General features: G+C 71.7%; 53 protein-coding genes (2 of these 53 only partly in view). 31 read left to right on the top strand and 22 right to left on the bottom strand.

What is annotated here, in order from left to right:
* The 3 genes in view from OIE67_RS10455 to OIE67_RS10445 are tightly spaced (at most 13 nt apart) and all read right to left on the bottom strand, a layout consistent with a single transcriptional unit that may run on beyond the window.
* Positions 1-299, bottom strand: the 5' portion of a protein-coding gene (locus OIE67_RS10455) for a hypothetical protein (protein ID WP_326638983.1). Its footprint begins 145 nt before the window's first position; 299 of the gene's 444 nt are visible here — the first part of the coding sequence; it begins with the start codon at positions 297-299; the stop codon falls past the left edge of the window.
* Between the two features lie 11 nt (positions 300-310).
* Positions 311-2,110, bottom strand: a complete 1,800-nt coding sequence (locus OIE67_RS10450) for a nickel-dependent hydrogenase large subunit (protein WP_326638981.1) — start codon at positions 2,108-2,110, stop codon at positions 311-313.
* A 13-nt stretch (positions 2,111-2,123) separates the two neighbouring features.
* Positions 2,124-3,158 (bottom strand): NADH-quinone oxidoreductase subunit B family protein, encoded by a 1,035-nt coding sequence (locus OIE67_RS10445; RefSeq protein WP_106249734.1) that lies wholly within the window; start codon positions 3,156-3,158, stop codon positions 2,124-2,126.
* A 213-nt stretch (positions 3,159-3,371) separates the two neighbouring features.
* Between OIE67_RS10445 and OIE67_RS10440 the strand changes: the two genes are divergently transcribed.
* Positions 3,372-3,806: a hypothetical protein gene (locus tag OIE67_RS10440; protein WP_326638978.1), complete on the top strand. Its 435-nt coding sequence runs from the start codon at positions 3,372-3,374 to the stop codon at positions 3,804-3,806.
* 107 nt (positions 3,807-3,913) lie between these two features.
* On the opposite strand, the gene OIE67_RS10435 is transcribed toward OIE67_RS10440, so the two are convergent.
* From OIE67_RS10435 to OIE67_RS10425, 3 genes are all read right to left on the bottom strand, one after another.
* On the bottom strand, positions 3,914-5,140 hold the full coding sequence (locus tag OIE67_RS10435) for an MFS transporter (protein WP_326645301.1): 1,227 nt from the start codon (positions 5,138-5,140) through the stop codon (positions 3,914-3,916).
* Between the two features lie 17 nt (positions 5,141-5,157).
* The gene (locus OIE67_RS10430) at positions 5,158-5,886 is read right to left on the bottom strand and encodes a nucleoside/nucleotide kinase family protein (RefSeq protein ID WP_326638976.1); all 729 of its coding nucleotides are present in this window, start codon (positions 5,884-5,886) and stop codon (positions 5,158-5,160) included.
* A 72-nt stretch (positions 5,887-5,958) separates the two neighbouring features.
* Positions 5,959-7,167: a cytochrome P450 gene (locus tag OIE67_RS10425; protein ID WP_326638974.1), complete on the bottom strand. Its 1,209-nt coding sequence runs from the start codon at positions 7,165-7,167 to the stop codon at positions 5,959-5,961.
* A gap of 250 nt (positions 7,168-7,417) precedes the next feature.
* Between OIE67_RS10425 and argG the strand changes: the two genes are divergently transcribed.
* The 5 genes from argG (at position 7,418) to OIE67_RS10400 (ending at position 12,987) form a co-directional block, all read left to right on the top strand.
* The gene (argG, locus tag OIE67_RS10420) at positions 7,418-8,884 is read left to right on the top strand and encodes an argininosuccinate synthase (protein WP_326638972.1); all 1,467 of its coding nucleotides are present in this window, start codon (positions 7,418-7,420) and stop codon (positions 8,882-8,884) included.
* A gap of 572 nt (positions 8,885-9,456) precedes the next feature.
* Positions 9,457-10,266, top strand: a complete 810-nt coding sequence (locus OIE67_RS10415) for an SAM-dependent methyltransferase (protein WP_326638970.1) — start codon at positions 9,457-9,459, stop codon at positions 10,264-10,266.
* A 108-nt stretch (positions 10,267-10,374) separates the two neighbouring features.
* Positions 10,375-10,785 carry an ATP-binding protein gene (locus tag OIE67_RS10410; RefSeq protein ID WP_181308412.1) on the top strand — a complete coding sequence of 137 codons (411 nt, stop codon included), beginning with the start codon at positions 10,375-10,377 and terminating at the stop codon, positions 10,783-10,785.
* A gap of 337 nt (positions 10,786-11,122) precedes the next feature.
* Positions 11,123-11,821, top strand: coding sequence for a sulfotransferase family protein (locus OIE67_RS10405; RefSeq protein WP_326638967.1), 699 nt, complete (start codon positions 11,123-11,125; stop codon positions 11,819-11,821).
* Positions 11,818-12,987 carry a glycosyltransferase family 4 protein gene (locus OIE67_RS10400; protein WP_326638965.1) on the top strand — a complete coding sequence of 390 codons (1,170 nt, stop codon included), beginning with the start codon at positions 11,818-11,820 and terminating at the stop codon, positions 12,985-12,987. Before OIE67_RS10405 ends, OIE67_RS10400 begins: the two co-directional genes overlap by 4 nt.
* A 33-nt stretch (positions 12,988-13,020) precedes the next feature.
* Here OIE67_RS10400 and mltG read toward each other — a convergent pair whose 3' ends face one another.
* From mltG to OIE67_RS10385, 3 genes are all read right to left on the bottom strand, one after another.
* Positions 13,021-13,923 (bottom strand): endolytic transglycosylase MltG, encoded by a 903-nt coding sequence (gene mltG / locus OIE67_RS10395; RefSeq protein ID WP_326638963.1) that lies wholly within the window; start codon positions 13,921-13,923, stop codon positions 13,021-13,023.
* Positions 13,920-14,432 (bottom strand): SigE family RNA polymerase sigma factor, encoded by a 513-nt coding sequence (locus OIE67_RS10390; RefSeq protein ID WP_326638961.1) that lies wholly within the window; start codon positions 14,430-14,432, stop codon positions 13,920-13,922. Before OIE67_RS10390 ends, mltG begins: the two co-directional genes overlap by 4 nt.
* 75 nt (positions 14,433-14,507) lie before the next feature.
* Complete coding sequence (locus OIE67_RS10385; protein WP_326638959.1) at positions 14,508-16,145, bottom strand: ABC-F family ATP-binding cassette domain-containing protein; 1,638 nt, start codon at positions 16,143-16,145, stop codon at positions 14,508-14,510.
* Positions 16,146-16,486: 341 nt separating this feature from the next.
* Between OIE67_RS10385 and OIE67_RS10380 the strand changes: the two genes are divergently transcribed.
* The gene (locus OIE67_RS10380; RefSeq protein ID WP_326638957.1) at positions 16,487-17,707 is read left to right on the top strand and encodes an acyltransferase family protein; all 1,221 of its coding nucleotides are present in this window, start codon (positions 16,487-16,489) and stop codon (positions 17,705-17,707) included.
* A gap of 9 nt (positions 17,708-17,716) precedes the next feature.
* A complete protein-coding gene (locus OIE67_RS10375; protein ID WP_181308413.1) occupies positions 17,717-17,875 on the top strand; it encodes a hypothetical protein in 159 nt (52 codons plus the stop codon).
* On the opposite strand, the gene OIE67_RS10370 is transcribed toward OIE67_RS10375, so the two are convergent.
* On the bottom strand, positions 17,859-18,512 hold the full coding sequence (locus OIE67_RS10370) for a class I SAM-dependent methyltransferase (protein ID WP_326638954.1): 654 nt from the start codon (positions 18,510-18,512) through the stop codon (positions 17,859-17,861). The two genes, OIE67_RS10375 and OIE67_RS10370, sit on opposite strands and share 17 nt — an antisense overlap.
* A gap of 234 nt (positions 18,513-18,746) precedes the next feature.
* On the opposite strand from OIE67_RS10370, the gene OIE67_RS10365 reads away from it, so the two are divergent.
* The 4 genes from OIE67_RS10365 to OIE67_RS10350 all read left to right on the top strand — a co-directional run bounded on the left by OIE67_RS10365 (position 18,747) and on the right by OIE67_RS10350 (position 20,737).
* Positions 18,747-19,109: a BlaI/MecI/CopY family transcriptional regulator gene (locus OIE67_RS10365; protein WP_106249757.1), complete on the top strand. Its 363-nt coding sequence runs from the start codon at positions 18,747-18,749 to the stop codon at positions 19,107-19,109.
* Entirely contained in the window at positions 19,106-19,972 is an 867-nt protein-coding gene (locus tag OIE67_RS10360) for a M56 family metallopeptidase (RefSeq protein ID WP_326638951.1), read from the top strand. Before OIE67_RS10365 ends, OIE67_RS10360 begins: the two co-directional genes overlap by 4 nt.
* A 63-nt stretch (positions 19,973-20,035) precedes the next feature.
* Entirely contained in the window at positions 20,036-20,455 is a 420-nt protein-coding gene (locus OIE67_RS10355; RefSeq protein WP_326638949.1) for a VOC family protein, read from the top strand.
* Between the two features lie 66 nt (positions 20,456-20,521).
* Entirely contained in the window at positions 20,522-20,737 is a 216-nt protein-coding gene (locus OIE67_RS10350) for a hypothetical protein (RefSeq protein ID WP_326638947.1), read from the top strand.
* Here the strand turns inward: OIE67_RS10350 and OIE67_RS10345 are convergent.
* Genes OIE67_RS10345 through OIE67_RS10325 form a run of 5 tightly spaced genes read right to left on the bottom strand, consistent with a single transcriptional unit; the run spans position 20,712 to position 27,919 of the window.
* Positions 20,712-23,246 carry a sensor histidine kinase gene (locus OIE67_RS10345; protein WP_326638945.1) on the bottom strand — a complete coding sequence of 845 codons (2,535 nt, stop codon included), beginning with the start codon at positions 23,244-23,246 and terminating at the stop codon, positions 20,712-20,714. The genes OIE67_RS10350 and OIE67_RS10345 overlap by 26 nt on opposite strands.
* A complete protein-coding gene (locus tag OIE67_RS10340) occupies positions 23,243-24,070 on the bottom strand; it encodes a potassium-transporting ATPase subunit C (protein ID WP_326638944.1) in 828 nt (275 codons plus the stop codon). The genes OIE67_RS10345 and OIE67_RS10340 overlap by 4 nt, the downstream gene beginning before the upstream one ends.
* Positions 24,071-26,167, bottom strand: coding sequence for a potassium-transporting ATPase subunit KdpB (gene kdpB, locus OIE67_RS10335; protein WP_326638942.1), 2,097 nt, complete (start codon positions 26,165-26,167; stop codon positions 24,071-24,073). It lies immediately after the preceding gene.
* Position 26,168: 1 nt separating this feature from the next.
* Positions 26,169-27,830 carry a potassium-transporting ATPase subunit KdpA gene (kdpA, locus tag OIE67_RS10330; protein WP_326638940.1) on the bottom strand — a complete coding sequence of 554 codons (1,662 nt, stop codon included), beginning with the start codon at positions 27,828-27,830 and terminating at the stop codon, positions 26,169-26,171.
* Positions 27,827-27,919: a potassium-transporting ATPase subunit F gene (locus OIE67_RS10325; protein ID WP_326638939.1), complete on the bottom strand. Its 93-nt coding sequence runs from the start codon at positions 27,917-27,919 to the stop codon at positions 27,827-27,829. The genes kdpA and OIE67_RS10325 overlap by 4 nt, the downstream gene beginning before the upstream one ends.
* Positions 27,920-28,222: 303 nt before the next feature.
* Here OIE67_RS10325 and OIE67_RS10320 point away from each other — a divergent pair, with 303 nt between their 5' ends.
* Entirely contained in the window at positions 28,223-29,029 is an 807-nt protein-coding gene (locus OIE67_RS10320) for an SGNH/GDSL hydrolase family protein (RefSeq protein ID WP_326638938.1), read from the top strand.
* Between the two features lie 141 nt (positions 29,030-29,170).
* Here the strand turns inward: OIE67_RS10320 and OIE67_RS10315 are convergent, their stop codons facing one another.
* The gene (locus OIE67_RS10315; protein ID WP_326638937.1) at positions 29,171-29,458 is read right to left on the bottom strand and encodes a hypothetical protein; all 288 of its coding nucleotides are present in this window, start codon (positions 29,456-29,458) and stop codon (positions 29,171-29,173) included.
* Between the two features lie 339 nt (positions 29,459-29,797).
* Here OIE67_RS10315 and OIE67_RS10310 point away from each other — a divergent pair, with 339 nt between their 5' ends.
* The 15 genes from OIE67_RS10310 to OIE67_RS10240 all read left to right on the top strand — a co-directional run bounded on the left by OIE67_RS10310 (position 29,798) and on the right by OIE67_RS10240 (position 49,146).
* Positions 29,798-30,709: a diacylglycerol/lipid kinase family protein gene (locus tag OIE67_RS10310; protein ID WP_326638936.1), complete on the top strand. Its 912-nt coding sequence runs from the start codon at positions 29,798-29,800 to the stop codon at positions 30,707-30,709.
* 157 nt (positions 30,710-30,866) lie between these two features.
* The gene (locus OIE67_RS10305) at positions 30,867-32,072 is read left to right on the top strand and encodes an indoleamine 2,3-dioxygenase (RefSeq protein ID WP_326638935.1); all 1,206 of its coding nucleotides are present in this window, start codon (positions 30,867-30,869) and stop codon (positions 32,070-32,072) included.
* A 123-nt stretch (positions 32,073-32,195) separates the two neighbouring features.
* Complete coding sequence (locus OIE67_RS10300; RefSeq protein ID WP_326638934.1) at positions 32,196-32,729, top strand: hypothetical protein; 534 nt, start codon at positions 32,196-32,198, stop codon at positions 32,727-32,729.
* Positions 32,729-33,670, top strand: a complete 942-nt coding sequence (locus tag OIE67_RS10295) for a DUF4097 family beta strand repeat-containing protein (protein WP_326638933.1) — start codon at positions 32,729-32,731, stop codon at positions 33,668-33,670. Before OIE67_RS10300 ends, OIE67_RS10295 begins: the two co-directional genes overlap by 1 nt.
* A 17-nt stretch (positions 33,671-33,687) precedes the next feature.
* On the top strand, positions 33,688-34,650 hold the full coding sequence (locus OIE67_RS10290; RefSeq protein WP_106249785.1) for an ATP-binding cassette domain-containing protein: 963 nt from the start codon (positions 33,688-33,690) through the stop codon (positions 34,648-34,650).
* Positions 34,650-35,453, top strand: a complete 804-nt coding sequence (locus OIE67_RS10285; RefSeq protein ID WP_106249787.1) for an ABC transporter permease — start codon at positions 34,650-34,652, stop codon at positions 35,451-35,453. Before OIE67_RS10290 ends, OIE67_RS10285 begins: the two co-directional genes overlap by 1 nt.
* Positions 35,450-35,974 (top strand): DUF1707 SHOCT-like domain-containing protein, encoded by a 525-nt coding sequence (locus OIE67_RS10280; protein WP_326638930.1) that lies wholly within the window; start codon positions 35,450-35,452, stop codon positions 35,972-35,974. The genes OIE67_RS10285 and OIE67_RS10280 overlap by 4 nt, the downstream gene beginning before the upstream one ends.
* Before the next feature lie 350 nt (positions 35,975-36,324).
* On the top strand, positions 36,325-38,250 hold the full coding sequence (locus tag OIE67_RS10275) for an APC family permease (RefSeq protein ID WP_326638928.1): 1,926 nt from the start codon (positions 36,325-36,327) through the stop codon (positions 38,248-38,250).
* An 84-nt stretch (positions 38,251-38,334) separates the two neighbouring features.
* A complete protein-coding gene (locus OIE67_RS10270) occupies positions 38,335-39,537 on the top strand; it encodes an erythromycin esterase family protein (protein ID WP_326638926.1) in 1,203 nt (400 codons plus the stop codon).
* A gap of 88 nt (positions 39,538-39,625) precedes the next feature.
* Positions 39,626-40,132, top strand: a complete 507-nt coding sequence (locus tag OIE67_RS10265; RefSeq protein ID WP_106249795.1) for a peptidase inhibitor family I36 protein — start codon at positions 39,626-39,628, stop codon at positions 40,130-40,132.
* Between the two features lie 99 nt (positions 40,133-40,231).
* Positions 40,232-41,251 (top strand): NAD(P)/FAD-dependent oxidoreductase, encoded by a 1,020-nt coding sequence (locus tag OIE67_RS10260; RefSeq protein ID WP_326638924.1) that lies wholly within the window; start codon positions 40,232-40,234, stop codon positions 41,249-41,251.
* Positions 41,252-41,255: 4 nt separating this feature from the next.
* A complete protein-coding gene (locus OIE67_RS10255) occupies positions 41,256-42,653 on the top strand; it encodes an MDR family MFS transporter (protein WP_326638923.1) in 1,398 nt (465 codons plus the stop codon).
* Between the two features lie 91 nt (positions 42,654-42,744).
* A complete protein-coding gene (locus OIE67_RS10250) occupies positions 42,745-44,943 on the top strand; it encodes a serine/threonine-protein kinase (protein ID WP_326638921.1) in 2,199 nt (732 codons plus the stop codon).
* Positions 44,944-45,345: 402 nt separating this feature from the next.
* The gene (locus OIE67_RS10245; protein WP_326638919.1) at positions 45,346-46,593 is read left to right on the top strand and encodes an MFS transporter; all 1,248 of its coding nucleotides are present in this window, start codon (positions 45,346-45,348) and stop codon (positions 46,591-46,593) included.
* A 51-nt stretch (positions 46,594-46,644) separates the two neighbouring features.
* A complete protein-coding gene (locus OIE67_RS10240; protein ID WP_326638917.1) occupies positions 46,645-49,146 on the top strand; it encodes a beta-galactosidase in 2,502 nt (833 codons plus the stop codon).
* A 353-nt stretch (positions 49,147-49,499) separates the two neighbouring features.
* Here OIE67_RS10240 and OIE67_RS10235 read toward each other — a convergent pair whose 3' ends face one another.
* From OIE67_RS10235 to OIE67_RS10215, 5 genes are all read right to left on the bottom strand, one after another.
* Positions 49,500-49,763: a hypothetical protein gene (locus OIE67_RS10235; protein WP_326638914.1), complete on the bottom strand. Its 264-nt coding sequence runs from the start codon at positions 49,761-49,763 to the stop codon at positions 49,500-49,502.
* A 228-nt stretch (positions 49,764-49,991) separates the two neighbouring features.
* Positions 49,992-50,897: an LLM class flavin-dependent oxidoreductase gene (locus OIE67_RS10230; RefSeq protein ID WP_326638913.1), complete on the bottom strand. Its 906-nt coding sequence runs from the start codon at positions 50,895-50,897 to the stop codon at positions 49,992-49,994.
* Between the two features lie 96 nt (positions 50,898-50,993).
* A complete protein-coding gene (locus OIE67_RS10225) occupies positions 50,994-51,458 on the bottom strand; it encodes a MarR family winged helix-turn-helix transcriptional regulator (RefSeq protein WP_326638911.1) in 465 nt (154 codons plus the stop codon).
* Positions 51,459-51,906: 448 nt separating this feature from the next.
* Positions 51,907-53,706, bottom strand: coding sequence for an ABC transporter ATP-binding protein (locus OIE67_RS10220; RefSeq protein ID WP_326645298.1), 1,800 nt, complete (start codon positions 53,704-53,706; stop codon positions 51,907-51,909).
* A 188-nt stretch (positions 53,707-53,894) separates the two neighbouring features.
* Positions 53,895-54,527, bottom strand: a complete 633-nt coding sequence (locus tag OIE67_RS10215) for an isochorismatase family cysteine hydrolase (RefSeq protein WP_326638908.1) — start codon at positions 54,525-54,527, stop codon at positions 53,895-53,897.
* Positions 54,528-54,742: 215 nt separating this feature from the next.
* On the opposite strand from OIE67_RS10215, the gene OIE67_RS10210 reads away from it, so the two are divergent.
* The 3 genes from OIE67_RS10210 (at position 54,743) to OIE67_RS10200 (ending at position 56,511) form a co-directional block, all read left to right on the top strand.
* A complete protein-coding gene (locus tag OIE67_RS10210; RefSeq protein ID WP_326638906.1) occupies positions 54,743-55,357 on the top strand; it encodes a GNAT family N-acetyltransferase in 615 nt (204 codons plus the stop codon).
* Positions 55,358-55,484: 127 nt separating this feature from the next.
* Positions 55,485-55,781, top strand: a complete 297-nt coding sequence (locus OIE67_RS10205; protein ID WP_326638904.1) for a hypothetical protein — start codon at positions 55,485-55,487, stop codon at positions 55,779-55,781.
* A 316-nt stretch (positions 55,782-56,097) separates the two neighbouring features.
* A complete protein-coding gene (locus OIE67_RS10200) occupies positions 56,098-56,511 on the top strand; it encodes a hypothetical protein (protein WP_326638902.1) in 414 nt (137 codons plus the stop codon).
* A gap of 10 nt (positions 56,512-56,521) precedes the next feature.
* On the opposite strand, the gene OIE67_RS10195 is transcribed toward OIE67_RS10200, so the two are convergent.
* A protein-coding gene (locus OIE67_RS10195) for a TetR/AcrR family transcriptional regulator (RefSeq protein ID WP_106249814.1) crosses the window boundary here: on the bottom strand, positions 56,522-56,539 show its final stretch. The gene runs 630 nt beyond the window's last position; the window shows 18 of its 648 coding nt (coding positions 631-648); its start codon lies off the right edge, out of view; the stop codon is at positions 56,522-56,524.

Here is a 56,539-nt window from a genome sequence, read left to right as displayed (position 1 = left end):
CCGGAGGCGCGGACGCGCAGCCTGGCCACGCCGTCCTCCAGGGTCAGCAGCTCGGCCCCCGCCCCGGCCGCCGCCGCCTCCGCGCGGGCCCTGGCGGGCAGCGGGTGCAGGTCGTGCAGCACGAGCAGGTGGGAGACCAGCTCGTCGCCGGCCAGCTCCGCCGCCAGCGGCTCGCCCGCCAGCGCCATCACCCGCGCCAGCCCGTCGCCGTACAGCTCCAGGAGCTCTCCGACCAGCTCGATCGCGGCCGGCTCGGCCTCGTCGAGCAGGGCCTCGATGCGCTCGATCCGCTCCGTCATCGCCCCGCCGCCTATCCGGCCGCGCCGAACGTCGGCGAGTGCACCTGTTGGAGCACCTTCCCGTCACCCAGGTACATGTGCACCCCGCACGGCAGGCACGGGTCGAAGCTGCGCACGGTGCGCATGATGTCGATGCCCTTGAACGAGTCGGGCCCGTTCTCCTCGAAGATCGGCAGCCCCTGGACGGCGTCCTCGTACGGGCCTGGCGTGCCGAAGCTGTCACGCGGGCTGGCGTTCCACGGCGTCGGCGGGTACGGATGGTAGTTCGCGATCTTGCCGTCCCTGATGACCATGTGGTGCGACAGCACCCCGCGCACGGCCTCGTGGAACCCGCAGCCGATCGCCTCGTCGGGCACGTCGAAGTCGCTGAACACCTGGGTCCGCCCGGCCCTGACCTCGCCCATCGCCTGCTCGACGAAGTAACACGCCATCGCCGCCGCGTACGCGACGAAGTAGACCCGGGCCCGGTTGCGCTCGATGGTGTTGGCCCAGCGCGGCACCTTCCACTCGAAGCTCATCTCCGGCAGGGCCCTGCTCTTGGGCAGGTTGATCTCCACGGAGCCGCCCGTGGCGCGTACGGTGCCGGTGTCGACCAGCCCGGCGAGCGCGGTCGCCCAGAGCCTGGCCAGCGGGCCGCCGCCGGTGTCGAGCGCGAGGTGGTCGCCGGTGCGGTCGTCGTACCAGCGGGGGCTCATCACCCAGCTGTAGTTGCCGCCTTCCAGGTCGCGCTTCTGCGGCTTGGGCAGCGTGGTCTGGTTCCACGGGTGACGCTGGTCGACCGGGTTGCCGAGCGGGTCGTGGGTGACGAACGTCTCCTCGGACTGCCAGTCGTCGTAGTACGAGCTGCCGAGCAGGATGCGGATACCGAGGTTGATGTCGACCAGGTTCGTGGTGAGCAGTTCGCCGTCGAGGACGATCCCGGGCGTGACGAACATCTTGCGGCCCCAGTCGGCCATGTTCCGGTAGTCGTAGTCGACGGCGGCGGGGTCCTGGAAGGCGCCCCAGCAGCCGAGCATCACCCGGCGCCGGCCGACCTCCTCGTAGCCGGGCAGCGCCTCGTAGAAGAAGTCGAAGAGGTCGTCGTTCATGGGGACGGCCTTCTTGACGAAGTCGAGCACGCGCAGCAGCCTGGCCAGGTAGTCGGTGAACACCTGGGGTGTCGCGACGGTGCCGACGCCGCCCGGATAGAGCGTGGACGGGTGCACGTGGCGCCCCTCCATCAGGCAGCACATCTCCCTGGTGACCCGGCTGACCTGCAGCGCCTCGCGGTAGACGTCCCCCTCGAACGGGTTGAACGCGCGCATGACGTCGGCGATCGTGCGGTAGCCGTGGATGCGGGCGTTCGGCGCCTCGGTGGTCTCGGCGCGCCGCAGCAGGCTCGGGTTGGTCTGCTTGACCATCTGCTCGCAGTAGTCGACGAAGACCAGGTTGTCCTGGAAGAGGGTGTGGTCGAACATGTACTCGGCGGCCTCGCCGAGGTTGATGATCCACTCGGCCAGCGGCGGCGGTTTGACGCCGTATGCCATGTTCTGCGCGTAGATCGAGCAGGTCGCGTGGTTGTCACCGCAGATGCCGCAGATGCGGCTGGTGATGAAGTGCGCGTCGCGCGGGTCCTTGCCCTTCATGAACACGCTGTAGCCGCGGAACAGCGACGAGGTGCTCCTGCACTCGACGACCTCGCGGTTGTTGAAGTCGATCTTGGTGTAGATGCCGAGGTTGCCGATGATCCTGGTGATCGGATCCCAGGACATCTCGACCAGTTCGCGCTCGGTACCGGTCGCCTGGCCGCGTCCCGCGGTACGGGTTGTCACCTTGCCGTTCCCCCTAGTTGCCCCAGCGGGGGTCGTACCCGCTGGTCAGCTTGCGCCCGTTGTGCCGCCACTTCGGCTCCTTGTTGGCCGAGCGGTTGGTGATGGAGCGGAGCCTGCGGATCAGCGAGCCGTACGTGCCGCTCACCGCCGCCGACACCGATCCGCCGGGGGGTTCGTCCATGAAGGGCATGAACTTGTCGGGGAAGCCGGGCATCGTGCAGGCGATGCAGACGCCGCCCACGTTGGGGCAGCCCCCGACGCCGTCCATCCAGCCGCGCTTGGTGACGTTGCAGTTGACCACCGGGCCCCAGCAGCCGACCCGCACCAGGCATTTGGGCGAGTTGTAGTCGTGCGCGAAGTCGCCCTGCTCGTAGTAGCCGGCCCGGTCGCAGCCCTCGTGCACGGTCTTGCCGAACAGCCAGGTGGGACGGAGCATCTCGTCCAGCGGGATCGTCGGCGCCAGGCCGGCCGCCTGGTAGAGCAGCCAGGTGAGGGTCTCCATGAAGTTGTCGGGCTGCACCGGGCAGCCGGGCACGTTCACGATCGGCAGGCCGCCCGCGGAGCGGAAGCCGGAGCCCAGGTAGTCGCCCAGGCCCATGGCGCCGGTGGGGTTGCCGGCCATGGCGTGGATGCCCCCGTAGGCGGCGCAGGTGCCGATCGCGACGACGGCCCACGCCTTGGGCGCCAGCCGGTCGATCCACTCGTTGACGGTGATCGGCTCACCGGTCACCGGGTCGTTGCCCATGGACGTCCAGAAGCCGTCGCCGTTGATCCGCTCGTTCGGGATCGACCCCTCGACGACCAGGATGAACGGCCCCAGCTCGTCTCGGGCGGCCTGGTGGAAGGCGGCCATGAAGGCGTCGCCGACCTCGGTGGCCAGGACCTTGTTGTGCAGGTGCACCTTGGGCAGGCCGGGCACGAGGCCGAGCAGCACGTCCTCGATGCTGGGCAGCGTGGCGGCGGTGACGGACACGGTGTCGCCGTCGCAGCTCAGCCCCTCCGAGGTCCACAGAATGTGCACCTCGTCGAGCGCGGTGGATGTCGTCATGGCCCAACCCCCCGATCGGCCACTCCAGGTGATGCTCCATCACCTCTCCGTAGCGCACATACCGCTCAGAACGCGCCCGCAAACCCGGAGCCATAACATGACGCAAGGTGAGCATTCTGTAGCGCACCGTGTCATAACCTGCGCTTGGCGAGAAGGCGGGTGCGGGCGGACACTCGAAGTGACCGCCTCATCGCCCGACCGAGGAGGCTCCTCGTGCGCGACGGGTTCGAGTCCCGAGAGTCCTGGCCCTTCGAGTGCCTGCGCTGCCTGTATGTCTGGGAGGAGGACTACCTTGTCCGTCACGTGACCGACGACCACGGCAACGAGGTCGAGGTCTGGCTCAGCTCCGGAGTGACCGTGCAGCCCCCCTGGTCGGGGATGGCCTGCCCGGCGTGCGGCGCCTACCGCCTGACCTCGTTCCCCGCCCACTACCTCAGCCGGCATCCCGAGCTGACGGCGGCGCCCGATCCCGCGCCGCTCGCCAGAGCGCCGGTCGTCCCCGTCGGGGACGCGGAGCCGTCGATGACCGCGCCGGTCGTCCGGGTGCCGCTGCCGCGCCGGATGCTCATCGCACTCGGCGTGCCGGTGATCGCCTTCGCCGGCTACGAGTTCTACCGGTACGTCTTAGCCCCCGTCGGCCATCACTAGCGCCGGTACGTCTTAGCCCCCGTCGGCCATCGCCAGCTCCGGTACGTCTCAGGCCCCCGCCGGCGCGGATCAGCCCTCGCCGGGCGGCACCGGCCCGCTTCGGCTGCTCAGCGGCCGGGCAGCCCGCGCAGCGAGCGCAGCGGCGAGGCCAGCCCGATCGCGGTGCCGGCCAGCATCAGGCAGGACGTGACGACCAGCGTGGCCCGCAGGCCGAGCGCCGCGCCCGCCGCACCGCCGAGCAGCGCGCCGAGCGCCTGACCGCCGTAGGCCAGGAACCGCCAGGTGGCGTTGGCCCGGGAGAGCAGCTCGGGCGCGATCAGGGCCTGGCGGAGGGTCTGCTGGTTGACCCCGTACAGGCTGGGGCCGCTGCCGCGCAGGACCTGCGACACGACCAGGACGGCCACCGTCACGGCGAACGGGCCGGCCGCGGCGGCGAGCACCAGCCCAGCGGCGGAGGCCAGGCCCATGCCGGCGATGAACGTCGGCCCGGGACCGAAGCGATGGGTGACGCGGGTGGCCACCAGCGCCCCGGCGACGGAGGCCACGCCGCCGACCGCGACGAGGACACCGATCAGGCCCGCCGACAGTCCCAGGTCGTGGACCAGATAGAGCACGAGCACGACCGCCTGCGCCTGGCCGGCGAACGCGCCCACGGTCGCGGCCAGGATCACCGCCCGCATGACACGGTCGGCGAACACCGCGCGCAGCCCTTCGGCGATGTCGGCGCGCAGGCGCACGGGGCTCCGCTCCCCCGCCACCCGTGGCCGGCCGGCCACGCCGATGCGAGTCTTGAGCAGAGCGGAGATCGCGAACGAGACCGCGTCGACGGCGATGGCGACCGGAGCGGTCAGCGCCGACACCAGCAGGCCGCCCACCGCCGAACCGGTGGTGTTCACCGTGGCGTTGCTCAGCATGAGCGTGCTGTTGGCGGCGAGCAGCCGCTCACGCGGGACCAGCAAAGGGGTGAAGGACTGCGCCGCCACCGACTCGAAGAGCCCGGCCACCCCGGCCAGCGCCACCACCGCGTACAGGTGCCACATCCGCAGCAGGCCCAGGGCGGCCAGCACGGGCAGCGCCCCGAGCAGCAGCACCCTGACCGCGTCGGCCAGCACGATCGTGCGCCGGTACGGCAGGCGGTCGACCCACACACCGGCGGGCAGCCCCAGAACGAGGTGCGGTAAGAGGCCCACGGCGCCGAGCACGCCCATCTCCGTGGCCGAGGCGTCCAGGTGCAGCACCGCCGTCAGGGGCAGCGCGACCGTCGTGACGCTCGACCCCAGCAGCGACACGGAGTTGCCCAGGAACAGCCGGCGGAAGTCGGCGTGCGCGGCCAGCAGCGCCCCGGGCCGGCTCAGGAGATGCCCAGCCGGTCGAAGTCCACCAGCAGGTCGGCGGCGTCGCGGGTGGCGCGGATGGCCGCGGCGTTCGGCTCGTCCACCTCGGCGACCCAGCGCACGGCCTCCTCCGGGGTCTTGCCGAACCGGACGTGCCTGCTGGTCAGGCGTTCGAGGCGGATCCGGTCGTCGAGGTCGGCGTACCAGACCTCGGTCATCGCCTCCTTCACCCGCGGCCACGGCTCGCCGGGCAGGAGGAGGTAGTTGCCCTCGCTGACGACGACCCGCGCCCGCGGCGGGACGGGGATGGCGCCGGCGATCGGCTGCTCGATCTCGCGGTCGAACGAGGGGGCGTAGACGACGTCGCCGGTCTCGGCGCGCAGGCGGCGCAGCAGCGCCAGGTAGCCGTGGCCGTCGAACGTGTCCACGGCGCCCTTGCGGCCCCGCCGGCCGAGCCGTTCGAGCTCGACGTCGGCCAGGTGGTAGCCGTCCATCGGCACCCAGACGGCCGGCAGCCCGGCGCCGGTCAGCGCGCCGGCCAGCCAGCCCGCCAGCGTCGACTTGCCCGCGCCCGGGCAGCCGGCGATGCCGATCAGCACCCGCCCGCCGCCGCGCGCCAGCGCGCGCACCCGGTCGAGCAGCCAGGCAGCACTCCCGTCGGATCCGGCCGGACGGCTCAAGGCGCTCTGGTCGGGTCCGGCCGGACGGCTGGTGGCGCTCCCGTCGGGTTCCGCTGAACGGGTCAAGGCGCTTCCTCGGATCGGGGCCGGGGGTCGGGATCATTATCGCGTGCCCGCGCCGATCCCGATCCGCTCCGCTCACCAGGTGACGGGCAGCTCGTATACCCCGTAGACCTGGCCGTCGTGCTTGAACGGGATCTCCTCGATCGGGGCCGCCGGCGCCAGGGTCGGGATGCGCCGGTAGAGGGTGCCGTAGACGACCTGCAGTTCCAGCCTGGCCAGCGGCTGGCCGAGGCACTGGTGCACGCCGAAGCCGAAGGCCACGTGCCGGCGGGCGTCGCGGCTGACGTCCAGCTCGTCGGGGTCGGGGAACACCTCGGGGTCGCGGTTGCCGATGTCGTTGGGCATGATGATGCCCTCGCCCGCCCTGATGACCTGGCCGGCGATCTCGATGTCCGCCGTCGCGACCCGGCGCCGGCCGCTGTGGGTGATGTTGAGGTAGCGCAGCAGCTCCTCCACCGCGCCCGCGACCAGCTTGGGGTCCTCGCTCTCGCGCAGCACCGCCAGCTGTCCTGGATGCCGCAGCAGCGCGAGGGTGCCGAGCGCGATCATGTTGGCGGTGGTCTCGTGTCCGGCGATCAGCAGCAGCACGCCCATCTGGGCCGCTTCCTGGCGGGTCAGCTCGCCGGAGCCGACCCGGGCGGCCACCTTGGACAGCAGGTCGTCGGCCGGGTGCTCGATCTTCTTGCCGACGAGCCCGTCCAAGTACTCGAACAGGCTCCCGAACGCGACCGCGCGCTCCTCAGGGGTGGCGCTGCGCTTGATGACGGTCTTGCTGTTGTCCTGGAAGAAGCCGTGGTCCGCGTACGGGACCCCGAGCAGCTCGCAGATCACCAGCGACGGCACCGGCAGCGCGAACGCCTCCACCAGGTCCACCGGCTTCGGCCCCGCCAGCAGCTCGTCGATCAGCCGGTCCACGATCCGCTGCACGGCCGGCCGCATGCCCTCGACCCGCCTGACCGTGAACGCGCCCTGCACCATGCGGCGCAGCCGGGCGTGCTCGGGGTCGTCCATGAGGATGAAGCTGAGCGAGCCCCCGCCGGTGCCGGCGGTGTGGATCGGATAGCCGGGCCGGGTGACGTCGGCACTGACCTGCGGATGGCCGAGCAGCGTCTTCTGCTCGGCGTGCGTGGTGACGAACCACGGCGTGCTGCCGTCCCACAGCCGCACCTTGGCCAGCGGCCCGTGGCGGCGCAGCTCCCGCAGCTCGGGGGGCGGGTCGAACGGGCACGCGGCCGCCCTGACCCCGGGGAACTCCGGAACCGCCTCGTCCACGGTGACCTTCATCGGTGCCCTTCCTTGACCCTCGGCCTGTCTCGCAGTGACGCCATCTGTCATCTGAGGCGATATCAGCCAACCAAGCAGGCCGGACACAGTCAAGCAAGTGACTTAAAGTTTGCCTCCCAGCCACCCCCGCGCACCGGCGACGCGGCCCGAGGGGTGGCGCCCCTCCCGGACGAGACCTTCGACACACCGGCCCGGTTTCTTCGCCGACCTCATTGAATGGTCATGCAGTCGTATGTATATACTTCTACTCGTGTCCAAGATGCTCACCTCTCTCCCAGTAGGCGAACGGGTCGGGATCGCCTTCTCCGGCGGCCTCGACACCTCCGTGGCGGTCGCGTGGATGCGCGAGAAGGGTGCGGTGCCCTGTACTTACACCGCCGACATCGGCCAGTACGACGAGCCCGACATCGGCTCGGTGCCCGGTCGCGCCAGCGCGTACGGCGCCGAGATCGCCCGGCTGGTCGACTGCCGGGCGGCCCTGGTGGAGGAGGGTCTCGCGGCGCTGTCCTGCGGGGCGTTCCACATCCGCTCCGGTGGCCGCACCTACTTCAACACCACTCCGCTCGGCCGGGCCGTCACCGGCACCCTGCTGGTGCGCGCGATGCTCGACGACGGCGTGCTGATCTGGGGAGACGGCTCCACCTTCAAGGGCAACGACATCGAGCGGTTCTACCGCTACGGCCTGCTCGCCAACCCGTCGCTGCGCATCTACAAGCCGTGGCTGGACGCCGACTTCGTGCACGAGCTCGGCGGGCGCACGGAGATGTCGGAGTGGCTGCTCGCCCGCGACCTGCCCTACCGGGCCAGCACGGAGAAGGCATACTCGACGGACGCCAACATCTGGGGCGCGACCCACGAGGCCAAGGCCCTTGAGCACCTCGACGCCGGCATCGAGCTGGTCGAGCCGATCATGGGCGTGCGGTTCTGGGACCCCGAGGTGGAGATCCCGGCCGAGGACGTCACCATCGGCTTCGAGCGCGGCCGGCCGGTGACCATCAACGGCAAGGAGTTCCCCACCCCCGTCGACCTGGTGCTGGAGGCCAACGCCATCGGCGGCCGGCATGGGCTGGGCATGTCCGACCAGATCGAGAACCGGGTGATCGAGGCCAAGAGCCGGGGCATCTACGAGGCTCCCGGCATGGCGCTGCTGCACGCCGCCTACGAGCGGCTGGTCAACGCCATCCACAACGAGGACACCCTGGCCAGCTACCACAGCGAGGGCCGCAAGCTGGGCCGGCTGCTCTACGAGGGCCGCTGGCTGGACCCGCAGTCGCTGATGCTGCGCGAGTCGCTGCAGCGCTGGGTCGGCACGGCGGTCACCGGCGAGGTGACGCTGCGGCTGCGGCGCGGCGAGGACTACTCCGTCCTGGAGACCTCCGGCCCCGCGTTCAGCTACCACCCCGACAAGCTGTCCATGGAGCGCACCGAGGACGCCGCGTTCGGGCCGCTCGACCGCATCGGCCAGCTGACCATGCGCAACCTCGACATCGCCGACTCGCGCGCCAAGCTGGAGCAGTACGCCGTGCTCGGCATGGTCGGCAGCCCGCACGAGACGCTGCTGGGCGCCACGCAGGTGGCCGCGACCGACCTGATCGGCGCGATGCCCGAGGGCGGCGCCGAGGCCATCGCCGCCCGTGGCGAGGTGCCGTCGGCCGGCGACCTGCCCGACGACGAGGAACTGCTCGACCAGGCCGCGATGGAGCTCGGCACCGACTGAGTCCACCACCGCCTTCCTGGAACCGCGCCCCGGCCGCCCCGGGGCGCGGTTCTTCTCATCCCGAGGCCCGCAGACCGCCGCGAGGCCGCGGCGTCGTCCGCCGGGAGGGCGGGGGTTTCGGCGCCGTGCCGGATCGAGGCGACCGGCGGCGCGATGGCCGGATTCCGCCGCCACGCGGAGCGGTAACGATCTTCAGCGCGCGGAACGGCTTCCGTCCCGCTCGATCCTTGGAACGATCTTCAACCGGCCGGAAAAGGCCGCCGGCAAGCGATCAGAGATCGCCATTCTGCCGCCGAACAACCCTTCTGACCTGGTACGAGACCGGCAGTCAGCTGTCGTTCCCCGGCGAATTCGATCAACGCCGGACAGATGGCCCCAGACGCGGATCCTTCCCACGATGATTCTGGTAACAAACATTTCCCAAGATAACCGGTCTATCGTGTTGTCATTCACTGGAATTGTTGGAACATATGGTTCGAGTCATCGAGTGAGGTCCATAGATCGCATACCGGAAAAAGGGTAGCGGCGAGGGGAAAGGGGCAACGCTCATGCATCAGCGTGCTGTCCGAAACTTGGCCAAGCTCGAAACCACGCAGGCCAGGATCACCCGCCTTTTCGACGCGGCGGCCGGCGGGAAGAACAACTTCCTGGCCGACAAGGACACGGTGCGCCATTTCGATCAAGCCACCCCCGCCCTGACGAACGCGGCCCGCGCGGTGCTCGAGTTTCTGTCCCGGATGATTCGCCATCTTGCCACCGTCGAGGGCATCGACCAATTCATGATCGTCGGCAGTGGCATCCCCAGTGGCCTTCCGGCTGGAAATCGGTTACATGATCTGGCCCGCCGTACCGCCGTCTCGGATCCGCGCGTCCTGTACGTCGAGAACAATCCGATGGTCGTCGCCATGGCTCAGGCCACCATCGAACCGTTCACCGATCTGGTGCGCGTGGTGGAGGGCGACGCCAGGGAGATCGACGACGTGCTGCGCGACCACGTGGTGCAGACCTTCCTCGACTGGGACCGCCCCATGGCCGTGCTGCTGCTGTCGGCCTACAGCCTCGACGACGACGAGCACGCCCACTACGTGATCAAGCGCCTGCGGCACACCGCTCCCGCCGAGAGCTTCCTCGGCCTGCTGCACACCACGTTCGACGGCATCCCGCCGGAACTGCTGCCCGCCATCCGCGACATGCTCACGATGACGCTGCCCCATCTCGCCATCCGTTCCCGCGAGGAGGTGGCGGCCCTGCTGGAGGGGCTCGACCTGGTGGAGCCCGGTCTGGTGTGGGTGCCCGAGTGGCGTCCAGGCGACGGCGACCTCGCCTGCCGCGACGAGCCCAGCTCGTCCGGCAACTTCGGCGCCGTGGCCCGCATCCCCTGAGAATCCCCCCTTCCCGGAGAATCTTCCCCTCACGCATTCACAAGAGCGAAGGTGAGCGATTATCGTGGAATTGGGAGCGCTCCCAAAAAGCCGAGAGATGTGATGCGTATGGCCCTCCAGCCAGGGTCCCTGTCCGCCCCGCCGGTCCGCACGGTGGAATACCTGCTGCCGTCCGTGCCCGCGGGTGTGGGCGAGGCCCGCTCCCTCGTCCGCTCCGACCTGACCCATTGGGGCCTCACGCACATCATCGACGACTGCCTGCTCATCGTGAGCGAGCTGGTCACCAACGCCGTCCGCCACGGCGGCTCCGCCTACGCCCTGCGCCTGGAGACCCGTGCGGGCCGGCTCTACGGCGAGGTCTTCGACCCCGGCGAGGGCATCCCCGCCCAGCGCTCCCCCGGCGTGGACTCGCTCTCGGGCCGGGGGCTGCAGATCGTCGCCGCGATCGCGGACGAGTGGGGGGTCACCGCGGCCAACGACGGCAAGGTCGTCTGGTTCTCGGTGGACTGCGCCGCCTGACGTCACAAGCCGCTTCCGACTCCCTTGACGCGCTCTCCTCTCTTCTGGCGTCACAAGTCCGCCGAAAACCGCCACCTCTGCGTCGTCCCGCCCGCACGACCCCTCCGACCTGGTACATCCCACAGGCAATCTCCAGGTAAGCCGGGTAATCTCCCTCGGCATGAAGTGGCAGCGCACAATAAACGGCGCGCTGGCCAGGTACACAGGATTCCAGGTCAACCGAGTAGGTAAAGCAGGGCAAGCGGCGGCAACCCCGGCGAAGGTCCCGGCCAAGCGGCCGGAGACGCCGTTCCGTCCGCCGGCGGATCCCGAGACCGACCGCCTGCTGCGGGCACCGGTGTTCATCATCTCCCCGGTCCGGTCAGGCTCCACGCTGCTGCGGGCGATGCTCAACGCGCACCCCGACCTGCACGCTCCCCATGAGCTGCACGTACGCCGGTTGCGGGTGGAATTCGATACCTCGCTGGCCGAGAGGGCGATGTCCGCCCTCGGACACACCAAGGCCGATCTGGAGCATCTGCTCTGGGATCGGGTGCTCCACCGCGAGCTCGTACGCAGCGGCAAACGTTTCATCGTCGAGAAGACCCCGGCCAACGCGTTCGCCTACGAACGCCTGTCCGCCTGCTGGCCGGACGCCCGGTTCGTCTTCCTGCTGCGTCACCCCGCCTCGATCGCGACCTCCTGGCACGAGGCCAGCCCCGACAAGCGCACCCCGGAGGAGGCCGCGGCGGACGCGCTGCGTTACATGAAGGCCGTGCAGCGGGCCCGCACCGCGCTGCCCGGCCTGACCGTGCGCTACGAGGAACTGACCGCGGAACCGGAACGGATCTCCCGCGGCATCTGCGACTTCCTCGGCCTGCCCTGGGCTCCCGAGCTGCTGTCCTACGGCAGGCCCGAGGTGGTGACCAAGGGTCTGGGCGACTGGAAGGACAAGATCCAGTCGGGCACCGTGCAACGGGGCCGCGAGCTGCCCCGGGCGGAGGAGATCCCCGACGGGCTCAAGGCCATGTGCCGGACCTGGGAGTACCTCTCGTGAAGATCCGCTACATGCTGCTGCACGCGTACGGGATGGGCGGCACCATCCGCACCGTGGTCAACCAGGCGCATGCCATGGCCGAGGCGGGCCACGACGTGGAGATCGTCAGCGTGGTCCGCCGCCGCGACGAGCCGCAGTTCGCCATCGACCCGCGGGTCCGGCTGTCGGCGCTGGTGGACCAGCGCGACGGCGTCGTCCAGGACTCGCTGGCCAGGAAGGTGTGGCGGCGCGCCCGCGGCAAGATCGTCCCGTACGGCGAGTTCGCCGCCGAGTACTTCACCGAGCGCGTGGAGGGTGCGGTCATCGACTACGTCTCCTCCCTCGGCGACGGCGTCCTCGTCACCACGCGCCCGGCGCTCAACCTGATCTCGGCCCGCCGCACGCCGGCGAGCGTGATCCGGGTCGCCCAGGAGCACATGAACCTGGCCTCCTACCACGAGGCCGTGCGCGAGCAGATCGCCCGCCACTACGGCCGCTTCGACACCATCGCCGTGCTGACCGAGACCAGCCGCAAGGAGTACACCGGCCTCCTCCCCGGAACGCCGGTGGTGCGCATCCCGAACGCGGTGCACATGGACGACCGCGAGCACAGCCGGCAGCAGAACCCCGTCGTGATCGCCGTCGGCAGGTTGGTGCCCCAGAAGGGCTTCGACATGCTGATCACCGCCTTCGAGACGGTCGCCCGCGAACATCCCGGGTGGAAGCTGCACATCTTCGGCACCGGCCCGTCGAAGGAGCGGTTGCAGGCCCGCATCGACGAGGCCGGGCTGGGGAAACGCGTCCGGCTGATGGGCCGCAGCAACCACATCCACGACGAGCTGGCCAAGGCGTCCGTCTACGCGCTCAGCTCGCGGATCGAGGGGCTGCCGATGGCGATGATCGAGGCCATGGGTCACGCCCTGCCGATCGTCGCCTTCGACTGCCCGACCGGGCCGGCCGACGTGCTGACTCCTGGCAAGGATGGGGTGCTGGTGCCGCCGCGCGACACCGACGCCCTGGCCGCCGCGCTCGGCGACGTGATCGCCGACCGTGACCTGCGGGTGCGGATGGGGGCCGCCGCCGCGGAGACGGCCTTCTCCTACACCCCCCAGGTCGTGATGCCGCTCTGGGAGGAGCTGTTCGCGTCGCTGGAGCACGGGCGCGCGAACGGCTCCAAGGCGGGCTGACCTCGGCTGAACCGGCCGGTTCAGCCGGCCGGTTCAGCGCTCGGCGCGTTCGACGAGGTCCGCGTACTCCGCCTCGGAGGTGGCGTACTTCAGGGCGCCGGTCTTCGGATCGACGGCGACGAAGTACAGCCAGGGCCCCTGGGCGGGGTGCAGGGCCGCTTTGAGCGCCGCCGTCCCGGGAGACAGAATCGGGCCGGGAGGCAGGCCGCGATGCCGGTAGGTGTTGTACGGCGTCCGCTGCTTGACGTCCTTCATGGTCGCCCGGGTGCCGTACTCGCCGAGCCCGTACAGGAGCGGGCTGTCGATCTGCAGATACATGCCGCGATCCAGGCGGTTGCGGATGACGCGCGCCACCTTGGGCATGTCGGCCTCGGTGGGCGACTCCGCCTGCACGATGCTGGCGATGACGACGAGGTCGAGGGGCGCGGGCCGGGCGTCCAGGCCGAGCCTGGCGGACTCCGTGCGGAAGCGGGCCACCATCGCGGCGAGGAGCTGCTCGGGGGTGGTGGCGTCGGTGTACTCGTACGTGCCCGGATGGGCGAAGCCCTCCAGCCGGCCCTCGGCGTAGGCGGGCAGGCCCAGCGCCCGGCCGTCCCGCGCGGCCCGTTCGAAGGACTCGCGTGGTCTGCCGGTCACCCGGGCGAGCCGGCCGAGCAGGTCGGCGAGGCGGATCCCCTCCTGGACGGTGAACCGGTCCGGCCGCGGTTGCGGCTGCCCGGCCGCCGGCGGGGCCGGCCGGTCCGGCTCCGACAGGGTCCGGACCGCGACGGTGCCGCCCGCCGCCAGCACCACGACGGTGGCCGCGGCGGCCAGGGCGACGCCCCGCCGGTGCGCGCGGGGCGGGGGCAGCGTGCGCAGGAACCGTTCGGGGTGCGGTGGCCGCTCCTCGTCCGCCAGTTCGGCGAGGGTCTCGCGGAGCAGGTCCTCGACGTTCATCGCAACTCCCTCATAGTGCTCAGCTCGGGGGCGGACTGCTTCAGCCGCTCCAGCGAGCGGTAGATCTGGCTGCGGACCGAGCCCACCCGCACACCCAGCAGGCGGGCGATCTCGGTCTCCGACATGTCCTCGAAGTAGCGCAGCACGAGCATGGTCCGCTGCCGCGGCGTCAGCCTGGCCAGCGCCGCCCTCATGGTCAGGCGCAGGTCGGCGCTGTCGGCGTGCCCGTCGCGCGGCACGTCGGGCTGCTCGGCGGTGCTCAGCTCGACGATCTTGGCGCGCCGCCGCCACCGGCTCACTTGTTCGTGGTACATGGCGCGCCGGACGTAACCCTCGATGGCCGCCGGGTCCCGCAGGCCGCGCCAGCGCGCGGCCGTCCTGGCCAGAGCCGACTGCACCAGGTCCTCGGCGGCGTGCCGGTCGCCGGTCAGCAGGTACGCGGTACGGAACAGCGCCCCCGACCTGTCGATGATGAACTGCCGGAAGTGCGCCGCAAATCCTGGATCCACCCGGTCCTCCTCACGATGTCACCGGCAAGGACGCGGCTGAACGGCGAAACTATGCCTCCTGCGGGATATGTCCGCTCACGCGAGCTCGGTCAACCGGCCCTCCGACAGCCGCAGCCGCCGCTCGACCCCGATCCCGGCCAGGAACCGCTCGTCGTGGCTGACCACGATGAACGCCCCCTCGTACGCGTTGAGCGCGCTCTCCAGTTGCCCCACGCTGACCAGGTCGAGGTTGTTGGTGGGCTCGTCGAGCAGCAGCAGCTGGGGCGCGGGCTCGGCGCACAGGACGCAGGCCAGGGTGGCGCGCAGCCGTTCGCCGCCCGAGAGCACCCCCACGGGCAGGTGCGCCTTGGCGCCCCGGAACAGGAAGCGGGCCAGCAGGTTCATCCGGTCGGCCTGGGGCAGCTCGGGGGCGGACGCGGCGAAGTTCTCCGCCACGGTGCGGTCGACGTCGAGCAGGTCGAGCCGCTGCGACAGGTAGGCGATCCGGCCGTCCGCCCGCCTGATCAGGCCGCTCTCCGGATCGAGGCCGCCCTCGACCAGGCGCAGCAGAGTGGACTTGCCGGCGCCGTTGGGGCCGGTCAGCGCGATGCGCTCGGGGCCGCGCACGGTCAGGTCCAGCCCCTCGCCGGCGTAGAGCGTCCGTCCGTCGTGTCCCGCCCGCAGCCGTTCGCCGTGGAAGAGCGTGCGGCCGGCCGGGACGCGTGTTCCCGGCAGCTCCAGCACCAGCTTCTGGTCGTCGCGTACGGCGCGCTCCGCCTCGTCGAGCCTGGCCTTGGCGTCGCCGACGCGCGCGGCGTGGGTCTGGCCCGCCTTGCCCGCCGCCTCCTGGGCGCCGCGTTTCATGTTCCCGGCGAAGATGCGGGGCAGGCCGGCGTTCTTGAGGTTGCGGGCGGCGTTGCTGGCGCGGCGCTCGGCCCGCTCCCTGGCCTGCTGCAGCTCCCGCTTCTCGCGCTTGAGCTCCTGCTCGGCGTTGCGCACGTTCTTCTCGGCGGCCTCCTGCTCGGCGTGCACGGCCTCCTCGTACGCGGTGAAGTTCCCCCCGTACGAACGCAGCTCGCCCTCGTGCAGCTCGGCGATGCGGTCCATCCGGTCGAGCAGCGCCCGGTCGTGGCTGACCAGCAGCAGGCAGCCGTTCCACGTCTCCAGCACGCCGTACAGGCGCTGCCGGGCGTCGAGGTCGAGGTTGTTGGTCGGCTCGTCGAGCAGCAGCACGTCGGGACGCCTGAGCAGCTGCGCGGCCAGGCCGAGCGAGATGACCTGGCCGCCGCTGAGCGTGTCGAGGGTACGGCCGAAGCCGAGCTCGCCGAGGCCGAGGCGGTCGAGCTGGGCCCTGGTGCGCTCCTCGATGTCCCAGTCGTTGCCGATCGTGGTGAAGTGCTCCTCGCTCGCGTCGCCGGCCTCGATGGCGTCCAGCGCCGCGATCACGGGCGCGATGCCCAGCACCTCGGCCACGGTGAGCCCGCCGGACCCCGGCCCGGCCGAGAAGGGCAGGGTCTGCGGCAGGTAGCCGAGCGTGCCCTGGACGGACGCCGAGCCGGCGGCCGGCCGGTACTCGCCGGCGATCAGCTTGAGCAGCGTGCTCTTGCCCGCGCCGTTGGGGGCCACGAGCCCCGTGCGGCCGGCGCCGACGGTGAAGGACAGGTTCTGGAAGACCGGCACGTCGCCGGGCCAGGAGAAGGACAGACCGGAACAGACGATGAAGGCATCGGACATGGCGAGAGACCTCGTACGGGTACGCGGGCGCGCGACGGCGATCGCCCGGTGACGGAACCCCGATGAGCGGGGGCGGGGACGGTGGAACGACGGCATGGCCCGCGCGGCGGCGGCATGAATGCGCCCGCCGGGGCCGGTCATCTTCCGGTATCACCCGGAGATGTCGTCGTCACCTGCCATGTCGGCTCTCCCGTGTACGTGATCAGAGGCGCTCGACCGAGACGTGCGCAAGCGCGGCAACGGCACTCGATCAAAAGCGCATACCACCATAGCAGCCGCATTCGCCCCACCCCTCCCGTTAACGGGATGGCAGGACCTTAAAGGTTCGGTAAATTGCCGGGGTGACCCCCGCTGCGCACGATTCCTCACTCGCGTCTGCCCGCCCGCGCCTGGCCTGGCTGGACGCCCTGCGGGGGATCGGGGCGCTCGCGGTGCTCGCCGAGCACCTGTTACAGGCCGTCATGCCCTCGCTGCGCCCCTACTGGTGCAATCTGGGCATCTACGGCGTGCTGGTGTTCTTCCTGGTCAGCGGGTACATCATTCCTTTCTCGCTGGAGCGGCGGGGTGATCTGCGGGCGTTCTGGATATCCCGCGCCTTCCGCCTGTATCCGCTCTATCTGGCGGTCATCGTCCTGACCCTCGCGCTGTCGTGGTGGATCCCGGTGCGGGAGGCCGTCCCCCGGGATCTGACGGCCGTGGCCGCGCATCTCACCATGCTGACCGACGTGGTGGGCGTGGCCGCGGTGGTCGATCCGATGTGGACGCTGTCGTACGAGATGGTGTTCTACCTCGTGGCCGCCGCCATGTACGCGGCCGGCGTGCACGCGCGGGGCGGGGTGGCCGCGCTGCTGTTCGCCGCCGGCGCGATGGTGGCGGGGCTGGTGCTGTCGGGCCCGCCGATGGCCGGCGACTGGCCCGTGTGGGTGTCGAGCGCCGGCTTCGCCGCCGGCCTGGCCTGCGTGCTCGCGCGGCGGGCCGCGATGGCCGCGACGTGCGCGCTGGCCGCGGGGGCGGTCGTGCTGCTGTTCGTCAGCGGGCGCACGCCCTGGTTCGGCGCGGCCATGCTGGCGGTCATGTTCATCGGGAACGCGGTCAACCGGTGGGAACGCGGCACGGGACGGCTCTGGCCCGTCGTACCCGCCGCCGTCCTGGTCGCGGTGGCGCCGGTGTGGGCGCCGCAGGCCGGATGGTGGTGGGTGCAGCCCAGCGTGTGGATCACCACGCTCACGCTCACGGCGCTCACCTTCGCCGCCGGCATGGCGCTGCGGGACCGGCGGGTGCCGCGGGCGCTGGCGTGGCTGGGGCTCGTCAGCTACTCGCTCTACCTGACGCACGTCCCCCTGCTGAAGGTGCTCATCGCGGTGGCCGGCGACCTGCGCGCCGCCTCCCTGCCCGTCCAGGCGATCGCCACGGTGCTCGTCACCGGGGCCGTGCTGGCCGTCAGCTGGGCCACCTACCGGCTCGTCGAGGTGCCCGCGCAGCGGCTGGGCCGCGCGCTGCTGAGCAGGCGGGAACCGGTCGTCCGCGCGTCCGCGCCGGTCGCGGCGGGGCCCGGATGTTAGCGTCCGCCTATGGTTGTCCCTCCGCCCGACGACGAGTGCTCGGGGCGGGCCACGCGGCCCACGCTGGGGCGCCGCGTGCTGCTGGTCGTGGGCGCGGTGCTGCTGGTGCTGCTGTCGGTCGCGATGGGGGCCGCCTCGTTCCTGCTGTCCATCAGAGGAGTGCGGTGAACGGGGCCGGGGCGCGGCCGTACACCGAGATCCCGTAGGAACGGCCGTTCCCGCGTACGACCAGCTCCTCGATCGGGCGCAGCGGCCCCGCCGCGGAGAAGTGGCGGTGCAGCCGCCTGGACTCGGGGAACGGGTGGGAGGCCACCAGCACGCCGCCGGGCTCCAGCAGGCCCGCCAGCCGCCTCGAGACCAGGCGCAGGCTGCGTGAGCCGCCCACGTAGTAGAGCATCTCGGTGCAGACCACCAGGTCGAACGCGCCCTGCGGGGCGTTCCTGCGGATGTCCAGGCAGGCGAACCGGGCGGCCGACGCGGCCCGGCCCTCGGCGCTGCGGACGGCCTGCGCCGAGATGTCCACGCCCAGCGTCTCCGCCGCCGGGTGGGCCTTGGACAGCAGGTCCGTGAAGACGCCCTCGCTGCAGCCGACGTCGAGGATGCGGGCGTAGTCGCGCCGGGGCAGGCAGCCCAGCAGCGCCGCGTGCCGGTCCAGCTCGTAGCTGTCGCTGGTGTAGCGCCAGGGGTCGGGCCTGCGGTGCCACCAGTCGAAGTAACGGCGTAGCGACTCCTGCGCGCCCGCGGCGGGCAGGCGGGACAGCAGGCCGAAGAATGCGCGGTGAAGGGCGTCGCCCGCCTTGGCCATGTCACTCCTTGGGTCGATTTTGGGGCACTCCTTTTCTTCTACGACAAATGTCGTAGCTGCGCGCGGCCTGGTGTGCGACTGCCCGAAGATGCGCAGGGCCTGTCGCGTGACTGCCTGGAGACGCCCACGGCCCGCCACCGGCCTGCCACCGGCCTGCCACCGGCCTGCCACCCGATGGAGGATGGGATACGGTTCCGGCAGAGTGGCCGGCGGTGGCGATGGAGGTGCGGTTCGATGTCGCGGCGCAAGCTCGGGCAGCTGGAGGCCGAGGTGCTCGCCGTGCTGGCCGGGGCGGACGGGTTCCTGTCGCCCAACGACATCGGTGACCGGCTGGCCGGCGGGGCCGCGTACACGACGGTGAACACGATCCTGTTCCGCCTGCTGGACAAGAACATGGTCGACCGCGAGAAGCGGGGGCGGGCCTACGTCTACCGGCTGACCGCCGACGAGCCCGGCCTGGCCGCCGAGCGGATGTTCGGCCACCTGCGGCTGGCGCACAACCCGTCGGCGGTGCTCAGCCAGTTCGTCCACGGCCTCAACCCCAAGGAGGAGGAGGCCCTGCGCGCGCTGCTCGACGAGACGGAAGGGCAGCGGTGAACCTGGAGATCTACCTGCCCACCGCGCTGCTGGCGCTGAGCACCCTGGTCGTCGCGTGGCGGCAGCCCCGCATGCATCCCGCCTGGACGGCGCGGATCCTGATCCTGTTCATCGGCGGCTCCGCGCTGGCCGTGCTCGGCCTGCTGGCCTTCCTCGTCGTGATGGCCACCGGCGTCTGGACTCCGGCCAAGGCCGCGCTGGCGGGCGGCCTGCTGGCCGACAACGGCCGGGTGCCCCTGCCCGTGGGGGTGGCGGCGGGGGCGCTGCTGGTCCTCATCGCCGTGGCCGTGACCTGCTCAGCGCTGCGCTGGCGGCGGGAGCTGCGCGAGGCCAGGGCCGTGGGCACGGGCGTCGTCGCCGACGAACGGCCGTACGCGATGGCCGTGCCGGGGCACGACGGCGGGGTGATCCTCTCCAGCGGCCTGGTCGGGATGCTGTCCCGGCGCGAGCTCGAGGTCGTGTTCCGCCACGAGGCCGCCCACCTTGAGCACCGCCACCACCTCTACCTCATGGCCGGCTCCGTCTTCACCCGCGTCTTCCCCTGCCTGGCCTATCCGTACCGGGCGCTGCGTTACGCACTCGAACGCTGGGCCGACGAGGAGGCCGCCGTCGCGGTCGGCGACCGCGTCCTGACCGCGCGGACCATCGCCCGGGTCGCCCTGGCCCAGCCTCCCGCCGCCCCGGGCCGGCTCGCCCTCACCGGCTCCCATGTCACGCGCAGGGTCACCGCGCTGCTCGGACGCACCCCGCCCGACAGCCGCATCACCGGGCCCGTGCTGTTCGGCGGCGCGTGGATGGCCGCCGGCAGCGCCATCTCCCCCACCGTCACCCATCACGTCAACCTCGTCCTGGTGCTGCTGTGACGTCTCCGCTCCTGGTCGGAAAATCGCTGTCTCAGCGGTGGAGGCAGCGAGTACGGTGTCGCCGTGGCCGCTGATCGCGTGCGGCGACGGCTCACGGACACGGACGCGAAGGAGCCCATGGTGCCAGGCGCTGTGCTGCGAGGCGTGACTCTCGACTGTGCCGACCCGCGGACGCTGGCGGGCTTCTACGGTGCGCTGACCGGGATGCGGGAACTCTTCGCCGCGGACGAGTTCGTCGCCCTGACGAGCGGCTCCGGCTGTGATCTGGGGTTTCAGAAGGTCGACGGATACCGGGCGCCGCAATGGCCTGGCCAGGACGTGCCGCAACAGTTCCACCTGGACTTCCGCGCCGACGACCTCGACGCGATGGAAAAGCGCGCGCTGGAACTCGGCGCGACCAAACCGGACCATCAGCCCGGCGACGGACGCTGGCGCGTCCTCCTGGATCCGGCCGGCCACCCCTTCTGCCTGACGCCTTCCTGACATCACCGGCGTTGACGGCCTCAGGCCGCGCCCTGCCACTCGCCTCGCAGGATCTCCTCGTAGAGCGTGGTCAAGGCCGGACTCGGGTCCAGGCCCAGGCGCGAACGCCACCACCTCGTCGAGTCACGCGAGCGCCTCGGCATGCCGGCCCTGCCCCGCGAGCGCTTGGACGTCGATCCGCAGGCTCGGCACGCCCAGCGCCGGATCCCCTCCGCGAACCCCTTCGCCCGCCGCCCCCGCCGGATCGACCCCCCGATCAACCGGCGGCGACGGGCAGGCTGAGGGTCATGGTGAGCCCTCCCCCTGGCGTCTCCTCGGGGACGAGGGCGCCCCCCATCGCCTCCGTGAGCCCGCGCGACAGGGCCAGGCCGAGCCCCACCCCCGCATGGTTGTCCCGGTCCCCGAGCCGCTGGAACGGCTGGAAGACCCGGTCGTACGCCTCGGGTGGCAGACCGGGCCCGCGATCGGCGACGCGTACCTCGACCCGCGCCCCGTGCCGCCCGGCCGTGACGCTCACCCTCTCCCCCGGCGGGCTGTAGCGGACGGCGTTGGACATGAGGTTGACCAGGACCCGCTCCAGCAGCACCGGGTCGGCCAGGACGTCCGGCAGCCCGGCGGGGACGTCCCACTCGACGCGGTCGCGCACGGGACCCAGGTCGTCGGCGGCCCGTGGGACGATCTCGTCCAGGGCGACGGGCTCGGACGTGACACCGAGCACGCCGGCCTGCAGGCGGCTCATGTCGAGCAGGTTCGTGACGAGGCGGTCGAGTTTGTCCAGGGATTCGGCGGCGGTGGCGAGCAGTTCGGCGCGGTCCTGCGGCGACCAGGCGATCTCGGTGCCGCTCAGGCTCTCGACGGCGGCCTTGGCCGAGGCGAGCGGGGTGCGCAGGTCGTGGCTGACGGCGGCGAGCAGCGCGGTGCGCATCCGGTCGGCCTCGGCCAGCGGGCGGGCCCGTTCCGCCTCCTCCCGCAGGCGTTCCTGGCGCAGGGCGACGGCGGCCTCGGCGGCGAATGCCTCCAGCACCGTACGGTCGGCGGCCTCCAGCGGCCCGCCCTTGGCGGCCATGATCATGTCGTCGTCGATGACCACGTCGGTGTCGGACCGGCCGGGACAGGTCGCGGGCTCGCCGCCGGAGGTGGCCACGATCCGCCAGGCGCCGGGGTCGGCCCGGACGTCCGGGGTGCGGGCGGCCTCCGGCCGGCGTTCCAGCAGCGTGACCGAGTCCAGGCCGAACGTCTCACGCATGCGCGCCAACAGGGACGGCACGGCGGCCTGACCGCGCAGCACGTGCCCGGCCAGGGTGGACAGCAACTCGGCGTCGGCCCCGGCGCGGGCCGCCTGGCGGGTGCGGCGGGCGGCGAGGTCCACGATCGTGCTCACCGCCGCCGCCACCGCGACGAACACGACCAGCGCGAACAGGCTCTCCGGGTCGCTGATCGTGAACTCGCCGAGCGGCGGGGTGAAGTACCAGTTGAGCAGCAGCGACCCGCCCACGGCCGCGGTGATGGCCGGCCACATGCCGCCGGCCAGCGCGACCCCGATGGTCAGGCAGAGGAAGAGCAGGATCTCGCTGGGCAGCGACAGCACGTCGCGAAACGGCGACAACACCAGTGTCAGCAGCGGCATCCCGGCCACCGCAAGCACCCAGCCGCACAGCCGCCGCGTGCGGGTGAGCGCGGCCCGTGAGCCGGCCCGCCGGCGCCGCCCCTGCCTGGCCTCCTCGTGGCTGATCAGGTGGACGTCGATGGAGCCGGAACGGGCGGTGGTCTCCACCCCGACGCCGCGTGAGAGGATCTGCGCGAAGCGGCCCCTGCGGGAGGCGCCGAGGACGAGCTGGGTGGCGTTGACGCCGCGGGCGAAGTCGAGCAGCGCCCGGGGGACGTCGTCGCCGACGACCTGGTGGTAGCTGCCGCCCAGGTTCTCCACCAGGGTGCGCTGTCGGGCCAGGCTGGCCGGGTCGGCCCCGGCGAGCCCGTCGGCGCTGGTGACGTGGACGGCCAGCAGGTCGGCCCCCTTGGTCCGCGCCGCGATGCGGGCGGCCCTGCGGACCAGGGTGTCGCCCTCGGGCCCGCCGGTCAGGGCGACCACCACGCGCTCGCGGGTCTCCCAGGTTGTGGCGATGCCGTGGTCGGCGCGGTAGCGGTCGAGCTGGTTGTCCACCTCGCCGGCGACCCACAGCAGGGCCAGCTCGCGCAGCGCGGTCAGATTGCCGACGCGGAAGTAGTTCGCCAGGGCGGCGTCCACCTTCACGGAGGCGTACACGTTCCCATGCGCCATGCGGCGGCGCAGCGCTTCAGGCGACATGTCCACCAGCTCGACCTGGTCGGCCCCGCGCACCACCTCGTCCGGCACGGTCTCGCGCTGCGGCACGCCCGTGATCTGCTCGACGACGTCGTTGACCGACTCCAGGTGCTGGATGTTGACCGTGGAGACGACGTCGATGCCGGCGTCGAGGATCTCCTCGACGTCCTGCCAGCGCTTGGCGTTCTTCGAGCCGGGCACGTTGGTGTGGGCCAGCTCGTCGATCAGCGCCACCCGGGGCCTGCGGGCGATCACCGCCTCGGCGTCCAGTTCGGTGAACGCCACGCCCCGGTGCGTCACCGTCCGGCGCGGGATCACCTCCAGACCGTCCAGCAGGGCGGCGGTACGGGGGCGGCCGTGGGTCTCGACGAGCCCCACGACCACGTCCCGGCCTCGTTCGACGGCTCTGCGGCCCTCGCCGAGCATCGCGTACGTCTTGCCGACCCCCGGGGCCGCCCCGAGGTAGACGCGCAGGCGGCCCCGGCTCATGACCGGTCGAGCGCCAGGTTGAGTTCGAGCACGTTGACGGCGGGCTCGCCGATGAACCCGAGCACGCGGCCCGCGGTGTGCTCGGCGACCAGCGTCCGCACCCGTTCGAGGGCGATGCCGCGTTCCCTGGCCACGCGGGGCGCCTGGAGGTCGGCGTAGGCCACGGAGATGTGCGGGTCCAGGCCCGAGCCGCTCGCCGTCACCGCGTCGGCGGGGACGGCGGGCGCGCCGGCGTCGCCGCGCACGGGGACGGTCCGGCCGGCCGCGTAGTCCACGCCTGGCCGGCCGCACTCGACCCGCAGCCCCTGGTAGGTGGCGACGAAGGGGATGGTGGGACAGGGCTGGTTGACGCTGACCGCGTGGCCGGGGAAGACCTTCAGCACCGCGCCGGTCCCGCCGGGCGTGCAGTACGGACGGGCGCCGCTGACGCCCTCCAGCTCCCCGGCCGCCTTGGAGCGGGCGCAGACCCGGGTGAGCAGCGACTGCCTGCCCGGCTCCCCCGGCCTGGGCAGGGTGTCCACGACGTCCTCTGGACCGAGATTGGAGGCGCCGGTGGCGGTCGGGTCGTAGCCGTCGCCGGCGGCCGAGGGACGGGACTGGAAATACTTCCCGACCGGCACGCCGCGGGCGTCGGTGAAGGACTGGCCGATGAGGGCGCTGCCGGCGTCCCCGCCGACGAGCGAGCCGTTGGCGGACCCGTGGAACAGCACCTGGGCCAGGCCGGTGACGGTCAGCGGATAGATCAGGCCGAGCAGCACCGTCAGTACGGCCACCGCGCGGATCGCGGCGAGGTGCGGGCGCAGCCAGGCAGGCAGACGTTGCATTCAGCTCATCCCCGGAAGGAACTGGACCAGAAGGTCGATGATCTTGATGCCGGCGAACGGCGCGACGAGGCCGCCGAGGCCGTAGACGTACAGGTTGCGGCTGAGCAGCCGGGACGCGCTGGCCGGCCGGTAACGGACGCCGCGCAGCGCCAGCGGGATCAACGCGACGATGACCAGCGCGTTGAAGACGACCGCGGCCAGGATCGCGGACTGCGGGCTGGACAGGCGCATGACGTTGAGCGCGTCCAGGCCCGGATAGACGGCCGCGAACATGGCCGGGATGATCGCGAAGTATTTCGCGAGGTCGTTCGCGATCGAGAACGTGGTCAGCGCGCCGCGCGTGATGAGCAGTTGCTTGCCGATCTCCACGATCTCGATCAGCTTGGTCGGGTCGGAGTCGAGGTCCACCATGTTCCCGGCCTCCTTGGCGGCGCTCGTGCCCGTGTTCATGGCCACGCCGACGTCCGACTGCGCCAGGGCGGGCGCGTCGTTGGTGCCGTCGCCGGTCATCGCGACCAGCCGGCCGCCCTCCTGCTCCTTCCTGATGAGCGCGAGCTTGTCCTCGGGGGTGGCCTCGGCCAGGAAGTCGTCCACGCCGGCCTCGTCGGCGATGGCCTTGGCGGTGAGCGGGTTGTCGCCGGTGATCATGACGGTACGGATGCCCATCCGGCGCATCTCGTCGAACCGTTCCCGCATGCCCCGCTTGACCACGTCCTTGAGGTGGATCACGCCGAGCACCCGGTTCCGCTCGGCCACGACCAGCGGGGTGCCGCCGGAGGCCGAGATGCCGTCCACGAGCCGGCCGATCTCATCGGCAGGCCGGCCGCCGGCCTCGCGGACCCACGCCAGCACGGCGGACGCGGCCCCCTTGCGGATCTGCCTGCCCTCGATGTTCACGCCCGACATGCGGGTCTGTGCCGTGAAGTGCACCCATTCGGCGCCGTGGAGGTCCCGTTCGCGCAGGCCGTAGCGTTCCTTGGCGTGGACGACGATCGAGCGGCCCTCGGGCGTCTCGTCGGCCAGGCTGGACAGCTGCGCCGCGGCGGCGAGTTCGCCTTCGCCGACCCCGGCCACCGGGACGAACTCCGACGCCTGCCGGTTGCCCAGAGTGATCGTGCCGGTCTTGTCCAGCAGCAGCGTGGACACGTCACCCGCCGCCTCGACGGCGCGCCCCGACATCGCCAGGACGTTGCGCTGCACCAGGCGGTCCATGCCGGCGATGCCGATGGCCGACAGCAGCGCGCCGATGGTGGTGGGGATCAGGCAGACCAGCAGGGACACCAGCACGACGCCGGTGACGCCGTTCGCGTCCAGGGCCGGGGAGTCGGGCACGCCCGGGTTGACCAGCTTGGAGTAGGCGGCCAGCGGCTGCATGGTCGCGGTGGCGACCAGGAAGACGATCGTCAGCGCGGCGAGCAGGATGTTGAGCGCGATCTCGTTCGGCGTCTTCTGCCGGTTCGCGCCCTCGACCAGGGCGATCATGCGGTCGATGAAGCTCTCGCCCGGCTCCTGCGTGACGCGGACGACGATCCGGTCCGACAGCACCCTGGTGCCTCCGGTCACGGCGCTGCGGTCGCCGCCGGACTCGCGGATGACGGGGGCGGACTCGCCGGTGATGGCCGATTCGTCCACCGAGGCGATGCCCCGCACCACGTCGCCGTCGCCCGGGATGATCTCTCCCGCCTCGACGACCACGAGGTCGCCCGGCCTGAGCTCGGACGCGCCGATCTCGTCCCACTCCGCCGCATCCCCGCTCCTCAGACGTCTGGCTCTGGTGCCGGTCCTGGCCCGGCGCAGCGTGGCCGCCTGCGCCTTGCCGCGTCCCTCGGCGACGGCCTCGGCCAGGTTCGCGAAGATCGCGGTAAGCCACAGCCACACCATGACGGCCCAGGCGAAGAACGACGGCCGCAGGACGGCCAGGACAGTGGTGAACGCCGCGCCGATCTCCACGACGAACATGACCGGGTTGCGCCACAGCGTGGCGGGATTGAGCTTCTTCAGCGCGTCGGGCAGCGCCACGAGCAGGTGCCGGGGGTCGAGCAGGCCGCCTGCCCGGCCGGTCCGCGCCAGGGGTTTCTCCAGTACGGGGGCTGACATGTCAGGACAGTCCTTCCGCGATCGGGCCGAGCGCGAGCGCCGGCAGGAAGGTCAGGGCGACGAGGACGACGGTGACGCCGACTACCAGGCCGACGAACTGCGGCCGGTGCGTGGGCAGCGTGCCCGCGCCCTCGGGGACGGGCGCCTGGCGGGCCAGCGAGCCGGCCAGCGCCAGGACCAGGATGATCGGCAGAAACCGGCCGAAGACCATGCACAGGCCGAGCGCCACGTCGTACCACGGGGTGTTGACCGTGAGGCCGGCGAAGGCTGAGCCGTTGTTGTTGGCGGCGCTGGTGAAGGCGTACAGGACCTCGGACAGGCCGTGCGGGCCCGAGTTGAGCATGCTCGCGCGATGCTCCGGCGAGCCCATCGCGAACGCCGTGCCGATCAGCACCAGCGCCGGGGTGGTCAGGAAGTAGAGCGAGGCCAGCTTGATCTGGCGGGGGCCGATCTTCTTGCCCAGGTACTCGGGGGTGCGCCCGACCATCAGCCCGGCCACGAAGACCGTGATGACGGCCAGGACGAGCATGCCGTACAGGCCCGCGCCGACACCGCCCGGGGCGATCTCGCCGAGCATCATGTTCGCCATGGTCATCATGCCGCCGAACGGCGTGTAGGAGTCGTGGAAGCTGTTCACCGCGCCGGTGCTGGTGAGCGTGGTCACCGCGCCGAAGGTGGCGGAGTCGGAGACACCGAAGCGGACCTCCTTGCCCTCCATGGCCGCGCCGACCGCCCGCGGCACGGTCGCGTGGCCGCCGAGTTCGAAGGCGTTGGTGAGCAGCACGGAGGCCAGCGCCAGCACGCCCATCACGGCGAGGATGGCGTGCCCCTGACGGACCTGCCCGACCATCCGGCCGAACGTCCGCGGCAGCGCGAACGGGATCGCCAGGATCAGCAGCAGCTCGAACCAGTTGGTCCAGGTGGCCGGATTCTCGAACGGGTGGGCGGAGTTGGCGTTGTAGAAGCCGCCGCCGTTGGTGCCCAGCAGCTTGATGACCTCCTGGGAGGCGACCGGGCCGCCGGTGATCGCCTGCGTGCCGCCGGCCAGGGTGCCGACCTCGTGCGTACCCGACAGGTTCTGGATCACCCCGCCCGCGACCAGCACCAGCGCGCCGATGAACGCGATCGGCAGCAGCACCCGGACCGTGCCGCGGACCAGGTCCACCCAGAAGTTGCCGATCGCGCCCGACCGGCTGCGGGCGAAGCCGCGCACCAGCGCGATCGCCACCGCCATGCCGACCGCGGCCGAGACGAAGTTCTGCACGGCCAGGGCGGCCATCTGGGTCAGGTGGCCCATCGTGGACTCGCCGGAGTAGGACTGCCAGTTGGTGTTGGTGACGAAGCTGACGGCGGTGTTCCAGGCGATGTGACCGGTGACCGGGGGCATGCCCGCGCTCAGCGGGAGCCGGTCCTGGAGGCGCTGGAGTCCGTACACGGCCAGGACGGAGATCACCGAGAACGCGAGCAGGCCGCGCGCGTAGACCGGCCAGCTCTGCTCGGTGTCGGCCCGCACGCCGAGCAGCCGGTAGAGGCCGCGCTCGGCGGCGTTGTGCCTGGCGCTCGTGTAAACCCGGTACAGGTGGTCGCCGAGCGGTCTGTGCAGCAGGGCCACGGCGATGACGAGGGAGGCGACGAAGAGCGCCCCCGCGGCCGTGGCGCTCATCGGAACCGCTCGGGGAACAGCAGGGCCGCGACCATGAACGCCGTCAGGGCGACGACGATCATCAGGCCGGTGGCGTTGACCGCGCTCACAGGCGCTCCACCGCCTTCACGACGAGCCCGAAGATCACGAAGATCGCGATCGTCAGAGCGACGAAGATGACGTCGGCCATCTCCACTCCTCGGTTCTGGGAACAGGTGGTCTCCGCTCGGACGAGCGGGCCAGAAATCCAGCAAAGCCGGGAAATAGCCCTGTTTCACATTCCTTGACGGGTTTCATACGGTCGTGTGGGGATTCTTGACGCCATCCGGACAGGGCTTCACCGGCTGAATGTCCGGTGAATGCCCGCCTGCGTTCCTGTCCCCGCCCGCCGCCGGAGGCGACCATGGACCGCCATGACAGGCAAAAACTGGCTCCAGCACACTCATCTCGACAAGCTGTACGGCTACCTGCCCGGCATGGCCGACGCGCTGCCGACGATCTTCCGGCTGAGCCGCGACGAGTACGCCGAGGTCATCGCCGAGTACGACGCCCGCGCCGGTGAGGCCGCCGAGACTCTGCTCGCCGACGGGGAGTTCGCCGCCCGCCTGGCCGCGCTGCCCGTACCCGCCGGGCGGACGATCCTGGCGATCGGCGACAGCATCACCGACGACCTGCAGTCCTGGGCCGAGATCCTGCGCCATCTGCTCGGCCCGCGCGGCGTGCGCGTGGTGAACGGCGGCCTGTCCGCGCACACGACCGCCATGCTGCTGCGGCGCTGGCCGGCCACGCTGGCCGCGGTCCGTCCCGACTGGGTGATCTGCGCGCTCGGCGGCAACGACGTCACCCGCATCGGCCCCGAGGCGGCCAAACCCCAGGTCAGCCTGCCCGAAAGCGTGGCCAACCTGCGGGAGCTGCGGCGCATCGGCGGCGCGGTGGAGACGTGGGTGTGGCTGACTCCCGTGCCGGTGCGCGAGGAACGGGTCAGTGCCACTCCCGCGTTCGGGTTCAGCCAGGTCGGCTGGCGCAACGCCGACATCGTGGCGCTGGCCGGGGAGGTGCTGGGCTTCCCCGAGCCGGCCGTGGACCTCACCGTCGCCTTCGGCGTTCCGGCCCGGTCTGACCTGCAAGGGGAGGATGGAGTACATCCGTCCCTGGACGGGCAGATGGCCATCGTACGGGCACTGGTGGAACGCCTGACGGAGCACCGGCCGCGCACCTGACCCCCGCCGGACGCCCGCGTGATCCCTCGCCGGACCTCCGGGCCTGGCGGGCTGAACGCACGGTCCGAAGTTGGCGGGCAGACGCGGGACGAGGTCGGCAGGCCGGACGCGCGGTCCGAGGTCTGCGGGCCGGACGCGCGGTCAGGAGGTCGGTGGGAGGCGGGTCTGGGCGGTCGTGGTGGTGAGGAGTTCGGGGAGGGTGCCCTCGAAGCCGTTCAGGAGTCTGAGCAGGACCGTCCAGAAGCCGGCGGGAGCGGCGCGTGCGGCGGTTTCGACCTCGCGCACGACCAGCTCGCGCAGCCGGGCCCGGCGCCCGGTGAGCTCACATGAGTACCAGGTCAGATAGCGGATGAGCCGGCCGGCGGGACGGCATTCCGACAGGATCTCCTCGTCGCTCAGCACCTCCCCGCGGTGGATCCGCCGCAGCAAGAAGGCGCTCCAGCTCGGCCACCCGTGCCTCCGGCATCTCCAGCACCATCCGCGCTGTTCACACCGTCTTCTCGCATCATCTGCACCACCTACGCCTTCCACGCCATACACGCCCTCCACGCCCTCCACGCCCTCCACGTCGTCGGTACCCTCCGTACCTGCACGCCATCGGTGTCGCCGGTCCGTAGATGCCGGAGGGTCACCGTCTCCCCGGCCCGGTTTCGCGGGGCGAATCATGGGCATCGAGCGCCCAGGACTCCGGGAGGGCAAGACACCGGGAAGGCAAGGCTCCAGGAGGGCAGGACACTGACAGGGCAGGGATCGGGGAGGGCAGGCGCGATGGCTCGCAGGTTGCTGGTGATGGGCAATCCGGCCGCGGGCGGAGCCGGCGAGGAGCGGCGCAAGGCGGTGCTGGACGTCCTCGGCGGCGGGGCCGACGTCGTGGAGCGGGTGACGGAACGGCCGGAGGACATCGGCCGGGCGCTGGCCGAGCACGCCGATCGGGTGCCGGTCGTCCTCGGCGGCGACGGCAGCCTGCACACGCTCGTTGCGGAGCTGCTGGCCCGTGGCGAGCTGGCCGAGCGCCCGGTGGGGCTGATCCCGATGGGCACCGGCAACGACCTTGCGCGTTCGCTGGGCATCCCACTCGACCCACGCGAGGCCGCCGAGGTGGTGCTGCGGGGCCGGGAGCGTCCGATGGACCTGCTCGTGGCCGGCGACGGCGCGATCGTGGTGAACGCCGTGCACGTCGGCGTCGGCGCGCTGGCCGCCGAGGAGGCGACACCGCTCAAGCCGTGGCTGAGCCGGGTCGCCTACGCGGCGGGCGCGCTGCTGGCCGGCGTACGCGCGAAGGGCTGGCACCTGCGGGTGCGCGCGGACGGCAGGACCGTCGCCGACGGCCGGCGGCGGATCCTCATGGTGGGCGTCGGCAACGGCACCTCGATCGGCGGCGGCACCCCGCTCACCCCGCAGGCCCGGCCGGACGACGGCCTGGCGGACGTGGTCGTCTCCTTCGCCGTGTCGCCCCTGGCCCGGCTGACCTTCGGGCTGCTGCTGCGGCTCGGCAGACAGCGCCGGCATGACGACGTCGTGACCCTCAGAGCGCGCGCCGTCGCCATCGACGGCGAGCCGGTTCCGGCCAACGCCGACGGCGAACTCTGCCAGGCCGGCCCTTCCTACGCCTGGACAGTGCATCCCGCGGCCTGGCGCATCCTCGCCCCCGCGGACGGTTCACCGGAGCAGAACCGATGACCACGGAAACGGCCGACCCGGAGAAACCTGGGCCGGTACCGGCGACCGGCTGGAGGAGCCTGGGACGGCACAGGGGCCCAGACCGAAGGCTGAGGCAGCACCGGCGTCCGACCTGCAAGAGCCAGGAACGGCACGGACGCCCGGACCAGAAGTCGGCGTGGCACCGACGTCCGGACCAGGGGCTGGGGCGGCGCGGGTGTCCGGGCTGGAGGAGCCGATGACGCCTGGGGCGGGACGGATGGCCGATCTGAACGACTATGCCATCGACCCGGTCAGGGGATTCGTCCCCGGCGACGACCCCGTGAACGCGCTGCCGCCGTACTACCGCCCCTGGGAACGGACCGCACGCGACATATCAGCCCTGATCATGACGGGTCGCCTGCGCGACGCCATCGCGTCGCTGCCCGTGCTCACGCCCGCCAAGCTGAGCTCGCCCGGGGAGCGGGAACGGGCCATGCTGCTGCTGACCTGCCTGGCGAACGCGTACGTATGGGGATCAGAAACCCCCGCCCGCACCCTTCCCGCCCCCGTCGCCCGCCCCCTCGACGACCTGGCCCGCCAACTGGACCGGCCGCCGATCATCGCCCACGCCTCCATCGTCCTGAACAACTGGCGGCGCATCGACAGGACGGAGCCGCTGAGCACGTCCAACATCGACACCCAGGTGACGTTCGTCGGCGGCGTGGACGAGAAGTGGTTCTACCTCGCCACCCTGGGCGTCGAACTGGCCGGAGCGCCCGGGTTGCCGCTGCTCGTGCGCGCCCGCGACGCCGTGGCCGGCGACGACCCCGACCGGCTCACGGAGGCGTTGGCCGGCGTGCGGAAGGTGCTCGGCCGCACGGTGGAGGCGCTGCTCGACATCGAACGCTGGTGCGACCCGCACGTCTTCTACCACCGGATCAGACCGTTCCTCACGGGCTGGCCCGAACCCGGGCTGATCTTCGAGGGAGTGGATCGCGGACCAGTCGTGCTGGCCGGCGGCAGCGCCGCACAGAGCTCCCTGATCCAGTCGTTCGACGCCGGGCTCGGCGTCCGCCATGACGACGAGATGACCGCCGCGTTCCTCACCGGTATGCGCGCATACATGCCGACCCCGCACCGCCGCTTCCTCACCGATCTGGAGACCGGCCTCTCGGTACGCGACTACGTGTCGAACCGGCGCGCCGACCGGCCACGGCTGGCGGAGGCGTACAACGGGGCCGTGGACGTGCTGGCCCGGCTCAGGGCCCAGCACATCGGCATCACCGGCCGCTACATCCAGCGCTTCGAACGCGACGGCACCGCCAAGGGCACCGGCGGCAGCGACTACTCCGGTTTCCTCCGCCGCGCCCGCGAGGAGACCGTGGGCCACCTGCTGCCCTGAACCCGCATCACCGACAGCCCTCATGAACGGTGACGTCACTTTGCCACACATGACGCCACCATGGCACCATCAATAGGACCCACTCGACTTGCCATGACGTCATCATGATGCCATAGTGACGTCATGGACCTGGCTCCGTACGTTGACAACCTCAGGCGTGAGCTCGCCATCGCCGCCGCGGCGGGCGGCGAGGAGGCGCGGGCGCTGGCCGAGCGCCTGGCCGCGACGCTCGAGTCCGCCACCCGGCTCGCCCTGCTGGAGGCCCTGTCCGCCGCCGCGGACGAGATCACCCGCGACCTCGCCCCCGGCTCGGTCGAGGTCCGGCTGCGTGGCCGCGATCCCGGTTTCGTGGTGACGCCACCGCTGGTCCCCGCCTCGTTCGAGGAGGAGAGCGGGCGGCACGGCCCGCCCGCTCCGCCACCTCCACCGCCCCTGCCGCCGGACGCCGACGACGGCGGCACGTCCCGGATCTCGCTGCGCGTCCCCGAGCACCTCAAGCCGCGCATCGAGGAGGCCGCCGCCCGCGACGGCCTGTCCGTGAACGCCTGGCTGGTACGCGCCGTCTCCGCCGCCCTCGACCCCGGCCAGGACGCCCGGCGTTCCGGCAAGGGCGCGCCGCGGCAGTCCGGCAACCGCTACAGCGGCTGGGTGCGCTGATGACCACGTCAACCCGCGACGACTGGATCGCCATGCCGACCTTCGAGACTCCCGAGCCCGTCCTCGTCATCATCGACCTGCCGACGGCCACCTTAAGGATCAACGCGAGCGAGCGCGCCGACACCGTCGTGGAGGTGCGCCCGAGCGACGAGTTCAACGAATCCGACGTCGAGGCCGCCCGGCAGGCGCAGGTCGACCTCGCCGACGGCAGGTTGCTGCTGCGGGTGGAGGGCTCCGGGCCCGCCACGTCGCTCGGCTGGGGCCTGTCGTTCGACAAACTGGTCGAGTCGCCCACGTCCTGGGCACGCTCGCTGCTGCTCGGCCACAGCGGCTCGATCGAGGTGACGATCGACCTGCCCGCGGGCTCCCGCGTGGACGCCAAGGCGGCGACGGGCCTGCACTGCCGGGGGCCGCTCGGCGAGGTGGCGTTCACCACCTCCTACGGCGACGTCAGCGTGGAGGAGGCCGGCCGGCTGCGGCTGAAGACCACCTACGGCGACATCTCGGTCACCCGCTCGTCCGGCCACGCCGAGGTCACCACGACCCACGGCGACATCCGGATCGGCGCGATCGACGGCACGGCGGCGCTGAAGAACTCCCACGGCGACCTGCGCCTCGGCGAGATCACCGGCGAGCTGCGGCTGCAGACCTCTCATGGTGACATCACCGTCGACCGCGCCCTGTCCGGCGTCGCCATCAAGACCTCGTACGGCAGCGCGCGCATCGGCGAGGTGGTGTCCGGCTCGGTCGTCATGGAGACCACCGGCGGCGGCCTCGACCTCGGCATCCGTGAGGGCAGCGCGGCCTGGCTGGACCTCAGTTCCAAGTACGGCACCGTAGACGTCGAGCTGGAGTCCAGCGACGGCCCCGGCCACACCGACGACGTCGTCGAAGTGAGCGCGCACACCGCGCACGGCGACATCGCCATCCACCGATCCTGACGAACAAGGAGACTTCCATGCCTGACGCGATCATGGCCGAGGGGCTGGTCAAGAGATACGGCGACGTGACCGCCCTCGACGGGATGGACCTGGCCGTCCCCGAGGGCACGGTGTTCGGGCTGCTCGGCCCGAACGGCGCCGGCAAGACCACCACCGTCCGCATCCTGACGACGTTACTGCGCCCGGACGCCGGGCACGCCACGGTGGCCGGGTTCGACGTCGTCCGCGACGCACGAGCTCTGCGCGCCCACATCGGCGCCTCCGGCCAGTACGCGGCCGTGGACGACCACCTCACCGGCGCCGAGAACCTGGAGATGGTCGGCCGCCTCTACCACCTGGGCGTGCAGCGCAGCCGGCAGCGCGCCCGCGAGCTGCTGGAGCGCTTCGAGCTCACGCAGGCCGCTGACCGTCCGGTGCAGGGCTACTCGGGCGGCATGCGGCGGCGGCTCGACCTGGCCGGGGCGCTGGTCGCCAACCCGCCGGTGCTGTTCCTCGACGAGCCCACCACCGGCCTGGACCCGCGGGCCAGGGCGAGCCTGTGGGACGTCATCTCCGAGCTGGTCGCGGAGGGCACCACGGTCCTGCTCACCACTCAATACATGGAGGAGGCCGACCGGCTGGCCGACCGCATCGCGGTGGTCGACCACGGGCGCGTGATCGCGCTCGGCACCTCCGACGAGCTCAAGAGGCAGGTCGGCGGCGACCGGGTCGAGGTGTGGCTGACGAGCGCGGCGGACCTGGAGGCCGCGGAGCGGGCCCTCGCGCCGCTGGCCGTGGGAGAGCCGCAGCGTGATCCGCACATCCTGCGGGTGACGGTCCCGGTCAGCGGCGGCGTGACCGCGCTGACCGCCGCGCTCGGCCGCCTGGCCGCCGAACGGGTCACCGTACGCGACGCCGGGCTGCGCCGGCCGACCCTGGACGACGTGTTCCTCACCCTCACGGGACACGAGGCCGACGAGAAGGTCAAGGAGACCGTGTGATGAACGCCCTCAACCTGGCCGTCGCCGACGGCATGACGATCGCCAAACGCAACGCGCTGAAGATCCGCCGCGCCCCCGACCTGCTGGGCGGCGTGGTCATGCTGCCGATCGTGTTCGTGCTGCTGTTCACCTACGTCTTCGGCAGCATGATCAGCCTGCCCGGCATGTCGTACGGCGAATACCTGCTCCCCGGGATCTTCGTCCTCACCATCGTCACCAGCGCGCAGATCACCGGCTACACCCTGACGCAGGACCTGCAGCGGGGCATCTTCGACCGGTTCCGCACGCTGCCGATGTCCCCGTCGGCGGTGCTGACCGGTCAGACCATCGCCGACGTGATCATGAACCTGACCAGCATGGTCACCATGGCCGTGGTCGGCCTGCTCGTCGGATGGCGGATCAACTCCTCGCCGCCGCAGGCCGCGCTCGGCTTCCTGATGCTGCTGCTGTTCTCGTACGCCTTCTCCTGGGTGACGGCGACGGTCGCGCTGGCCCTGCGCACGCCCGAGGTGTTCAACAACGTGGCCACGATCCTGTCGTTCCCGATGGTGTTCCTGTCCAACGCCTTCGTCGACAGCGCCCGCCTGCCGGGCCCGCTCAAGCCGATCGCCGAATGGAACCCCGTCTCCACGCTCGTCCAGGCCGCACGCGAACTGTTCGGCAACACCAGCCCGGCCCTGCCCACGCCCGCCGCGTGGCCGCTCCAGCACGCGGTGCCGGTGTCGCTGGCGTGGTCGGTGGTGCTCCTGGCCGTGTTCGTGCCGCTGGCCACGCGGCTGTACAAGAGAGCCGTCAGCCGGTGAACCCCGCGACGGCACGGGTCTCCGACGGGGACCGCGACAGGGTGGTGGAGCTGGTGCAGCAGGCGTACGCCGACGGGCGGCTCGACCAGGAGGAGCTGGAGCGGCGGCTCGAACGCGCGCTCACCTCCGTCTCGCTCCAGGAGCTCGACCTCGTCACCGCCGACCTGCCACATCACGACGAGGTGGTCAAACTCCAGTCGATCGGCGGAGGCCTCAAGCGGTCGGGCGACTGGAACGTCCCCCGCCGGCTGCACATCGAGTCCGCGTACGGCAGGGTGCGGCTGGACCTGTCGCGGGCCGTCATCCGGCACACGCAGGTGGACATCGCGCTCTACCTCGCCTACGGCCACGCCACGATCATCGTGCCCGCCGGCGCGAGCGCGAACACCGACGGTGTACGGTCCGCCTGGGGCCGAGTGTCCTGCAAGGCACCCGGCCGCCGCCGCCCCGGCGAACTCCACGTCCAGGTAACCGGCGAACTCCCCTACGGCCACCTCCTCATCCGCCCCACCCGCACCTGACGGGCGCAACCCGCAAGGGCCCCGGAAACCCGCAGACCCGGAAACCCGCAGACCCGCAGACCCGCAGACCCGCAGACCCGGAGACCCGCAGACCCGGAGACCCGCAGACCCGGAGACCCGCAGACCCGGAGACCCGGAGACGAGCTTCCCTGCAGCCGACCATCTCGCGGGCACGACTCCCCACAACCGAGCCACCCACCAGCACGACCCCCACAGCCGACCCATCCGCGATCCAGGCTCAGCCACCGCCCGAATATTGACGTTTTATTGACGGCGCGATCACGCTGGCACCCCTACTTGCCTCACTAGTGTCTTCGTCCTGACGTCTCCTTGACGACGGAAGGATCCAGGTGACCGAGGTGGACCAGCGTGCGGCCGTGCCCGACACGCCGCTGCGGCGGTGGCTGCTCAAGGGCCTGCCCACCCCCGAGACCCCGGTGAACCGTCCCGCCGAGGAGCCCGCCGGGCACCGGCACCGGTGGTGGCAGGTGATGTGCCTGACCGGCGTCGACTACTTCTCCACCCTCGGCTACCAGCCGGGCATCGCCGCGCTGGCCGCCGGCGCGCTCAGCCCCGTGGCGACGCTGCTGCTGGTGGCGTTGACGCTGCTGGGCGCGCTGCCGGTCTACCGGAAGGTGGCCGCCGACAGCCCCAACGGGCTGGGCTCGCTGTCGATGCTGGAACGGCTGCTGCCCGGCTGGCGCGGCAAGCTGCTGGTGCTGTTCCTGCTCGGGTTCGTGGCGACCGCGTTCGTCATCACCATCACGCTGTCGGCGGCGGACGCGACCGCGCACATCCTGCACAATCCCTTCGTCCCGCACTCCTGGGCGGGCTGGCAGGTGCCGGTCACCCTGGCCCTGATCGCCGCGCTCGGCGGGGTGTTCCTGACCGGCTTCAGCGAGGCCATCTCCATCGCGGTCGTCCTCGTCGCCGTCTACCTGCTGCTCAACCTGGTCGTCGTGGGCACCGCCGTCCAGCGGGTGCTGACCCGGCCCGAGCAGGTGGCCGGCTGGCGGGACGTCCTCGCCTCCGACTACTCCAGCCCGATCGCGATGGTGGCCGTCGCCCTGTACGTGATGCCGAAGCTGGCCCTCGGCCTGTCCGGCTTCGAGACGGGCGTGGCCGTCATGCCCCTGGTCAAGGGCGAGCTGGCGGAACGGATCAGGGGCGCGCGCAAGTTGCTGACCACCGCCGCCGTCATCATGAGCGTCTTCCTGATCACCTCCAGCGTGGCCACCACCGTGCTCATCCCGGCGGCGGAGTTCGCGGAGGGCGGTTCGGCCAACGGCCGCGCCCTGGCCTACCTGGCCCACCTCTACCTGGGCGACTGGTTCGGCACCGCGTACGACCTGTCCACCATCGCGATCCTGTGGTTCGCGGGGGCCTCCGCCCTGGCCGGGCTGCTCAACATCGTCCCGCGTTACCTGCCGCGCTACGGCATGGCCCCCGACTGGACCCGCGCCACCCGGCCCATGGTGCTGGTCTTCACCGGCATCGCGTTCCTCATCACGCTGGTCTTCGGCGCCGAGGTGGAGGCTCAGGGCGGCGCGTACGCCACCGGGGTGCTGGCCCTGATCCTGTCGGCCGGCGTCGCCGTCACCCTGGCCGCCTGGACCGGGCGCCGGCTCAAGGCCGCCGCCTTCTTCGGGCTCATCAGCCTGATCTTCGCCTACGCCACCGTCGCCAACATCATCGAACGGCCTGACGGCCTGGTCATCGCCCTGCTGTTCGTCCTGGCGATCGTGGTCATCTCGCTCGTCTCCCGTGCCACCCGTTCCACCGAGCTGCGCGTCACCACCATCAGCCTGGACGACTGCGCCCGCCGCTTCATCAACGAGGCCGGCGAGATCTACCTGATCGCCAACGAGCCGCACACCCGCGACGCCAAGGAGTACGTGGACAAGGCCCGCGAGGCGTGGGAGCTGCACCGCCTGCGTACCAGTGAGGGCCTGCTGTTCCTGGAGGTGACCATCCCGGACGCCTCGGAGTTCGCCGGCGAGCTGCGCGTGGTCGGCGAGGAGCGGCACGGCTTCCGCGTCCTGCGCATGCAGAGCACCACCGTGGCCAACTCCATCGCCGCCCTGCTGCTGCACCTGCGCGACAGGTACGGCAAGACGCCGCACGTCTACTTCCACTGGGCCGTCGAGGGCAACCCCATCGGGGCCCTGCTGCGCTACCTGGTCTTCGGCGGCGGCGACGTGCCGCCCCTGACCCGCGAGGTGCTCCGCCAGGCCGAGCCGGACCCCGCCCGCCGCCCGCTCGTCCACGTCGGCTGACCACCTGTTTGAAGCTTTCAACGCCACGACCACGGGAGCATCGGCCAAAGTTCTCATCGAAAGTTCAACGATACCGTTGAAGGTATGGACATCGGCCTCATCGAAGAATCCGCCCATGCCGTCGAAGCCGCCACCGTCGCCAGACTCCTGCCGGTCCGGCCGCGCCTGCTCGCCCTCGGCGAACCCACCCACCGAGAGGAGCTCCTGCTCGACGTACGCAACGACCTCTTCCGGCAGCTCGTCGAGCAGGACGGCTACCGGATCATCGCCCTTGAGAGCGACTGCCTGACGGGCCTGGCCGTGGACGACTACGTCACTTCGGGCACGGGCACGCTCGACGAGGTCGTGGCGCGCGGCATCAGCCACGGATGGGGCGCGTCCCCGGGCAACCGCGAGCTCGTGCGCTGGATGCGCGCGTACAACGACGGCAGGCCCGCCTCCGAGCAGCTGCGTTTCGCCGGCTTCGACGGCCCGCTGGAGATCGAGGCCGGGGCGAGCCCCCGGCAGGTCCTCACCGCCCTGCACGGCTACCTCGCCGCCCGCGTCGAGCCGGCCCTGCTCCCCTGCGCGGCCGGCACCCTCGACCAGCTGATCGGCGCCGACGAGCGCTGGACCGACCCCGCCGCCGCCTGGGAACCGTCCCGGTCCGTAGGCCGTTCCGACGACGCCAAGCAGCTGCGGCTGCTCGCCGACGACCTGGTGGCGCTGTTCGACGCGTCCCTGCCGCACCTGATCGCGACCTCAACCCCTGAAGAGCTCGAACGGGCCCGCCTGTACGGCCGCAGCGCCACCGGCCTGCTGCGTTACCACTACGGGATGGCCGACACGTCACCGGCCCGCTGGGCCCGGCTGGCGAGCGTGCGCGACACGATGATGGCCGAGAACCTCCTCGCCCTGGCCGAACGAGGCCCGACCCTGGTCTACGCCCACAACACCCACCTCCAGCGCGACAAGGGCACGCTGACGATGAACGACCAGCCGTTCGACTGGTGGGGCGCCGGCGCGCTGGTGAGCCCCCGCCTCGGGGACGACTACGCCTTCCTGGCCACCGACGTCGGCACCATCAGCCACCACGACGTCCCCGCCCCACCTCCCGACACCTTGCAGGGCCTCCTCCACCAGCTCCCCGGCGACCGCCACCTCATCGACACCCGCCACCTCACCACCACCCTCCCCGCCACCCCGGCCCCCCGCGAATCCCCGTACTACGGCTACATCCCCCTGAACCCCACCCACCTGCCCACGTACGACGGCCTCCTCTACATCAAGGACCTGCCGGCAGCCTGAGCACGAGCAGCGGAGTCAACGGGGACTCAACGGGGGCTCAACATCGGCGTGTCTATCTTCGGGGCGACCACACGGAGAGGGAGACGAAATGAGCCAGCATCCGCTTCTCGTCAGAACGCTGAAGATCGCCGGGGTCGCCGTCGCCGCCGGGGTCGTCGCCTCCAGCGCGATTCCGGCCCAGGCTGCCGTCGGCAGTTCCGCCGCGGTCGAGGCGTACATGGCGGCCTTCCCGAACGGGACCAAGGTGAGCAACAACGAGATCTCCTATGAGAGCGGCGCGGTCAGCGTGCTGCTTTCGGCCACGGCGAAGGACTGCAAGGCCGGGTACTACTGCGTCTACACGGACTCGAACTGGCGCGGCGCGATGGCCCAGTGGAAGGCATCCGCGTCCAAGTGCAAGAAGTACGAGTTCACCAAATGGTGGCGTGACAAGATCTCCTCGTTCTGGGCTCGCGGTAAGTGTCCGTCCGACAACTACTTCCTCAAGAACAAGAAGAAGTGGCAGCCCGATCAGTTCCAGCCCTTCGAGGGGAAGAAGGCGTACGTCCGGTACAACGACGCCTACGACTACGCGGCACGCGGCTACACCAGCTGATCGCCCGTTCATAGGTCCGCGTGGTGTCGCTTGACTTCATGTTGACCTTAACTTGCAGACTTGCCTCCGTTCGGGACGTGCGAACTCATGGAGGCAACGATGTACGACGTCGTCATCGCCGGCGGAGGTCCGGCCGGTCTGGCCGCGGCGCTCATGCTGGGACGGGTGCACCGCACCGTGCTGCTGGTCGACGCCGGGGAGGGGCGCAACGCCCGGGCCGAGACCGTGCACAACTTTCTGACCAGGGATGGGATCCCGCCGGACGAGCTGCGTGCGCTCGGCCGGCGGGAGCTGGCCGGATATCCGGCAATCCGGACGCTGGCGGGGACGGTCGCCACGGCGGAGGCGGTGGGGAGGGGCTCCGGCTCGGTGGCCGTGGGGACGGTCACCGCTGACGAGGTGGAGGCCGTTCCGGCCGCCGGCGCGGTAGGCGGTGGGTTTCGGGTGGGGTTGTCCGGGGGTGGGGCGGTCGAGGGGCGGCGGGTGCTGCTGGCCACCGGGCTGGCGGACGAGCTGTCCGGGCCGCGTGGAGTGGCCGAGCTGTGGGGGCGTTCGGCCTTCCACTGCCCCTACTGCCACGGCTACGAGTGCACCGGCCTGCCGGTCGCGGTGCTCGGCGCCGGGCCCGCCCGCGTACGGCTGGCGCTGCAGCTGAGCCGGTTCGCCGCGAGCGTCGTGCTCTGCACCGGTGGCGAGCCGCTCGCCCAGGACGCGCGGGAGACCCTGAGCGCGTACGGCGTGGCGGTGCGGTGCGAACCCGTCACCCGGCTGGAGGGGGCGGACGGACGGCTGGAACGGATCGTGTTCGAGGGCGGCCCGCCGCTGGAACGGGCGGCGGTGTTCGTCGCGAACGTGCCGCGGCAACGCTCCGATCTGGCCGCCCGCCTGGGCTGCGCGGCCTTCGCCGACGGGTGCGTGGAGATCGACGAGTTCGGCCGGACGAGCGTGCCCGGCGTGTACGCGGCCGGCGACATGGCCCGGCGGCGCACCGTTCCCGTGCCGCTGGCCGCGGTGATCGCCGCAGCGGCGAGCGGCACCCTGGCCGGCGGGGCCATCGACCAGGACCTGCTCGGCGAGGACTTCGGCCTGCCCGACCCGTTCGCGCGGCGGGAGGGCTGAGACCGTGTCCTCCCGGAACGGCAACGTCCCCCTCGCCACCGCAGGGCTGCTGATCGGCATGCTGCTGTCGGTGCTCGACCAGACGGTGGTGGCCATCGCGCTGCCCGACATCGCCGCCGACCTCGGCGGTATGGACGCGATCGGCTGGGTCGTCACCTCGTACGTGCTGGCCTCGACCGCGACCGGCGCGCTCTACGGCCGGGTCAGCGACAGGTTCGGGCGGCGCACCGTGTTCATCACGGCGGTCGCCGTGTTCGCCGCGGGCTCGGCGCTGTGCGGCCTGGCGCAGTCGATGCCGCAGCTGATCGCCGCCAGGACGCTGCAGGGCGTCGGCGCCGGCGGGCTGTTCGTGCTGCCTACGATCGCGTTGTCGGAGCTGTACCCGCCACGGCTGCGCAGCCGGGTGCAGGGGTTCACCGGTGGCGTGTTCGCGCTGGCCAGCGTGGGCGGCCCGCTCGCCGGTGGCGCCATCACCGACGCCTGGGGCTGGCGCTGGATCTTCTACGTCAATCTGCCGCTCGCGGTGCTCGCCGTGGCCCTGACCGCGTACGCGCTGCGGCTGCCCACCCCCGGCGCGCACGGCCGGGCCGACCTGGCCGGGGCCGCGCTGCTCGCGGGCGCCATGGTGAGTCTCCTGCTGGTGACCGAGTGGGGCGGACGCACCTACGCCTGGACATCCGGCACGATCCTCGGGCTGGTGGGCGCGCTGGTGCTGCTGGCGGTGCTGTTCGTCCGGCGGGAGCGGCGGGCGGCCGACCCGCTGCTGCCGCTCCGGCTGTTCGCCCACCCCGCCCTGCGGGCCGCCCTGCCCGCCACCGCGCTGCTGGGCGCGCTGCTCGGCGGCTCGATCGTCTACCTGCCCACGTATCTGCAGGCCGGGTACGGCATGGGGGCGACGCAGGCGGGGCTGGCGCTGAACCCGTACGTGCTGACGTTCATGGCGGTCTCCTCCCTGGCCGGGGCCCGCATCGGCGCGAGCGGGCGGTTCCGGCCCTACCTGATGGCCGGTGCGGCCATCGCGGCGCTGGGCTTCGCGGTGCTGGGCCGGCTCACTCCCGGCGCCCCTTACCCGCTGTTCGCGGCGGGGATCGCGGTGCTGGGCGTCGGGTTCGGGCTGCTCATGCAGAACCTGGTCGTCGTCGCGCAGAACGCGGCCCCTCCCGCCGACCTGGCCGCCACCACCTCGGCCGTGGTGTCCGTACGCGGGCTCGGGCTGTCGCTCGGCGTGGCGGTCTTCGGCAGTCTGCTCACCCGCGAACTCCAGGGGCGCGCGCCCGGCCCGGCGGCGACCGCGGCGGCCATCCCCGACGTGCTGGCCTGGGGCGTTCCGGCCGCCGCCGTGCTGCTCGGGCTGGTCGCCCTGCTGCCGCGGACCGTCCGCGCCGCGAGCGCTCCGTCGTAGAAATCGACCGATCTTCGAACCGTTGACCCGCATGAGCCGTCTTCTATGAACGGGCACTTTGTGTCGGAGCGAAGGGCGGGGGCTCAGCAACATGATCAGTCCGGATACCGTGCTGGCGAATCGCTACCGCCTCGTGTCACGGCTCGGCGGCGGCGGTCACGGCGAGGTGTGGCGGGCGCACGACCTCCTGCTCGACCGGGTCGTCGCGGTGAAGACCATCCGCGCGGGGCTGGCCGACGACCCCGAGTTCGCGGCCCGGTTCCATGCCGAGGCGCGGTCCATGGCCACGATCGACCATCCCGGCGTGGTGGCCGTGTTCGACTTCGGCATCGCCGAGTTGTCCGGCCGGCGCACCCCGTACCTGGTCATGCAGTATCTGGACGGGGAGCCGCTGCACCTGCTGCTGTCCCGCGGCGGGCGGATCCCGGCCGGCGCGGCGATGGACCTGGTCGCGCAGACCGCCGGGGCGTTGCAGGCCGCGCACGACGCCGGCGTGGTGCACCGGGACGTCAAACCGGGCAACCTCGTGATCCGGCCGGACGGCAGCGTCGTGCTGACCGACTTCGGCATCGCCCGCTCGGCGGGCGACGGCAAGCTGACCGCCACCGGCATCGTGCTCGGCACCGTCGTCTACTGCGCTCCCGAACAGGCCGAGGGCGCCGCGCCCAGCACGGCGATGGACGTGTACGCGCTGGGCGTGGTCGCCTACGAGTGCCTGACGGGGCAGGTGCCGTTCCAGGGCGAGAACGCGGTCGCGATCGCGCTCAAGCACGTGAACGAGGCGCCGGCGCCGCTGCCCGCGCACGTGCCGGCGGCGGTGGGCGAGGTGGTCATGCGGGCTCTGGCCAAGGATCCGGCGGATCGCTGGCCCAGCGCCGGAGCCCTGGCCGCGGCGGCCCGCGCGCGCACGGATCGCGCGGCCCCAGGTACGTCGCTCGCAGATCGCGCGGCCCCAGGTACGTCGCTCGCGGACCGCGCGGCCCCCGGCCCGTGGCTCGCGGACCGATCGGCCTCAGGTCGGTCACTCGCGGACCGATCGGCCTCGGGTCCGTCATTCGACGGCGTGCCCGATTCGTCGGACCGTTCGGCCGTCGGGGATCACCAGGACCTTACGCACCTTTCCGACCGGCGGGACCGCTCGGCGACCGGCTCTTCGCCGATGGCGGGGCGGTCCGGCTCGGGTGGGCGGGCGCCGGTCGGCGGGCGTGCCACGGCTGGTGGTGCGGCGGTCTCTGGGACGGGTACGGACCGCGCCACCCTCCCCGCGCCGGCCGGTGGGCGGCGGGTACGGCGGTGGACGCTGAGCGTGGGAGCCGGGTTCGTCGCCACGGCCATCGCGGCCGCGGCGGCCTGGAACCTGCTGGGCACCGACCACCCGGAGTCGCCGGCGTCCCAGGCGCAGGCAGGACCGACCCCGCCGATCGCCACCGACCCGTCGCCCGACCTCCTCACCCACACGCGGGACGACGACGACAAGCCCCGCGAGCGGCCGACGACCCCCGCTCCCGTCGAGACCACCCCGGAGACCGGCCCCTCCAAGGACCCCTCTCCCCCGGCCCCGGCCGAGGGGATGCTGGTCGGCGGCATCGTGCACAGCGGCGGGCCGTCCTCCGGCGACCCGGAGCAGGACGGATACCAGCCCGGACAGGTCGACGTCTTCACCGGCAAGGGCAAGCGGGTGGCGAGCCGGCGCGCGGACCGCCGCGGGTTCCGCTTCTCGCTGCCCCGGGGCGGTTACCGGCTCCAGACGGCTGTGGCCGGCAAGACATGTTCGACGACGGCCCGGGTCACGCCGGACCGGACCACGCGGGCCGACCTCACGTGCTCGATCCCCGAGCCGGGCTTCCGCAGCGCGGCGGTGAAGGACGTACCCGGGGACGTGAAGGGCGGGCCGGATTCGGGTGAGACGCCCCCGTACGCGGACCTGCTGGTGGCGGCGGCGAACGGCGGCCAGGACGGCGTCACGCTGGCGTTCGTCACCGGCGGTCCCATCCCGGGGAAGGCTCCGTCCGGGAAGAGCCAGAGCCGGTGGGCGGTCTCCATCGAGCAGGACGGCAAGACCTTCGTGCTGTCGTTCACCGGCCGCGACGGCGCGTGGAGCGCCGCATGGACGCCGGCGACCGGCCCGGTCGCGGCCAAGCCGGTGATCTCGGGGACGAGCATCTCCGTCGCCTTCGACCGCGCCCAGCTGAAGACGGCCCCGGTCGACTTCACCCAGCCGTACCGGATCAGCCATGCGGACGCGAACGTGACCATCGACACGCACACCTGGACCGACTCCACGCCCTGACCGGCTGCGCCGGCAGGCACGCTCCCGCCATCGGGACGAAACGACACCAACCAGGCGACACGGTTTCCCGGCGCACGACATCCGCGCCCGGCGCACGCATTCGGCGTCCGGCGCACACCGCACGGTGCACGGCGTCTGGCGCACGGCATCCGGCCCGCAGCGCCCGGTGCCCGGCGCACGGCCCACAGCGCACGGCCCACAGCGCACGGCCCACGGCATCCGGCGCATGGCGTCTGGCGCATGGCGTCTGAGGCTTAGCGTCCGGGGCTGCGGTGGGGATCGGGTGGTGCTGTCGGAGGGGCGGCGGCCTGCGGGGATGGGCGGTCTATACGGTTTCGGGTATCGGTCGTGGCGCGTACCGATATTGGACCGGCCGGATCCGTCTCTGGTGTGCTCACTCCCGTGACCGTCACCGCTCCCGCCTCTCCCCCGCCCGTCCAGGACGTCTCCGGCCGCCGGGTGGTCGTCACGGTGGTGGTGATCCAGCTCTCCTCCTGCCTGGGCTTCTTCTCGGTGATGGCGCACCTGGTCGCGCACCTCCGGCACGATCTCGGCCTGCTGGCCGGCACGGTGGGGCTGGTGCTCGGGGTGCGTACCGGCCTGCAGTTCGCGCTCCTGCTGCCGATCGGGGTGCTCACCGACCGGCTGGGAGCGCGCCGTACCGGGGTGATCGCGTGCCTGCTGCGCGCGCTGGGCTTCGCGCTGCTCGGTACGGCGGGCGAGGTGAGCACGTTGCTGTGCGCGGCCGTCGTGATCGCGGTGGGCGGCGCGCTCTACAACCCGGCGGCCCAGACGCTGCTGGCCGGCGCCGGGCCGGCGCACCGGGCCGGGGGCTTCGCCGCGTACGTGACCGCGCAGCACGTCGCGACGGTCGCGGGCCCGCCCGTGGGGCTGCTGCTGCTCGCCGCGGGGCCCGGGTTCGCGCTGCTGGCCGGGGCCGCCGCCGCCATGTGGACGATCTCCTGCGGGCTGTTCCTGCTGCTGCCCAAGGGCCGGCGCGAACCCGCACCGGCGCCGTTCAGCGGGGTGGCCGCCGGGGTGCGGGCGGTGCTCGGCGACCGCTCGTTCCTGCTCTTCGCGCTACTGACCGCGCCCACGACGCTGCTGGCCAACCACATCATGACCGCCGTGCCGCTGCTCGGCTTCGCGCCCGGCGCGGCGACGCTCTGCTTCTGCGTCCTGGCCGCCGTCGCCGCCGCGGCGCAGCCGTTCGTGGCGGCGGGCCGACGGGGCGAACGTCCGTGGGTGCTGCGCGCCGGTCTGTGCTGCGCGGCGGCGGCGTTCTTCGTGCTGGCCACGCTGGACGGTACGCAGCCGGGGCCGCTCATGATCGCCGCAGTGCTGAACGGCGTGGCGAACGGGCTCATCCAGCCGTCGATCTTCCAGCGCGTCACCCGGCACGCCCCGGCCGAGCGGTTCGGCTCGTACTACGGGGTGCTGGCGTTCTGCGCCGGCATGTTCTCCTTCGCCGGCGAACTGGTGATCGGCCAGCTCTTCGACCTGGGCCCGGCGGGCGCGACCGCCGCACTGACCGGCGTCGGCGCGTCCGCCCTGGTGGCGGCGATCGCCCTGCGCGACCGGCGACACGGCTCGGACCTCGACGGCGACCAGGGAGGGCGTGAGCAGCTCGGTCGCCAGGCTGCGCTGTGAGCTTCAGTAGTATTTCCGCCTGTTCGCTGCCGAATGAGGAGAGGTGCGCCCGTGCGGCGTCTGAGTGTGCCGGGGCACGTACCTCCGCCGCTGGAAGGGCGGCTGCGGCTCGGCGATCCGCCCGATCGGCCTGACGCGATCACGGTGAACTCGCGCCATCTGAGCCGGGCGGGCCGGCCGTGGTTCCCCGTGATGGGTGAGTTCCACTACGGCCGCTACCCCGCCGCCGAGTGGCGCGAGGAGCTGCTGAAGGTACGGGCCGGCGGCGTGAACGTGGTCGCCGCGTACGTCTTCTGGAACCTGCACGAGGAGCGCCGCGGCGTCTTCGACTGGAGCGGCGACCGCGACCTGCGGCGCTTCGTCACCACCTGCGCCGAGCTGGGCCTCGACGTGGTGGTGCGGATCGGGCCGTGGGGGCACGGGGAGTCGCGCAACGGCGGTTTCCCCGACTGGGTGCTCGCGGCGGACTGCGTGCCACGTACCGACGATCCTCGCTACCTCGCGCTGGTGCGGCCGCTGTTCGAGCAGATCGGCGCGCAGCTCTCCGGGCTGACCCGGGCGGACGGGGGCCCGGTGGTGGCGGTGCAGGTCGAGAACGAGCTGCACGACCAGCCCGGGCACCTTCTCACGCTCAAACGCCTGGCCAGGGCGGCGGGCATCGACGCGCCGCTGTGGACGGCCACCGGCTGGGGGCACGCGCGGCTTCCCGCGGACGAGCTGATCCCGCTGTTCGGCGGCTATCCCGAGGCCGCCTGGGACACCGCCCACGACGGCTGGCCGCGCCAGAGCCGGGCCCACTACTTCTTCGGCCCCGGCCGCGACGACGACTCCATCGGCGCGGACCTGCGCACCACCGAGGCGGCCGGCTCGGACGAGAGCCACCTGGCGCGCTACCCGTTCGCCACCTGCGAGCTGGGCGGCGGCATGTACACCTCCTACCACCGCCGTCCCATCGTGACGGCGGCCGACATCGCCGCGCTCGCGCTGGTCAAGCTGGGCAGCGGGTCGGTGTGGCAGGGCTACTACATGTACCACGGCGCCTCGCAGCAGATCGGCGAGCTGTCCACCCTCCAGGAGTCGCACGCCACCGGCTACCCCAACGACTGCCCAGTGATCAACTACGACTTCCAGGCGCCGCTCGGCGAATACGGCCAGTTCCGCGAGTCCTACCGCCACCTGCGGCTGCAGCACCTGTGGCTGGCCACGGACGGGCCCGACCTGGCGACGATGACGCTCACCATGCCGCCCGGCGCGCCGGCCGACACCGCCGACCGGGAGACGCTGCGCTGGTGCGTGCGCTCCGACGGTCGTTCCGGCTTCCTGTTCGTCAACAACCATCAGCCCGTCGAGACGCTGCCCGCTCATGACGGCGTCCGGTTCGCCGTCGAGCTGGACGGCCGCGAGCTCGTCGTCCCGAGCGAGCCCGTGACGGTTCCGTCAGGTGCGTATTTCGCCTGGCCGCTCGCCCGCCCCGTGGGACGGAGCCTGCTGCTGACGGCCAGCGCGCAGCCCATGTGCGTGATCGACGCCGAGGACCCGGTGCACGTGTTCACGCAGACGGCCGGGATCCCGGTCGAGCTGGTCTTCGACGCCACGACGGTGACCGCGATCGAGGGTCCCGCGGCAATGACCGGGGACGAGAATCCCGCGACCGCGACCGCGACCGGGACCGGGACCAGGACCAGGACCGGGTCCGGGACCGGGACCGGTGACGAGGGCTCTGTGACCGTGCGCCGGGAAGGTGACCGGCTCTTGGTCACGGGGCTGCGGCCGGGGCCCGGGTGCCTGGTTCGGGTGAGCGACGCCTCTGGGGGCCGGGCGGCCGTTCTCGTGCTGGACGCCGCGAGCGCCCTGACCGCGACCCGTGGCCGCCTCTGGGACGCCGATCGGCTCGTGCTGAGCGACGGACCGGCCGTCATCGACGACGGACGCCTGACCTGCTACGGCCGGACCGACCTGATCAGGATCTTCCCCGCGCCCGAGTTCGCCACCAGCACCGACGGCGTGTTCGGGCTCCTGCCGCTGCCCGCTCCCCCGCCCGGCCCGCCGCCGCAGGCGGGGGTGGAGCTGGTCGCACCGCCCGGCCCGGCCCGGCGGCCGGTCGTCGACGCCACCTCCGGGCGGGCCTCCGCGCCCACCGACGCCGACTTCGACCAGGCCGCCGTCTACCGGATCACCATCCCCGAGGAGTTGTTCGCGCGGAACGTCCCAGCGGACTCCGGCGAAGCGGACGAGGTGCTGCTGCGGCTGGACTGGGTCGGCGACGTCGGCCGGGCCTACATCGGCGGCCGTCTCGTGGCCGACCAGTTCTGGTACGGCCCCGTCTGGGAGATCGGCCTGCGCAGGTTCCGCGACCTGCTCAGGAAGCACGGCGGCCTGGAGCTGCGGCTGCTGCCGCTGCGCGCGGACGCCCCCGTGTACGTCTCGCCCCAGGCACGCCCCACGTCCTACCCGGGCGGCAGTGTGCTGGACCTGCGCTCCGTCACCCTTGTTCGCCTGTCGCGAGCCCTGCTCCCGCCCATGTCGCCCCCCGGGCAGGTACGCGGCTGGTAAAAGGCTGGGCGAGAATTCGCCTGGAGGGGGCTGCGGGGGGAAGCATCGTTATAGGGGGCTGGTTGGCACAGGTGTCGACAACGAAGCAGTACCGGTTCGTAAGAGGGATCGGCACATGATCCATTCGGGGGAATGTCATGTCGTTGCTACATTATCTGGGATTGACAAGCGTGCAGCAGTCACGCAAGCCCTACCCGATTCCGGGTGGCGGCAGCGGAGAATCCGACACCAGCAGGAGTGCGCGTCGCAGGCGCCGCCGCCGCTGAGCGGGGATTATCGGACCACATGCGAGACGCTGAGTCAGCGAAAAGGGCCCACCGGCAGACGCCGGTGGGCCCTTTGATGCGCGGTTTTCAGCCCTTCTTGTGGCAGTGCCACTTGTAGTACGTGTGGTAGTGGCCCTTCTTGTGGTAGTGGCCCTTCCACCAGTGGCCCTTCTTGTACCACTTCTTGTAGTAGTGCTTGTGCCAGTAGTAGCCGTGCTGGCAGCCGGCGCTGTCACTGGCCGTGGTGACCCCGGCCGTGGTGGTGGTGCTCGCCTGGGCGGGGGCCGCGGTGGCAAGACCGGAGAGTGCCAAAGAAGCGGCGAGGACGCCGCCCGCGAGGATCTTTCGCATGACCTCTTCCTTTCGTGGATTGATGCTCACGATAGGAAGCCGGTTAATTCCGCTCTATGTACTTGTACGCGCTCGGCGCATCGATTTCCGGCTGAATATCATCGATCTACAAATCGAGCCGGCAAATGAGGACACCTCACATTTCCCGGGGAAGACGCCCCAGAGAACAAGAATGTCTCTTCACGACGTCGATCGTTTCGGCTCCTTGACGTACGATCCCCCGGCGTCCTATTTCGTGACCGCCTCGCGTACGGCTGGGGCGATCTCCTGGGCCCAGCGGGCCAGCACGGTGTCGTCGGCGGCGCCGTGGTCGGTGGAGAAGAGCGTGAAGCCCGACGCGCCGTGCTCCAGCACCGCTCCGGTCAATTCCTCGATCCACTGGGCGGCCGAGCCGCCGAGCCAGCGGCCGTCGCCGTCGCGGGTGGCGGGCAGCGGCCGGTCGGTGATGCGGCCGGGAAGGTTGTAGATCGTACGGATCTCGCCCGGATCGCGGCCGGCCGACGCCGCGGCCTCGTCGATGATCGGCCGGGAGGTGCGGTAACGCTCGCTGAGCCAGTCGGCGGCATGACCGGGAATCCAGCCGTCGGCCACCCGGCCGGTGGCGGCCAGCGACTTGGGGCCGACGGACCCGGTCCACACGGGCGGCGCGGCGACGGGGGCGGGCTCGATCTGGCGCACCTGGTAGTGGGCGCCTTCGAAGGTGACCGGCGGGCCGCCGCCCGACAGCAGTTTGACCAGGGTGATCGCCTCCTCGAACGCGTCCACGGCGGCACCGGGCGAGAGCCGGGGCACGCCCATGTCGGCGATGCGGTCCCACAGCCCGCCCGCACCCACGCCCAGCACGACGCGGCCGCCCGACAGCGCCGACAGCGACGTCACCGTCCTGGCCAGCATGGCCGGCGGCCGGGTCGGCACGTTGGTGACGTTGACAAGGCCGGCGATGTGCCGCGTGCTCCCGAGGACGAAGCCGAGCGTGGCGTAGGCGTCGAGGCGCCCGCCGAGGTAGGGGTGGTCGGACAGGCTGAAGTGGTCGAGCCCGTCCCGGTCGCCCTGCTGGACTGTGCGCAGCAGCCCGGGTATGTCGTCGATGCCGGGATGCGTGCCGAAACCGAAGACGACGTCATGTGCGGACAATGTTCTCTCCCCCGTGCGCGACCGTAGGCCGACAATCGCTGGTGACACTTTGAGTTCGTATCACGAACCATATTGATTCGTGATACGAACTGCAAGTCAGCCGGCCCGGTCCGGCTCCAGGAAGACCGTGGGCACCTTGTTCTCCGCCACGACCCGGCCGAGCAGGGCGGCGAGCGTGTCGTGCTCCGCCGGTCCGAACTCCGAGATCAGCTCCTCGACCCGGCGGCAGGTCTCGGCGTGGAAGCCGTCGGCCACCTTGGCGCCCCGCCGGGTGAGCGCCACCCGCACCGCGCGGGAGTCCTGCGGGTCCGGTCTGCGCTGGACCAGGCCGTTGCGTTCGCTGCGGTCGACCAGTCCGGTCAGGCTCGACTTCGCCAGGCCGAGCACCGCGCCGAGCTCGCTCATCCCGTACGGCTGCGCCATCAGGACGCACAGCAGCTGCCCCTGCTGGGAAGTGAGGCCGTATTCACGGGCGGAGGCCGCGTACACGGCGTTCACCAGGAACGTGGCCCGCACCAGCGCGCTCACCGGCCCGATCGGGCCACCCTCGTTCTCGTCCACCGGCCCAGAATAGCGAATTCGCGGCACGAACTATCATCACCGCAGAATGCGGATCGGCCGATGCCGCGATGTCAGCGCTCCGCCGTACCGCGGCGGGAGGCTCCAGGAGCGCTCGGAAAGGCGGCGCGCACTCCGCCCCACGGACGACGAGGGCGAGCAGGATGACCGCCCGCACCCACATGAACGCGCTTACCTCCGCCCCGCCGGCCGGCAGCGCGGCGACCGTCGCGAGGGTGACGGCGCTCATCACCCCGTAGATCACGACACACTTGCGGGCCGGCTCGAACGCCTCCCGGTGCGGGAATCGTCCAGGCCGGGCGCGGTGACCTCACCGATGTTCGTCATGTCCTTCTCCTCCGTCTCGTCGGTGCTGCCGACGCTACGGAGGAGAAGGACGGCCCGGTATGGGCCTGTACGTACGGGCGGGTGGGGCTGGATCCACTCCCGCTCAGCCGCGCACGGCGTCGGCGGTGTCGGCCGCATCCGTGATGGCGGGGTCGTCGAGCTCGTCGTCGATCAGGAAGCCGCCCGACTGGTGCCGCCAGAGCCGGGCGTAGGGGCCGTCGGCCTCCAGCAGCTCACTGTGCGTGCCCTGCTCCACGACCCGCCCCCGGTTGAGCACGATCAGCCGGTCCATCCGGACGACGGTGCTCAGCCGGTGGGCGACGACGAGCGCGGTCCGGTCGCGCATGAGGTGCCACAGCGCCTCCTGGACCAGAACCTCGCTCTCGGAGTCGAGCGCGCTGGTCGCCTCGTCCAGCAGCAGGACCGGCGCCTCGCGCAGGATGGCCCGGGCGAGGGCGAGCCGTTGCCGCTGGCCGCCGGAGAGCTTCACGCCGCGCTCGCCGACCAGGGTGTCGAAGCCGTCGGGCAGGGACTCGGCGAACTCGGTGACGTGCGCCGCCCGCGCCGCCCGCAGGATCTCGGCCTCGGTGGCCTCCGGCCGGGCGAAGCCGATGTTGTCGCGGATCGACCGGTGAAACATGGCCGGCTCCTGCGGCACGTACGCGATCAGGCTGCGCAGGTCGGCCTGACGCAGGCGGGCGATGTCCTGGCCGCCGATCAGGATCCGGCCCCCGTCGATGTCCATCAGGCGCAGCAGCAGCCGGGTCAGGGTGCTCTTGCCGCCGCCCGACTGGCCGACCAGCCCGATCTTGGTGCCGCTGGGGATGTCGAGGTCGAGGCCGTCGAAGAGCGGCGGGCCGTCGCCGTAGCCGAATCGCACCCGCTCGAAGCGGATGGCCGCGTCGGCCGGGCGCAGCGGCTGCGGGTCGGCGGGGTCGACCACGGTCGGCGGCTCCAGCAGCAACTCGGTGAACTGGGCCGCCTCGGTGAGCGTGCTCTCCAGCCGCCGGTAGATCTGGTTGAACTCGAACATGATGTTGATCGTGTTCGTGTAGTACGTGAACGTCACCACGATGGCCTCCACGCCCAGGCCACCCCGGAGCGCCACGGCAAGCAGCAGGCCGACGGCGCTGGTGAGGACCGCCAGCGGGGCCACGACGGTGTCGACCCGCAGGTTGCCGTAGTCCCATGAGCGCAGCGACAGCCGGCGCTGCTCGGCGATCCGCTCCCGGTGCTCGCGCGCCTCGCGGCCCTCGGCGGCGAACGCGCGCACGGTGTCCATGTTGGACAGCACGTCGGCGACGTGACCCGACACGCGGACCTTGGCGGCCTCGCGCTGATCCACCAGCGCCTGGCGGCGGCGGATGAGCGGGGCGACGAGGAAGGCGGTGAGCAGGATGAGGCCGAGGAGCACGACGACCAGCAGCGGGTGGTAACGCCACAGCACCACCGAGGCGAAGATCAGCGGCACCAGCTTGGCCATGATCGAGAACGTGAGCGTGTCGACGAAGTCCTCGAACCTGCTGGAGTAGCCGAGCACCCGTTTCGTCAGCGAGCCGGCGAAGTTGTCGTGGAAGAACGCGGTGTCCTTGACCAGCAGCTCGTCCATGCCGATCACGCCGAGCCGCTCGATGCCGCGGGCGTCGGTGCGGTTGAGGAAGTGCAGACCCACCCGCCACAGCACCTCGCCGGCCAGCAGCAGGCCGCCGAAGCCGAGCACGTACGGCAGCAGCGCCCCGATCGAGCCGTCGCCGCCGGCGGCCAGATGCCCGATGAGCCCGGCCACCGCGAGCGGCGCCAGATAGGCGAGGCAGACGTTGCCCAGCGCCGGCAGCGCCAGCGCGGGCACCGAGACGCGCCACTGACGCCGGAGCTCTCCGCCGTAGTGGCGCAGGACCAGCATCACCGCTGATTTCCTTACGGACGGGCCGTCTTTCGCGCCCTCCCCTGATTCGAGCTGAGACATCGGCCCTCCCGAACGCCGCGACCCACCGTGGCCATGCTGCCGCAGCGAGTGCCCGGACAGCCAATGATTTTCCGCCGCGCGCACACGCGGGCGGCAGGCCCCGAGCGGCCGGGCGGCGGGCGGGCTCAGCCGGCGGTGTCGCCCGCGAACGCGGTGACGAGCTCCCCGGTGGTGAGGATGGCGTGCGCGAAGGTGGGGCCGTTCAGGTGGTGCGCGGCGTGCATCATCTCGGGCTGGAACGCGGCGGTGGCGTCGCGGACCAGCGTCACGTGGTAGCCGAGCTCCATGGCGAAGCGGCCGGTGGACTCCAGGCAGGTGTTGGCCAGCACGCCGATGAGCACCACGTGCGTGACGTGGTGCTGCTTGAGCTGGAAGTCCAGGTCGGTGTTGGCGAAGCCGCTCTGCGCCCAGTGCTCGTGGATGACGATGTCCTCCGGGTGCGGCTGGAGGTCCTGGTGGAACTCCCCGCCCCAGGTGCCGTACTCGAAGGAGTGCCGTTCCTGGATGCCGCGCTGGGTCGGGTTCGGATGGTCCCAGGTGTCGTAGTCGCCCGGCCGCCAGCGGCGGTGCGGGACGTACAGCACCCGCATGCCGGCGCCGCGCGCGGTGGCGACCACGGCGCGGAGGTGGTCCACCAGCCCGACCGCCTCCGCCACGGGCCGCAGCCGGGGCCAGAGCTTGCCGCCCTCGGAGATGAAGTCGTTGTAGGGGTCGACCAGCAGCACCGCCGTGCTGCCTGGGCCGTAGGCGCGGGTCATGACGTTCTCCCTCAGGTCCGGGTGACGAAGCGGAAGATCCGCCCGTACGGGATCCGCTCCTGCCGATATACCCACCTTCACCCCTCGTGACCTGGCGAAACGGGCGATCAGGAGAGGCGAGGCCGGACGCGGCGGCGCGCCCTTTCTGTGAGTTATGGGATAATTACTCCAGATGCGGCACGCGCACCATCCGGCGCTGACGATCCCGTCCCCGCATGACGAAAGCCAGGTCTGTGACCACTCCGCACGCCGACCGTCCCGATCTTCCCGACGCCGACCGTCCTGACATGCCCGTTCCCGGCCGTCTCGCCCTTCCCGCCGCCGTCCAGCTGACCGACCTCGGACTCGTCCTGCGTGAATGGGACGACGACGACGTGCCCGTGATGGCCGAGCTGTTCGACGAGCCGGACGTCGCCCGCTGGACGCCGCTCAGCGCGCCCTTCGACCAGGCGGCCGCCCGGACGTACCTCGACCAGGCCCGCCGCCGTCGCGCCGCCGGGACGTCGCTCCAGCTCGCCGTCACCGTCGACGGCCTGCGGCCGCTCGGCGAGATCCTGCTGTTCGCCACCGGCAGCGCAGGCGAGGTGGAGCTGGCCTACGCCATCGGCGCCGCGCACCGCAGGCAGGGGCTGGCCCGCCGGTCCGTCCAGCTGATCACCGGATACGCCTACGACCCGCTGGCCGCCACCCGCGTGCTCCTGCGCATCGCCGAGGACAACACCGCCAGCGCGGCGGCGGCCCGCTCCGCCGGCTTCGTGCTCACCCAGGAACCGCCCATCAGCCGGGCGGGCGCGCGCGACCCGCTGCGCACCTGGCTCCACCAGGGCTGAACTGGCGGGATGACGCGCATCCCCGCCACACGCGCCCGATCGGCGATCGCACGCATAGCGGACGAAGTCCCGGGCAGTGTCGGCAACAAGCGACTTGGCCCACAGTGACGTTGGAAGGTTCATTGGAATGCTGGCCGTCCTGGCTCTCCCCTTGCTCATCCTGGCCGGACTGATGCTCATGCAGCGACTGGAGGAGGTGCTGCTGCCCGCGGCCCCGTCCCAGCCGCACGTACCCGCTCCGGAGTCCGTCGAGCTCCGGATCGAGCCGGCGCTCGCCGTACCCGGCGAGCAGCCCCGACCGGCCGCGCAGCCGGTGGTCCTCGCGGCCGGGGCCCCCAAGACCCGCGGCCGTACCGGCGCGGCGCCGTCCTGCCCGCATCGCCGCCACCCGCACCAGCGGCGGCACCCGGCGAAGGCGGCGTGACTCCGGCCGGGCGCTACCGGCGATCCTGAGGTCGAGAGTCGTCACACCACTCTCTTGTCGCCATTCTTTCTTGCACAGAGCAAGCGTCTGCTACCGTCGGGCTTGAGCAGATCCACCGCTCCAGCGGTCGACCGCAGCGGCCGGAGAGCCGGTCAGGGCAGCGTTCGGCGCGATCGCCCGCGCTGCGCGTGTCGGCATGGCCACGCGCTGAGGCAGGGATGCCATGAGCCAATCGTCCGAGACCTCTCCGGCCTCGCCGGGACCAGCCGCGTTCCGTTTCGAACGGTGGCTGTGCGGGCCTGTGACGGTCGTGAGCATGATCGGCTCCTTCGACCGGCCGGCCGTGGGGCAGGTGTACCCGGTGCTGGTTCAGGCGCTGGTCGCACGCCTGCCGCCGTACCTCGTCCTGGATCTGCGCCGGCTAACCGAGCTGACCCTGTGCGGCTGTCTCATGTTGCTGCTCGCCGAACGGCACGCCAAGGAGGCGAGCGGCCGGATGATCGCGGTCTGCGACAAGGAGCGGCTCGCCTGGGCTCCCGCCCTCGCCAGGGCCGCCACCATCGAGCAGGCCCTGGCCGAGCTGGCCGCCCGCGACCGCGACTACCGGCTGAGCGTGCTGCACCGCAGGAAGGACCGCGCGGCACCCGCGGCGAGGCCCGGCGGCATCATCCTTCCGCGAGGTCCGCGAACGTGGCCGTCGGCCCCCCGACCCCCCGAACAGGAGCCGTGAGCCCCGCGGCTCACTTCCGGCGGGCTTC

The organism is Nonomuraea fuscirosea, assembly GCF_035917475.1.
GTDB lineage: Bacteria > Actinomycetota > Actinomycetes > Streptosporangiales > Streptosporangiaceae > Nonomuraea > Nonomuraea fuscirosea.
Note: the sequence above shows the minus strand (reverse complement) of the source record. Positions and strands in the feature narration are given on the sequence as shown.

What these genes read in the sequence shown, in the direction of transcription:
- OIE67_RS10210 (WP_326638906.1), top strand. Translation starts at nt 54,743, where the DNA reads ATGACGAAAGCCAGGTCTGTGACCACTCCGCACGCCGACCGTCCCGAT.
- OIE67_RS10260 (WP_326638924.1), top strand. Translation starts at nt 40,232, where the DNA reads ATGTACGACGTCGTCATCGCCGGCGGAGGTCCGGCCGGTCTGGCCGCG.
- OIE67_RS10290 (WP_106249785.1), top strand. Translation starts at nt 33,688, where the DNA reads ATGCCTGACGCGATCATGGCCGAGGGGCTGGTCAAGAGATACGGCGAC.
- OIE67_RS10340 (WP_326638944.1), bottom strand. Translation starts at nt 24,070, where the DNA reads ATGCAACGTCTGCCTGCCTGGCTGCGCCCGCACCTCGCCGCGATCCGC.
- OIE67_RS10300 (WP_326638934.1), top strand. Translation starts at nt 32,196, where the DNA reads ATGGACCTGGCTCCGTACGTTGACAACCTCAGGCGTGAGCTCGCCATC.
- OIE67_RS10205 (WP_326638904.1), top strand. Translation starts at nt 55,485, where the DNA reads ATGCTGGCCGTCCTGGCTCTCCCCTTGCTCATCCTGGCCGGACTGATG.
- OIE67_RS10310 (WP_326638936.1), top strand. Translation starts at nt 29,798, where the DNA reads ATGGCTCGCAGGTTGCTGGTGATGGGCAATCCGGCCGCGGGCGGAGCC.
- OIE67_RS10235 (WP_326638914.1), bottom strand. Translation starts at nt 49,763, where the DNA reads ATGCGAAAGATCCTCGCGGGCGGCGTCCTCGCCGCTTCTTTGGCACTC.
- kdpA (WP_326638940.1), bottom strand. Translation starts at nt 27,830, where the DNA reads ATGAGCGCCACGGCCGCGGGGGCGCTCTTCGTCGCCTCCCTCGTCATC.
- kdpB (WP_326638942.1), bottom strand. Translation starts at nt 26,167, where the DNA reads ATGTCAGCCCCCGTACTGGAGAAACCCCTGGCGCGGACCGGCCGGGCA.
- OIE67_RS10345 (WP_326638945.1), bottom strand. Translation starts at nt 23,246, where the DNA reads ATGAGCCGGGGCCGCCTGCGCGTCTACCTCGGGGCGGCCCCGGGGGTC.
- OIE67_RS10200 (WP_326638902.1), top strand. Translation starts at nt 56,098, where the DNA reads ATGATCGGCTCCTTCGACCGGCCGGCCGTGGGGCAGGTGTACCCGGTG.
- OIE67_RS10445 (WP_106249734.1), bottom strand. Translation starts at nt 3,158, where the DNA reads ATGACGACATCCACCGCGCTCGACGAGGTGCACATTCTGTGGACCTCG.
- OIE67_RS10215 (WP_326638908.1), bottom strand. Translation starts at nt 54,527, where the DNA reads ATGACCCGCGCCTACGGCCCAGGCAGCACGGCGGTGCTGCTGGTCGAC.
- OIE67_RS10250 (WP_326638921.1), top strand. Translation starts at nt 42,745, where the DNA reads ATGATCAGTCCGGATACCGTGCTGGCGAATCGCTACCGCCTCGTGTCA.
- OIE67_RS10265 (WP_106249795.1), top strand. Translation starts at nt 39,626, where the DNA reads ATGAGCCAGCATCCGCTTCTCGTCAGAACGCTGAAGATCGCCGGGGTC.
- OIE67_RS10370 (WP_326638954.1), bottom strand. Translation starts at nt 18,512, where the DNA reads ATGGCCAAGGCGGGCGACGCCCTTCACCGCGCATTCTTCGGCCTGCTG.
- OIE67_RS10425 (WP_326638974.1), bottom strand. Translation starts at nt 7,167, where the DNA reads ATGAAGGTCACCGTGGACGAGGCGGTTCCGGAGTTCCCCGGGGTCAGG.
- OIE67_RS10385 (WP_326638959.1), bottom strand. Translation starts at nt 16,145, where the DNA reads ATGTCCGATGCCTTCATCGTCTGTTCCGGTCTGTCCTTCTCCTGGCCC.
- OIE67_RS10375 (WP_181308413.1), top strand. Translation starts at nt 17,717, where the DNA reads ATGGTTGTCCCTCCGCCCGACGACGAGTGCTCGGGGCGGGCCACGCGG.
- OIE67_RS10220 (WP_326645298.1), bottom strand. Translation starts at nt 53,706, where the DNA reads ATGCTGGTCCTGCGCCACTACGGCGGAGAGCTCCGGCGTCAGTGGCGC.
- OIE67_RS10295 (WP_326638933.1), top strand. Translation starts at nt 32,729, where the DNA reads ATGACCACGTCAACCCGCGACGACTGGATCGCCATGCCGACCTTCGAG.
- OIE67_RS10270 (WP_326638926.1), top strand. Translation starts at nt 38,335, where the DNA reads ATGGACATCGGCCTCATCGAAGAATCCGCCCATGCCGTCGAAGCCGCC.
- OIE67_RS10410 (WP_181308412.1), top strand. Translation starts at nt 10,375, where the DNA reads ATGGCCCTCCAGCCAGGGTCCCTGTCCGCCCCGCCGGTCCGCACGGTG.
- OIE67_RS10320 (WP_326638938.1), top strand. Translation starts at nt 28,223, where the DNA reads ATGACAGGCAAAAACTGGCTCCAGCACACTCATCTCGACAAGCTGTAC.
- OIE67_RS10365 (WP_106249757.1), top strand. Translation starts at nt 18,747, where the DNA reads ATGTCGCGGCGCAAGCTCGGGCAGCTGGAGGCCGAGGTGCTCGCCGTG.
- mltG (WP_326638963.1), bottom strand. Translation starts at nt 13,923, where the DNA reads ATGAACGTCGAGGACCTGCTCCGCGAGACCCTCGCCGAACTGGCGGAC.
- OIE67_RS10285 (WP_106249787.1), top strand. Translation starts at nt 34,650, where the DNA reads ATGAACGCCCTCAACCTGGCCGTCGCCGACGGCATGACGATCGCCAAA.